The organism is Bradyrhizobium manausense (assembly GCF_018130615.1).
Classification (GTDB): domain Bacteria; phylum Pseudomonadota; class Alphaproteobacteria; order Rhizobiales; family Xanthobacteraceae; genus Bradyrhizobium; species Bradyrhizobium manausense_A.
The window spans coordinates 56303-111958 of record NZ_JAFCKB010000022.1 but is presented as its reverse complement, the minus strand read 5'-3'; the positions used below and the strand labels follow the sequence as shown (position 1 = coordinate 111958).

Here is a 55656-nt window from a genome sequence, read left to right as displayed (position 1 = left end):
TCGCCGGTTACGCGCTGCACGCCGCCTGCGTAGATGGTCGTATAACTGGCGACGCCATCCAGAATGACATCCTGCTCTCCGCCAGAGATGATCGTGTGGGTTGCCGTGCTTGTCGAGAACGATCCGCCGACTGTCTGCAAGCCGCCTGTTTCGATCGTCGTGCTGTCGACGGAAGCACCGCCACTGACATCCATCGTATCGCCGCTGTGGATGGTAACGCCACTAGCGGGAGGAATAACCGTCATATGAATGCTCCACGTTCGCTGCTTGGAAAATCAAACGAGCAAAAGCAAAATCATTCGAAGGTTATTCAACCTAAAACTGCAACGACTGATAATGCCTGTCAAGCAGCTGATATTGAGAATCGTGACGTGTGTACGCGAGCATATTGCCCGATGAATTTATCGGCAGCGTGACGAGAGTCGCAGCGGCCCCGCGTCCTCCAGATCTGGGCGAAACGTCGGCGTCGAAAGTTTCGTCGCGGTGTGGCCGGCCGCGCGGCGTTGCGCCGGATCTGCGTCGCTCTCGACTTCCTCCACTTCGCCGAGGGCGTGCCCGTTGGCATGGTCCGGCCACTTTTCCCGAGCTCAGCTATCCCCGACAATTCGTCGCATTGGCCGCTCCGCCTTTGCGCCATGCAGAAACGCCGCTGTACATGCGTCATTACCGTCCGTAACTTTCGCGCTGTAGTTTCAGGAGATGCGACGTGGCGAAGAAGACGGCGACGAAGAAGAGCGCTTCGAAGAAAGTGGCGAAGACCGCGAGCGGGAAGGCATCCGTCCGTGAGCCGGCTCGCTCGAGGCCGGCCAAGAAGGTCGTCAAGAAGGCCACACCGCAAAGATCAGCCGCGGCACGCCGCCCCGAGGGGCCGGCCTGGCAATGGTCTGCGGTGCAGACCGCGGCTGCGATCCGCTCCGGCGCAATTTCCGCGGTGGACACCGTCGAGGCGCATCTGGAGCGGATGCATGCCGTCAATCCCAGGCTGAATGCGGTCGTCGTCGATCTCGGCGAGGAGGCACTGAAGGCGGCGCATGCGGCCGACAAGCAGCGCACCAAAGGCGGCGAGCTCGGTCTCCTGCACGGCGTACCCGTGACCATCAAGGAAAACGTCGACTACGAGGGCCGACCCAATTTCAACGGCGTTCCCGCCAACAAGAACCTCATCGCGCCGTCGGATTCGCCCGTTGTCCGCAACCTGAAGAAGGCCGGTGCGATCGTCATCGGCCTCACCAACACACCGGAATTCTCCTTCCGCGGCTTCACCGACAATCCGCTGCACGGGCTGACGCTTAATCCCTGGGACCCGAACATCACCTGCGGCGGCTCCTCGGGCGGTGCGGGTTCGGCTGTGGCCGCCGGCATCGGCACCATCGCGCATGGCAACGATATCGGCGGCTCGCTGCGCTGGCCGGCGCATTGCAATGGCGTCGCCACCATCAAGCCGACGCAGGGCCGTATTCCCGCTTTCAATGCAAGCGCGACGGCGGAGCGACCGATGCTGGCGCATCTGATGTCGGCGCAGGGACCGCTCGCCCGCCACGTCGACGACGTCCGTCTTGCGTTGGAAGTCATGAGCCAGCGCGATCCGCGTGATCCCTGGTGGGTGCCGGCGCCGCTGACCGGCCCGACGCCCAAAGGGCCGATCAAGGTCGCGCTGGCCAAGATTCCCGAGGACATGGACGTTGATCCGGCCGTCAGCGCGGCACTGCGCCAGGCGGCCGATCATCTGGAGCGTTCCGGCTACAGCGTCAGCGAGGTCGAGGTGCCCGACATCAACGGCGTCTGGCAGACCTGGTGCGACATCATCACCAACGAGACAGTGGTGATGCAGGAAGCCGGCATGCTGAAGGTCACGTCGGAAGACTTTCATCGGGCGTGGGGCGGCATGAAGACCAAGGCGAATGTCCTCGACCTCAAGGCCTGGATGCAGGCGACCGCCGCCCGTAACGGCCATATCCGCGCGTGGCAATTGTTCCTCGAGGATTACCCGGTGGTGCTGGCGCCCACCACGGTGAAGCCGACGCCGGGTCCGCGCGAGGACGCCGTGAGCGCCGAGCGCGTGCAGGAAATCTTCTGGGGCGAGATCCGCTTCATCTCGGCGATCAACGTGTTGGGATTGCCCGGCGCCGTGGTCCCCGTGGCCGTGCACGACGGCAAGCCGATCGGCGTGCAGCTCATCGCGGGCCGTTATCGCGAGGATCTCGCGCTTGACGCGGCCGCCGCGATCGAGAGGCGCGCCGGCGTGCTGGCCCGCCGGCTCTGGGAAACGATGGCCTGATCCGGCGCTGTCGCGCGCCGGCTTGCCGGTGACGCCAGCGGAATAGTTAATCCAAATTGACTCAAATTTTAGCCAAGTTACCAACAAGCATTAGGGTTACTTCCTCGATGTCTAAGCGAATTATTGTCCGCTTTACCACCCGCCTCTAACAGAGGAACGGCGGACAACGCACATGCCTCATACAGGCCAATAAGTGCGGCCCGCGCCACGCGGAGGTGGTACGATGCGCAACGAGACGATTGCTATTCACGCCGGCTACGAGCCCGAAGCCACCACGCACGCGGTTGCCGTGCCGATCTATCAGACCGCGGCCTACGCTTTCGACAGCGCCGATCATGGCGCAGCGCTCTTCAATCTCGAGGCCGAAGGTTTCCGCTACAGTCGCATCGCCAATCCGACCAGCGCCGTGCTGGAGAAGCGCATCGCCCAGCTCGAAGGCGGCGTCGGCGCGCTCGCGGTTGCGACCGGCCAGGCTGCGCTGCATTTCGCCTTCGTTAACGTCGCCGATCACGGCGGCAACATCGTCTCCGTGCCGCAGCTCTATGGCACCACCCACACGCTACTCTCGCACATCCTGCCGCGGCAGGGCATCACCGGCCGCTTCGCCGAGAGTGACGCGCCCGATGCGGTCGCGAAGCTGATCGACGAGAACACCCGCGCCGTGTTCGCCGAAACCATCGGCAATCCTGCCGGTAATGTCTGCGATATCGAGGCGCTGGCCAAGATCGCGCATGCCCATGGTGTGCCGCTGATCGTCGACAACACGGTCGCTACGCCGATCCTGCTCAAGCCGTTCGACTACGGCGCCGACATCGCGGTGCATTCGCTGACCAAATTCCTGGGCGGCCACGGCACCACGCTCGGCGGCGCCATCGTCGATTCCGGAAATTTCCCCTGGGCCCAGCACGCCGACCGGTTCCCGGCCTATAACAAGCCGGATGCCTCCTATCACGGCCTCGTCTATGCCGAGCGCTTCGGCAGGACCGCCTATATCGAGCGTGCGCGCAGCGTCTATCAGCGCACCATGGGCTCGGTGCTATCGCCGTTCAATGCGTTCCTGTTGCTGCAGGGCATCGAGACCGTGGCGCTGCGCATGGAGCGCCATTGCGAGAACGCCCGCAAGGTTGCCGAATTCCTCCGTGCCGATCCGCGCGTTGCCTGGGTGAATTACACCGGCTTCCCGGACAGCCCCTATTATCCGCTGGTTCAGAAATATCTCGACGGCAATGCCTCCTCGCTGTTCACCTTCGGCATCAAGGGCGGCATGGAGGCCGGCAAGACTTTCTATGACGCGTTGAAGCTGATCACGCGCCTCGTCAACATTGGCGATGCCAAGTCGCTGGCCTGCCATCCGGCCTCGACCACGCACCGGCAGATGTCGCCGGAGCAGCAACGCACAGCCGGCGTGCTGCCGGAGACGATCCGCCTCTCGATCGGCATCGAGCATGCCGCCGATATCATCGAGGACATCGATCAGGCGCTCGAGAAGGCTTGTCCCACCGCGCGTCTCCAGGCTGCGGAGTAGGCAGCCGGGTCGATGAGCGTCTTGATCGCCAGGGATCAAGGTATCGCGAGCCCGGCGCTGGTGCCGGCCGAAGGCGATCTCGCGCGCAATCATGGCGGTACTGAGCTGACCATCGGGCTGATCAACAACATGCCTGATACGGCCCTGAAGGCGACCGAGCGGCAGTTCATGAAGCTGCTCCAGGCCGCCGCGGGGCCGCGCAGTATTCGCTTCCATTGCTTTTCGCTGCCGTCAGTGAAACGCTCGCCGGAAGCGAAATGGCATGTCGAGAGCGAATACTCCGATCTTGCCGATCTCAAGCGTCAGACATTCGACGGGCTGATCGTGACCGGCGCCGAGCCGGTCGCACCCGAGCTCGACCAGGAGCCGTACTGGCGCGACCTCACCGAGCTGATCGACTGGGCCAAGAGCAACACCCGCTCGACGATCTGGTCATGCCTCGCCGCACACGCGGCGGTGCTGCATCTCGATCGGGTCGAACGACAACGCCTGCCGACCAAATGTCACGGCATCTTCGACTGCGTGGCTGTGAGCAGCGATTCCTTGATGCGCGACGCGCCGGCGCCGCTCAAGGTCTCGCATTCGCGCCTGAATGAAGTCGCCGAACAGGATCTCGCGCAGGCCGGCTATCAGGTCCTGACCCGCTCCGCTCAGGCTGGTGTCGACGTCTTCACCCGGCAATATGACAGCCGTTTCGTGTTCTTCCAGGGCCATCCGGAGTACGACGCACTGTCGCTCCAGCGTGAATATCTGCGCGACATCGGCCGCTACCTCGCGCGCGAGCGCGAGAGCTATCCGCATCTGCCTGTGAGCTATTTTGACGCAGCGACGGAGGTGAAGCTCGTGCGCTTCGAGAAGCGGGCGAGGCACCAGCGCCATCCGGCCCTGACCAACGAGCTGCCTGCATTGACCTTGCGCAGCGATATCGCCGCGGGCACTGCTGCCGCAGCGCTTTTCCGCAATTGGCTGCAATATCTCGGCGCGAACACCGATGCGCCGCTGCTCGCGCGTTAACCGAAGACCGTTGGTTCCACGTTAGGATTACCTGGGCGTTAGGCTTGCCTCAGACCGCCGGCAAATGTTTCAGTTCAGAAATATGGATTCACAGGGAATGCACCCGTGCTGTCGGCACTCAACGGACGCCTGAGCAATCGGCTGGCCCGACATTTCAGCGCCGCGCCGCACCGCTTGCCGGCGCATGCGCCGATGGTAAGCTTCACCTTCGATGACGCCCCCGACAGTGCTGCGAGCGAGGGTGCCGCGCTGCTGGAAGCCCATGGCGGACGCGGTACGTTCTATCTCGCTGGCAGCCTGATCGATCAACCCTCCGATCATTGGCACGGCCTGTCGAGGGACGCGATCGTTCGGTTGCATTGCGCGGGCCACGAGATCGGCTGCCACACATTCTCACATCGGCGCGCGGTCGATCTCGACGAGAGCGCGATGGCGCGCGAGATCGAGCGGAATCGCAGCTATTTTCACGACATCGATTCCTCGATCCGGCTCGAGAATTTCGCCTATCCGTATGGCCTCGCTTCAGTCTGGCGCAAGCCGCAGCTCGCCCAAAGCTTCCGCTCGGCGCGTGGCATCCTTCCTGGCGTTAACAGCGACGTGATCGATCTCCAGTTCCTGCGGGCCTCGCCGCTGGTTGATTGCGAGATCGATGCCAATGGTGTCGACCGCTATTTCGATGAGGCCGTCGCCAGCGGCGGTTGGCTGATCTTCTACGGCCATGACATCGTCGACCAGCCGAGCCCGTATGGCTGTAGGCCGGCCTTGCTGCGCCACGCGCTTGGGGCAGCGGAGAAGCGCAACATGCCGATCGTGACCGTCACCGAAGCCTTGCGCCGGATCGGAGCGTAGCTTTTCGCCAGTCCGCCGCTCGCGGGGCAAGTCGGACTTGCAACGCCAGCGCGGTCATGCGACTGGCGTTGTGACGAATCTCGAAACCCCCGACGCGCTCATGTCCGCCCCTTCCACCGTTCCGCTGCCAGTGCCGGCCGATGGCCGCGATGCGCTGTCGGTACTGCATTCGGTGTTCGGCCTGCCGGGGTTCCGCGGTGCGCAGGGCGAGATCATCCGGCATGTCACCGACGGCGGCAATTGCTTGGTGCTGATGCCGACCGGCGGCGGCAAGTCTTTGTGCTATCAACTGCCGTCACTGTTGCGCGAAGGCTGCGGCATCGTCGTCTCGCCACTGATCGCGCTGATGCGCGACCAGGTCGCGGGCCTGATCGAGGCCGGCGTCAACGCCGCCGCGCTGAATTCCTCGCTGTCGTTCCAGGAAGCCTCCGATATCGAGCGACGCCTGATTGCGGGCGATCTCGACCTGCTCTATGTCGCGCCGGAACGTCTGGTGACGCCACGCTGCCTTTCGATGCTGGCGCAGGCCAAGGTGTCGTTGTTCGCGATCGACGAGGCGCATTGCGTCTCGCAATGGGGGCACGACTTCCGGCCCGAATATGTCGGTCTCTCCATCATCGCCGAACGCTTTCCAAACGTGCCGCGCATCGCGCTGACCGCGACGGCGGATGAATTGACGCGGAAAGAGATCGTTCAGCGGCTCCAACTTGCCGACAGCCCGCAATTCGTTTCGAGCTTCGACCGGCCGAACATCCGCTACGAGATCGTCGACAAGCGCAATGCCGTGGCGCAGCTGAAGGAGTTCATCCGGGAGCGCCATGCCGACGACGCCGGCGTGGTCTACTGCCTGTCGCGCAATCGCGTCGAGGAGGTCGCCGCCGCGCTCGACGAGGCCGGCATTGCGGCGCTGCCCTATCACGCCGGGCTCGACAGCAGCGTGCGCTCGCGCAACCAGGATCGCTTCCTCAACGAGGACGGCGTCGTCATCGTCGCCACCATCGCCTTCGGCATGGGCATCGACAAGCCCGACGTGCGCTTCGTCGCTCATCTTGACCTGCCCAAGAGCATCGAAGCCTATTACCAGGAGACCGGGCGAGCGGGACGCGACGGCAAGCCGTCGGCGGCCTGGATGGCGTATGGACTGTCGGACATCGTGCAGCAGCGCCGGATGATCGACGAGTCCAGTGGCTCCGACGATTTCAAGCGCGTGTCGATCGGCAAGCTCGACGCGCTGGTCGGACTCGCCGAGACCGCGCAATGCCGGCGCAAGCGGTTGCTCGCCTATTTCGGCGAGGCCTTGACCGCGGAGAATTGCGGCAATTGCGACAACTGCCTGACGCCGCCAAAGATGCGCGACGGCAAGGTGCTGGCGCAGAAGCTGTTGTCCTGCGCCTATCGGACCGGACAGCGCTTCGGCGCGATGCACTTGATCGACGTGCTGATCGGACGCTTGACCGAGAAGGTGACGCAATTCGGCCACGACAAGCTCTCCGTGTTCGGCATCGGGCGTGAGCTCAACGAAAAGCAGTGGCGCACCGTGCTGCGGCAACTGGTGGCGATGGGGCATTTGCAGAGCGACAGCGAAGCTTATGGCGCGTTGAAACTGACGGAGTCCGCGCGCGGCGTGCTGCGCGGCGAAACGGAAGTTTGGCTGCGGGAGGAGGCGCCTGGTACGCGCGCCCGCTCGAGCCGTGCGAAATCGCGCCGCGGCGACCTGGCGCCGGCGGCGAGCGCACCGCAGGGCGACGTCGATCCGGAGCTGCGTGCGCGTCTGCGCTCTTGGCGTTCAGACGTGGCGCGCGAGCGCGGCGTGCCGGCCTATGTGGTGCTGCACGACGCCACCATCGACGGCATCGTCCGGGCCTGGCCGACGACGCTGGACGAGCTGCGCAACGTGCCGGGAATTGGCGACAAGAAGCTCGAGCACTATGGCGACGAGCTGCTGCAGATCGTCAGGACGCGGTAGCGTCCGGTCGTGGTTGTTAGCGCGCCAACTCTCTCCGCATCGTCATCCCGGACAAGCGCAGCGAGGCGGAGCGCCGATCCGGGATCCATACCGCGTGATTTGCCTTGGGGCACGCGCGACGATGTTCTTCGCCAGACTGCTCCCTGGGGTGATGGGTCCCGGCCTTCGCCGGGACGACAGCGGTGGGGAGGCGAGAGCGACGCCTGCCTCAGCCGTTCCTGAACGCGTACGCATACCCGTTTAGCGCCGGCGCACCGCCGAGATGGGCGTAGAGAATCTTCGCGCCCTTCTCGAAATGGCCCTTCTTCACCAGGTCGATCAGGCCCTGCATCGATTTGCCCTCATAGACGGGGTCCGTGATCATGCCCTCGAGTCGCGCGGTGAGGCGGATCGCCTCCTTGGTCTCTTCCGATGGCACGCCATAGGCGGGATAGGCGTAGTCTTCGATCAGCACGACATCGTCGGCAACGAGCTCCTTGCCGAGCTCGACGAGCTTGGCGGTGTTCTGCGCGATCTCGAGCACCTGGGCTTTGGTCTGTGCCGGTGTGAACGACGCATCGATGCCGATCACCTTGCGCGCGCGGCCGTCCGCGGCGAAGCCGACCAGCATACCGGCATGGGTCGAGCCGGTGACGGTGCAGACCACGATGTAGTCGAACTTGAAGCCGAGCTCCTTCTCCTGCTGGCGCACTTCCTCGGCGAAGCCGACATAGCCGAGCCCGCCAAATTTGTGCACGGAGGCGCCGGCGGGAATCGCATAGGGCTTGCCGCCCGCAGCCTTCACTTCCTCGATCGCCTGCTCCCAGCTCTTGCGGATGCCGATGTCGAAACCATCATCGACCAGGCGCACGTCGGCGCCCATGATACGCGAGAGCATGATGTTGCCGACGCGGTCATAGACGGCGTCCTCATGCGGCACCCAGGCTTCCTGCACCAGGCGGCACTTCATGCCGATCTTGGCGGCGACGGCGGCAATCATGCGGGTGTGGTTCGACTGCACACCGCCGATCGAGACCAGCGTGTCGGCATTCGAGGCGATCGCGTCGGGGATGATGTATTCGAGCTTGCGCAGCTTGTTGCCGCCATAGGCGAGGCCGGAATTGCAGTCCTCGCGCTTGGCGTAGATCTCGACATTGCCGCCGAGATGCTTGGACATCCGCTCCAGCTTCTCGATGGGCGTCGGTCCGAAGGTCAGCGGATAGCGCGCGAATTTGTCCAGTCTCATTGGATCATCCCGATTGGCGTTGGTGTCTGGGATGTGGCTAGCATCGACCTGCAAAAAGGTGCTCTCGAATATTGCGCCCATATTGCAGGTAATCTTGCAGACATTATGGAGTTGGATAATATTCCTTCCGAAATAGCATCAGAATACGGAAGTTTCTTCCATGTCTGCCCGTCTTGATCGCATCGACCTCAAGATGTTGAGATTGCTGCAGAATAACGGCCGGCTCAGCAATGCCGAGCTGGCCGAAACCGTCGCGATCAGCCCCGCCACCTGTCACCGCCGCACCCAGCGCCTGTTCGAGGATGGCTTTATCGCCGCGGTCCGCGCCATGGTGGCGCCGAAGAAGGTGGCCAAGGGGACGCTGGTGATGGTCGGCGTCGTGCTGGACCGCTCGACGCCCGAGAGCTTCGCCATCTTCGAGCAGGCCATCGCAAAACTGAAATTCGTGCTCGACTGCCACCTCGTCGCCGGCGACTTCGACTATTTCCTCAAGATCCGCGTCGGCGACATGGAGGATTTCAACCGCATCCATGGCGAGCAGCTCATCGCGCTCCCCGGCGTCCGCCAGACCCGCACCTTCTTCGTGATGAAGGAGGTCGTCGACAACGCGCCGCTCGAATTTTGAGTGGCTTTACGACGCCTGTTCGACGGCGCCGTCTGCGACCTGCTCCCGCCCGGTATCCTCCGGCCGCATCGCGATCACTGCGATCAGCCCGAGGCCGACGCCGATCATCACATAAAAGATCGGTGCCAGCGGAGAGCCGGTGAGCGCGATCAGCCAGGTCACGAAGAACTGGGCAAAGCCGCCGAACACCAGCACCGCGACATTGTTGACGATCGCAAGTGCGGTCGAGCGGATGCGGATCGGAAACAGCTCGACCAGCGTGGTGCAGTAGACGCCGAGAAAGAAGGCGCTGAAGAAGCCGATCACGACCTGGGCGATCAGGAGCTTTGCGATCGTGGGCTCCGAGATCACCCAGGCATAAAGCGGATAGAGGGAGACGAAATAGCCAATGAGCGAGACCAGCAGCAGCAGCTTGCGCGGGTAGCGGTCGGAGATGGCGCCGGCGGCGGGAACGACGATCACCATCACGATTGCCGCGATCATCTGCACCAGGAAGCTCTGCATCAACGGCAGCTTCAACACCTCCTTGGCGTAGGTCACGGTGTAGCCGAAGGTAACGTAGAACGACACGGCGCTCGCCACCACCATGCCCATGCCGATCAGGAAATTGCGGCCGGGATTCTTCAGAGCGGCGACGAAGTTCTCCTTGTGCACCGTCGCCATGCTGCGTCGCGAGGCTTCGGGCTCGATGACGCTGGCGCGCATGTAGAGCAGGATCGGAACGATCACGAGGCCGACGAAGAAGGGAATCCGCCAGGCGCCGGCGGCAAGCTGCTCCTGCGTGAACGTCAATGTCAGGGCGGCGCCCAGCACTGCGCCGAGCACGTTGGCCATGAGTTGGCCGGCGATCTGCCACGAACCATAGAAGCCACTGTGGCCGGGAGGCGCGGCTTCGATCAGATAGGCGGTCGAGGTGCCGAACTCGCCGCCGACCGAAAAGCCCTGGAGCAATCGCGCCAGCAGCACGATCAGCGGAGCGACAATGCCGGCAGTCGCGTAGGTCGGCGTCAGCGCGAGCAGCGCGACCGAGAGCGCCATGATGCTCATACCGAGCGTCATCGCCGCTTTCCGTCCCTTGCGATCGCCGAAATAGCCGAGCACGAGCCCACCAACGGGCCGCATGAAGAAGCCGGTGCCGAACAGCGCGGTGGTGAGCAGCAGCGCATTGATTTCACTGCCCGGGACTTTCGGGTCCACCGGGAAGAACAGGTTCTTGATGACCGGTGTCATCAGCGCGAACACCGTGAAGTCGTACCATTCCATCGCATTGCCGGCGATCGCGGCTGCGATGGCCTTTCTATTGGTCTGCATCTCGCGCTTGCCTGTCCGGTTGCTGGGTTACTCGGCGTGTTGATGGAGAGCATCGGCATCGATCCATTCGTCACCGATGATTTCGGGCGTGGCGAACGCCTTCAGATTGGCGAAGTGGATCTCGCGGTCCTCGACGAAGAGGCGGCGGACAATGCCGCGCGCGAGCCGATCGGCGCCTTCGCTGATTGCGGGAATGTCGCCGGAGAGCTTTCCGTGGCTCAGCGTCGCCGGATAGTTGAAGCAGTGGAGCCGCGAAAGCGCCGGACAGGCGCCCGGGACCTTCTCCTGGAACTGGAAGATGTCGCCGAGATCGGGCGAGCCCTCGAGCTCGGCATTGTCCATGTCCGTGGGCGCCGGGAAACGATCGCGCCAGAAGCGGATATGTGGCGCGAACTCGGCCAGTTCGGGTCGCAGCGCGAGATCGACTTTGAAGCCGGTGCCAAAGATGATGAAGTCGGTCGCATAGCGGCCCTTCGGCGTCGTTACGACCAGATGGTCACGTTCAACAACGAGCTCGTCGATGGGGCTCGCGAGATGGAAATGCGCATGCGGATAGGCGGAGACCCGCAGCACGCTCTGGCGCGGCGGCGGCGTCTGGGCCCTCAGCGTGTGATCGAGGAAGCGCCATTTCCACGCGTCGGTGAGCCCGGCAAAGCCGTGCACGACGCCCTGGCTGCCGATGCCCGTGAACTTGTTGATGCGCGGAATGTCGGCGCGCCGGATGAAAAGGTCGAGCCTTGCCGCACCGCTCTCCAGTGCAGCGGCTGCGTTGTCCATCGCGGATGCGCCGGCGCCGACCACGGCGAGGCGCTTGCCGCGCAACTTGGCGAAGTCGATCGCGTCGGAGGAATGCGCCCAGAACCGTCGATCGATGCCATCGGCCAGCGGCGGCACGTAAGCGCCGCCGAGGCCGTCGCGCCCCGTCGCCAGCACGACATGCCGCGCCAGGATTTTCCGCAGCGTGCCGCGCTCGCGGATATCGAGCGCAAAGAGATCATCAGGCCGCGCCTGGATGCGTTCGACCGACGCCTCGTTGCGGACCGGCAGGCCGAGTACCTTGCGATACCAAACCAGATAATCCATCCACATCGTGCGCGGCGCGCGATCGAGTGCCTTCCAGGCCTCGCTGCCGTATTGCGCTTCGTAGAATGCGCGAAAGGTCAGCGCCGGCATGCCCATCGCGGGGCCGGTCAATTCCTTGGGCGAGCGCAGCGTGCGCATGCGGGCGTAGGTTACCCATGGCCCCTCCTCGCCCGCCCGCGCCCGGTCGAGCACGAGATGATTGTCGACGCCGAGCCGCTTCAGCATGGCGGAAGCAACGAGGCCAGCCATGCCGGCACCGACGATCACGACGTCGACGACCGTCTCGCCATCCACGATACGGCGCGGCACCCAGGATTTGGCCGGTAGTTCCAGCCACGAAAGATCCTGCTTGAGCCGCTCCTCGAGCGCTGTGAGGCCGGATGCGTTTGGCGTGATCGTCGTCATGAATTGGCTTTCTCGAATTCGCCGGCCGCCTCATCGGGTTCGAGGCTTGCGGTTGCGCCGCTGTGCAGCTTGGCGCCGGGCATCAGCGCCACCGCCGCACGCAGCGCGTCGTTGAGGGAGGCGACTGTCGGCGTGAGTTCGCGTCCGGTCGGGGAAAGTGCGGCAAACAGGAAAGGAATGGAGACGTCCAAGCGCCGGGTGACGACGCCTTCCACCGGAAGGCTCGACGTCAGTACAGGCTCGACGATGGCGATGCCGAGCGACTGCTTGGCCATCGCGATCGCGGTCATCGAGGAATTGGTATCGATGATTCCCGCGGGCGCCACGCCCTCGCGCTCCAGCGCCTCGTCCACCCGGCGGCGAAGCCGGTAGGGATTGGCCATCGTCAGCAGACGGCTGCCACCAAGGTCCTTCAGGCGAACCACCTTCTTCTTCGCGAGCGGATGGTCCATCGCGAGACAAGCGACGCATGGCACCTCGCAGACCCACTGCACGTCGAGGCCGGGATGCTGGACCGGCAGGCTGGCGAGGCCGAAATCCACCGATTGCGACAGCACCGACTGCACGACGTTCTCGGCTGAGAGCGCCTGCACGTGGACCTGGCTTGGCAGCAACTCGCGCTCGAGCGCTGCGAGCGCGGCCGGGACGAAGCCGGCGGCGAGCACCGGGATCGCTGCCAGGCTGAGTACGGGAAGTGCGCCCGCACCGATCGCGTCGGCGCGCTGGCGGATGTGCTTCAGGCCCATCAGGAGCCGCTCGACCTCGGCGTGAAACAGCACACCCTTTGACGTCGGACTGATGCGCGGACCGTTGCGGGAGAACAGGGCATAGCCGACCTCAGCCTCGAGATCCTGGATCTGACGCGTCACGACCGGCTGCGAACGGCCGAGCAGCCGCGCCGCGCTGGTGATGCTGCCCGCCGACATCACGGCGGCGAAGGCTTCGAGAAGGCGGATGTCGATAACGTCTCGGTTCATGGCCAGGCCATTTTGAATTATGCGAATATAGAATGAACAATATTTCTTGATGTGCAAGAAGTATTATGAGAGGGTTCGGATCATGTCGCGACAGCCGCCCCCCTTTCGCCACCAAGATCCGGTCGGACCGGCCTACCGGCGTGGCTGGGTCGACGAGGCGGTGGCTGCGATCGAAGCGGACCAGTGCCGCACGGCGGATACGCACCTGATCCGGCTGATCGTGCCGGCGCTCGCGGGCATCGACCTTTATCTGAAGGATGAATCGACCCATCCGACCGGCAGCCTGAAGCATCGGCTGGCGCGCTCGCTGTTCCTCTATGCGCTTTGCAACGGCCACATCCGCGAAGGTACAGCCGTCGTGGAGGCCTCGTCGGGATCGACCGCCGTGTCCGAGGCCTATTTCGCGCAGATGATCGGTGTGCCGTTCTACGCCGTGATGCCGCGCACGACCTCGGCGGAGAAGATCGCCGCGATCGAGCATTATGGCGGCAACTGCCACCTGATCGACGATGGCCGCGCGCTCTATGCGGAGGCCGCTGCGCTCGCCGCCCGGCTGAACGGCCACTACATGGACCAGTTCACCTTCGCCGAGCGCGCCACCGACTGGCGCGGCAACAACAACATCGCCGAGTCGATCTTCACGCAATTGAAGGGCGAGCCGCGTCCGGTGCCGGACTGGATCGTGATGGGCGCCGGCACCGGCGGCACCTCGGCCACCATCGGGCGCTATTTGCGCTATCGTCAGTATCCGACGCGGCTCTGTGTCGCCGATGTCGAGCACTCGGCTTTTTTCGACTGCTTCCGCTCGCAGGACCGCTCCCATGTTTGCGAGCGGCCCTCGTTGATCGAAGGCGTCGGCCGGCCGCGCTGCGAGCCCTCCTTCGTGCCCGGCGTGGTCGACTGCATGATGAAGATCCCGGATGCAGCGACGATTGCGGCGATGAATGTGCTGACGCGCCGGCTGCGCCGTGCGGTCGGTGGCTCCACGGGCACCAATTTCCTGGCGTTGTGCCGGCTCGCCAGCGAGATGCGTAATGTGGGCGCAACGGGATCGCTGGTCACGCTGATCTGCGATTCCGGCGAGCGCTATCGCCAGAGCTATTATGAGCCGCAATGGCTTGCCGCACGCAGGCTCGATCCTGCGCCCTACGAGACCGAGCTAATGGCCTTCCTGGAAACAGGCAAGCCCGTGAGCTTTACGGTCGCCGAGGCCGCCAATCCCCAGAATTCGCGAGGTGCCGCGTGACGTTGATCGAAACGATGGCCGGTGTGCCTGAGGGGTCGAGGCTAAGCCAAGCGTTGAATGCGCGCGCCGAGATTTTGCAGCTAAGTGAAGCCGCCCATGATGCAGTGCTGCTCCCGCGTGAGTCCGGTGGCCTGAGCCACGGCTTGCGGGCGGCACTGGCGGCGCGGATGTGCCGGCATGTCGGCGACGAGACGCTGACCGCGCACTACGAATCCTATCTGGCCCATTCGAGCGATCTCGACTTGGCCGCGCTCGCCCGGCCCGGCGGTTTGCGTGGCGATCCCGCGCACGATGCCATGGCGCGCCACACCGACCTGCTGACGCTCTCGCCGCGCGAGGCGACGCGACAGGACATCGCGGCGCTGAAGGCGGCCGGCGTCAGCGAGGCCGACATCGTGCGGCTGTCCGAGCTCGCCGCCTTCGTGAACTATCAGCTGCGGGTCCTGGCCGGCCTCAGGCTCCTGAAAGAGGTCCAAGCCCGATGAGCGAGGTCGTCCACAGCTTCACCGCCACGATCCCGACCTGGTCGCCCTATGTGAAACCGGTCGAGCTCGCCTCGGCGACAACAGAGCAACTCGCAGCGATGAAGGTCACGCCCTCCAACAAGGGTGTCTCGCCTTACGTACTGACGCTGGCGCATGACCCGGAGTCGCTCGCGGTGCGCTCGCCGCTGTTCAACCTCATCATGTATGGCAAGGACGGCTTGTCCCCAGCCGAGCGTGAGCTCGGCGCGCTGAGCGCCTCGGTTGTCAATCGCTGCATCTATTGCGCCGCTGTGCACGCCTCGCGCTTCATCAGTTACTCCGGGCGCAACGACGTCGTCGAGAAGATCTTTGCAGACGAGCGCGATGCCACGCTGGAGGCGCGTCCGCAGGCGTTGTTCAATTTCGCTGCAAAACTCTCAACGACGCCGATCGAAGCGAGCGCCGATGATGCGCGCGCACTTGGCGAGGCCGGGCTGAGCGAGCTCGAGCAGCTCGACTTGGTGTTGTCGGCCGCGATTTTCGGCTGGGCAAACCGGCTGATGCATACGTTAGGCGAGCCAGTGGCGCGCCCGGAGGCGCTATAACCGGCGCGGTCTACGCCCCGGACCGGATGTCACGGCCAGCGCGGCCTCTCCGGCGCAGTGAAGGAGCTTGGCGAGCACGGCGCGGCCGAGCTGTCCTATCTCGTCGGGGTCAATTTGCATGGTCTCGGTCACGTTCAACACCTTCGTCGTGCCGGTGTCGGAGTAGAAGCGGCCCACGACGATCACTCCGCCGCCTTGCTCGCAGGCGGCGGGGGTGTCCAGGCGATGCAGCGATTGCGTCCCTCCGCCTTGGCCTGGTAGAGCGCCTGATCGGCCGCGCCCATCAGCGCATCGATGCCGGACATGCTGACGGTGGCCTCCGCAATGCCGATGCTCACGGTGACGCCGAACTGCACCTGATGAGCGTTCAGCCGGATCGCCATCGCGCGCTTGCGGATTCGTTCAGCGACGAGCTTGGCGCGCGACAGGCTGGTCTCGGGCAGCAGCACCGCGAATTCCTCGCCACCGATGCGACCGACGAGGTCGGACTTGCGCTTGCCCTCGTTGCATGCGGCGGCAACGGCCTTGATCGCTTCGTCGCCGACCGCGTGACCGTAACGGTCGTTGACCGACTTGAAATGATCGATGTCGAGCATCAGAACGGAGACTGAGCGGTAGTAACGCTGGTAGCGGCTCCATTCCGCATCGAGCGAACCCATGAAATGCCGGCGGTTGTACAGGCCGGTGAGCGGATCGGTGGTCGCCAGCCGCTCCAGCATGTTGGCCTTGTTGTTGAGATCGGTAATGTCGACATAGGTCAGCATCCGGCCGCCGTTCGACATTGTGGTGCAATGAGCCCTGATCTGCCGGCCGTCGGGCGTCCGAAGGTCACGCACGTGGTCGCCCGCCTTGACCTCGGCGACGCGCTTACCCGGGAATTTGGCCAACTCGTTCGCCGGGAGGTCGGGTGCGCTGGCGCGCTGCGCGCGGCTGACCAATGAAGCATAGGCCGGGCGGGCGGCGGCCTCTTGCTCGCTCACCTCCCAGAACCGGCGCATCCGCAGGTTCATGAAGCTTGCGTTCAAGCTGGAATCGAGAAGGAGGACGCCGTCCTGAACATTTTCCAGCGCATCGCGCAGCAATTTCAGCTCATCGGAAAAGCGCACGATGTCGGTGACCGGCGTATAGGTCAGCATGCGCCCGCCGTCGGGCAAAGGTGTGCATTGGACGCGCACGACGTCGCCATTGGTTTGACGCACATCGACAGGCGTCGGATCGCCGGCCTCGATCACGCGGACGCGCTCGTTCACATGGGCCTCGAGGGCGGGGTCCGGCACCTCGTAGGCTCCGATGTCCCGCCCGTGATGAAGCAGCGTGAGAATGGACGGATTGCTGTCGGCGACCTGGTCGGGCAGGTGCCACATCTGGCGAAACGACCGGTTGATGAGACGCGCCCTGAGGTTGGCGTCGAGCAGCACGATGCCGGTTGGTACGTGATCGAGGGCCGCACGCAGGGCCAGCATCTGGGCGCGCATCAGCGAGTCGGGCGAGCGTCCCTGCTCGCCGCCGGCCGGGCGCTCGACGGCGTCCGGCCGCTCGAAGGCAACCCCGACCTGACGGTCCGAACGCCAGATCACCCGGCAGCTCAGGATCTCGCGTCCCGCAAGCCTGAGCTGGAACCCGTCCGGCACGCCGAGCCCGCTCTGCATCTCGAGCGTCGCGGCTTCCTCGGTCAACCGACGGACGACGCAGTCGATCGACGACTGTCCGAAATTGAAGATGATCTTGCCGGCCAGGAACGTTCGTTCCGGCACCAAGCGGGACATTCATAGTCTCCAAGGCTGAACACCGCGAAAAGCCGGCCCAGTTTCGCCGAAGGATCCTTGCGGCAGTGTAACGCGGCCGAAGTTTTCGCCTGAGGATTAACAACCGGTTGACACACAATGCCGTGCGGTTGATGCGACGGCATCCCACCCGCGATGCGCGAGGTCAAAATGCTGCCGCCGGGCGGAAATCTGCCACAACGACAAAGTCAGTTGCGCACCGCGTACAGGGGCGTGCGCAACGTCACCTGGTACGACGGCTTCGGCATCCACGCGATCTGCGCCGTGATACCGAACAGTCGGTTGTCATTGTCATCCATGCGGTCGAGGTCGAGCCGCAGGATTGGCTGGGTGAAGGATGCCGCCAGCGTTCGGCCCGCAAGCTGCGCGCCGCCGAACGACTGCACGCCGAGGCGTCCTATGAATTTCCAATTGCTCGGCCACTGATAATAGCCGCCGGCATAGAGGATCGTATTCGGCTTGATGCGGGCGACCAGGCTCGCGATATCAGTGTGGGTGTATTGCACGCCGGCAAGCCAGCCCCGCGTCTCGTCCTCGTCCAGCGCGTAGTCGAATTCCAGGACGTGGTTGAACGAATTGGTCATGCCCTGTTCGTTCGGCACCGATTGCGTCAGCGTGGACTGCAGCGTGATGGTCGGGATCTTGCCCCCGCTCTGCTGATAGAGGTCGGCCTGCACGCCGATGTTCCAGCTCGTCATGTCGAATGTCGACCAGCCACCGCCGACATCCGTCGTCGATCCCGATACGCTGCCATAGAGCGACACGCGATCGCTGACGTCCACCGTCAGCGGCAGGTCGACGGCGATCGATTTCGCGGGAGGCAAGCCGTTCGGCAAGGTCGCGCCCCGTTGTGCTGCCAGCGCCTCGAACGCGGCCGACAATGACGTGTTGCCGAAACCGAGCCCGAGCGCGCCCGCGGGGATCGTGGCATAGGTGGTGCGGAGATCGAGGTAGATGTTTGGCGCGGTCGGCTTTGGCGGTTTGTCCTCTTCCTCGTCGGCAGCGAAAGCGGCGCCAGCCGAGATCGTCAGACAACAGAGGCCCATCGCGGCGGCGCGCAAAGCCTGGCGAAGCGATGGGCTGGGACGGGGCACGTGACAATCCGACGCGTGGCGCTTTGATGGCGGAGGTCTTGCTAGATGGAACGTGATCGCTCGTGTGGTCAAGCGCTAACCGCAAGCGATGGACTGCGCGGATGTGCGCGGCTACCCTGCCGTGATTGCACTGACACACTTGCCGGCCAGAGTGCTGGCCGGACCTTGGAAGGATGACAGCCATGAACACGTCACGCCGTATCCTGCTCGCTGGCCTGGCCGGGCTCGCTGTGGCTCCGACCGTTGCGGGGGCGGCGCCGGCGCCAACGGCGAACGACGTGACGGTCGCCGAAGAGCGGTTTGCGCGCATGATCGCCGCCGCGCATGCACCCGACCTTACCTGCGCTCGGCAGGCTGAAAGTCATGCCGACGCACATTGGCCCGACTATGTCGCGGCTGCCAGGGCCGTGCTCGAAGCGCGGGTATGATTCGCGCTGCTATTTCTCTACCGCCCGCCGCACCTGCTCGCCGATCTGGGACAGCACGAGCTGCGCTTGCGGCAGGATCGCGCCCATGGCGTGGAAATTGTGAACCATGCCGTCATGGCAGACGTGCTCGACCGCGACGCCGGCAGCAAGCAGCTTGCGTGCATAGGCATTGCCTTCGTCGCGCATCGGGTCGTACTCGGCGGTGTGGATGATCGCCGTGGGCAGGCCTGCGAGCCGCGTCGCGCGCAGCGGCGAGATGCGGGGATCGGCGGCATCCAGCCCCTCGGGCAGGTAGTCGGACAGGTCGGCCTCGATGGTGACGCGATCGATCAGATGGCCCTCGGCGAACGCCTCGCGCGAGGGTGAGGTCTCTTCGAAATCCAGCACCGGGCAGATCAGGCATTGCGCGACAATCGAGAGTCCGGCGCTCTGCGCGGCCTCCTGGCAGACGATCGCAGCCAGCGTGGCGCCGGCGGAATCGCCACCGACCACCAGCCGCTCAGCGTCGACGCCGAGAGACGGGGCTTCACGCGCGACCCATTCGGTGGCCGCGATCGCGTCGTCGATGGCGGCAGGATATTTGTGCTCGGGCGCGAGGCGGTAGTCGACCGAAACAAGACGGCAGCCGGTCGCGTGCGCCAGCGCCGCTGCAATCCGGTCATGCGTCGCAACGCTGCCGGCCACGAGGCCGCCGCCGTGAAAAAACACGAAGCCCGGCACGCGCTCGCCGGCAGACGCCGGCGAATAGAGGCGATAGGGCAGCTCTCCGCCGGGGCCGGGCAGCGTGCTGTCGGATGCCGTCACATCCGGGGCCTCGGCGCGTGCGAACTGCATCAGCTTCGCCAGCGATTGCCGCCGGGCTTCGACGCTCGGCCGGCTCCGTGCCTGCGGCGCAGCCGCAGCCATCATGGTCAACAAGCGCTTTGCGAGCGGATCGAGCGGCATGGGAAGCTCCGTGACGTGCCCGGCACTATAGCCGGTTTGGACGCGATGTGGTCCCATCCTCTTTTGAGCGGAGAGTTGATGCTTCGCCGCAGCAAATCATTTAGAAGTTGGGACAATAGTGCCCGGATATTTTTCGAGGGGAGGCCGGTCATGGCCGAGATCAGGACGCCGATCGAGTATTCGCCGAGTTGGACCTTCTTCGAGGGCAAATGGCATGACGGCAATGTGCCGATCATGGGGCCGCGGACACATGCGGCCTGGCTCGGCTCGGTCGTGTTCGACGGTGCACGCGCGTTCGAAGGCGTCGCGCCGGATCTCGATCGCCATGTCGCCCGAGCGAATCAATCTGCGATCAATTTTGGTCTGAAGCCGGTGGTCGATCCCGCGACCTGGCTGACGCTCGCGAACGAGGGCATCGCGCGCTTTGCCGCGAATGCCGAGCTCTATATCCGTCCGATGTATTGGGCGCAGAACGGCTCGGGCGGCGGCGTGTTGTTTGACCCCGAGACCACCAACTGGTGCCTTTGCATCTATGAGGCGCCGATGCCGAAGCCGGTCGGTAATGCGATCACGCTGTCGCCGTTCCGCCGGCCCACCATCGAATGCGCGCCGGTCGAGGCCAAGGCGGCCTGCCTCTATCCGAACAATTCGCGCGCGCTCGCGGAAGCGGCCTCGCGCGGCTTCCAGAATGCGCTGATGCTCGACATGCTCGGTAATGTCGCGGAGTTCGGCAATTCGAACGTGTTCATGGCGAAAGACGGCGTGGTCTTCACGCCGGTGCCGAACGGCACCTTCCTCAACGGCATCACGCGTCAGCGCGTCATCAACCTGCTTCGCGGCGAGGGCGTCACCGTGGTCGAGAAGACGCTGCGCTATGCGGATTTCCTGGCCGCCGACGAGATCTTCTCCACCGGCAATTTCGCAAAAGTGGCGCCCGTGATTCGCATCGATTCGCGCGAGCTGAAGCCGGGCCCGCTCTACACCAAAGCGCGAAAACTCTATTGGGACTTTGCGCACGCGGTGAAGCTGGCGGCGTGACGCAAGCTAGCTGCGCCTCCGAAACCGGCTGAACTGAAATGCCTGCATCGAATGCCATGGCGTTTGGTGTGTCTCGCTTCGCGTCTCGACCAGCTCGAACCCAGGCCCAAGCTCTGCGGCGAGGCTCGCACTGTCGTGCCGCTGCACCGGCAGGCCGCTGCATTTCTCCGGACCGTCGGGCGCAAACGTCGCGATGATGATGTGTGCGCCGGGGGCAATCGCCGTTCGCAGGCGCTCGACGTAAGCGGCTCGGTTGCGCGGGTCGGTCAGGAAGTGAAAGGCGGCCCGATCGTGCCAGACGTCGTAGGTCTTCGCCGGCCGCCACGTGGTGGCGTCGGCAACGATCCAATCCACGCGCGAAGCGGCGGCGCCTACGCGTTTCTTCGCCGCGTCGAGAGCGTTGGCGGAGAGGTCCAGCACGGCGAGATCGCGGTATCCGTCCTGCAGGAGCGCGTCCACCAGGCGTGACGCGCCACCGCCGACGTCGATGATGGCGGCGTCACGATTCGGACTGACCGTACGAATCATCTCGAGCGAGATCGTGGGGCTGTCCTGAAACCAGCTGACCTCGGCCTCGCCCTTGGTGGCGTAGACATTCTGCCAGTGCGTGGTGCGATCGGACATGGGAGCTCCGGCCTTGGCCGGGACGGCAGCGCGCGCGGGGATGCCGCAATCGATCGTTCGCGCGCCCGCCTCATGCGGGCGCGCTGGTGTGCGTGAAAGGCCTACTCGTCCTTCTTGGACATCCGTTCGAGGCGTTCCTGCATGTCCTTCATCTGCTGGCGCAGATCGTCGATGTTGGTGTCCTTGGGCGCCTCGGTGCTCGCGCCGGGCTCCGGCTCCGGAGTCGCCGAGCGGGCAGGCGGGGCGAAGGGCTTGAACATCGAGAAGGTCTGCTGGAACAGCTCCATGTTGCGGCGGACCTGTTCCTCCAGCGGGGCAAAGGGAGTGCCGGACAGCGTGTTGGCGATCTGCTTACGGAACTTCTCCTGCTCCTGGGTCAGCGTCGCGATCGACTGTTCCAGATATTTCGGCACCACCATCTGCATGCTGTCGCCGTAGAAGCGGATCAGCTGGCGCAGGAAGGTGGTCGGGAGCAGGTTCTGGCCGGCCTTGTTCTCCTGCTCGAAGATGATCTGGGCGAGCACCGAGCGGGTGATGTCGTCGCCGGTCTTGGCGTCGTAAACCAGGAAATCTTCGCCGTCCTTGACCATGGCGGCGAGGTCCTCGAGCGTCACATAGGTGCTCGTTCCGGTGTTATAGAGCCGGCGGTTCGCGTATTTCTTGATGGTGGTGGGTTGGTCTGATTTCGCCATGGGCTCTCACTTGCAAGCGCGGAGAACGGGAACCCGGCGGCCAATGCCGCAGGGCGGGAAGAGTACGCAACGCAACAAAATAAGCATTTTCAAAGGGGTCACGCTACCGTTTTGTGCGGCACGGTTAATCGCGGAGCAAAATCTTGCTTGCGAAAGCGCCAAGAACGCTATTTTGAATGCGCTGCGGCATGAATTCGATCGCCGGCCGATTGACATGCCTCAACGACGTTAACAGGATGGCTGACGAGACTGGCGAACGCTTTTTCCAGCCCCGCCTGCCCCCTCTACATAGAACCTCAAGCCCCAGGAGATGCCCATGTCAGACGATGTCGTCATCGTCAGCGCCGCCCGCACCCCGGTCGGAAGCTTCAACGGAGCCTTCGCGACCCTTCCCGCCCATGATCTCGGTGCCGTCGCCATTAAAGCCGCGCTGGAGCGCGGTGGCATCGAGCCCGGCCGGGTCTCGGAAGTCATCATGGGTCAGATCCTGACCGCTGCGCAGGGCCAGAACCCCGCCCGCCAGGCCTCGATTGGCGCCGGCATTCCGGTGGAGAGCCCGGCGTGGGGCGTGAACCAGCTCTGCGGCTCCGGCCTGCGCACGGTTGCGCTTGGCTACCAGGCGCTGCTCAACGGCGATTCCGAAATCGTGGTTGCCGGCGGCCAGGAATCCATGAGCATGGCTCCGCACGCCCAGTATCTGCGCGGCGGCGTCAAGATGGGCCCGGTCGAGTTCATCGACACCATGATCAAGGACGGGCTGTGGGATGCCTTCAACGGCTACCACATGGGCAACACCGCCGAGAACGTCGCGCGGCAGTGGCAGATCACCCGTGCCCAGCAGGACGAGTTCGCGGTCGCCTCGCAGCAGAAGGCTGAAGCCGCGCAGAAGGCCGGCAAGTTCAGCGACGAGATCGTCCCCGTCACCATCAAGACCCGCAAGGGCGACATCGTCGTCAGCGCCGACGAATATCCGCGTCACGGCGCCACGATCGATGCGATGGCCAAGCTCAAGCCCGCCTTCGAAAAGGACGGCACGGTCACCGCAGGCTCGGCCTCCGGCATCAATGACGGCGCCGCCGCGGTGGTGCTGATGACCGCCAAGCAGGCCGCCAAGGAAGGCAAGAAGCCGCTCGCGCGCATCGTCTCCTGGGCGCAGGCCGGTGTCGATCCGAAGATCATGGGCTCGGGACCGATCCCGGCCTCGCGCGCCGCGCTGAAGAAGGCCGGCTGGAATGTCGGCGACCTCGACCTGATCGAGGCCAACGAGGCTTTTGCGGCGCAGGCTTGCGCCGTCAACAAGGACCTCGGCTGGGATACGTCCAAGGTCAACGTCAACGGCGGCGCGATCGCGATCGGCCACCCGGTCGGCGCCTCCGGCGCGCGCGTGCTGGTGACGCTGCTGCACGAAATGCAGAAGCGCGATTCGAAGAAGGGCCTCGCCACGCTGTGCATCGGCGGCGGCATGGGGATCGCGATGTGTCTGGCGCGCGACTGAAGCTAGCTGACGCGTAACTTACGCGTGACGTGCGCGTGCGCTGCACACATGAGTGGGTGCGATGCACGCGACTAAAAAGGCAGCGGTTGCAAATCAAATATTCTTCGCAATCGCGCAAGCCTCGACTAAATACAAACGCCCGGCTCAACGCCGGGCGTTTTGTTCTTGATGTCCGTCAAACCAACCGCATAATCCACCACTAAAAACGATCACTTCAGAAACGTCCGAAGAGTCCAAGGGAAGGAATACGATATGGCACGAGTTGCATTGGTCACGGGTGGTACGAGGGGCATCGGTGCTGCGATCAGCAAGGCGCTGAAGGCGGCCGGCTACAAGGTTGCGGCGAGCTACGCCGGCAATGATGCGGCGGCGGAGAAGTTCAAGGCCGAGACCGGCATTGCCGTCTACAAATGGGACGTCAGCAGCTTCGATGCCTGCGCCGAGGGCGTGAAGAAGGTCGAAGCCGATCTCGGGCCGGTCGAGGTGCTCGTCAACAATGCCGGCATCACGCGCGACACCGCCTTTCACAAGATGACGCTCGAGCAGTGGAACGCCGTCATCAACACCAATCTCGGCTCGCTGTTCAACATGACGCGCCAGGTGATCGAGGGCATGCGTGCGCGCAAGTTCGGACGTATCATCTCGATCTCGTCGATCAACGGCCAGAAGGGTCAGTTCGGCCAAGTCAACTATTCCGCCGCGAAGGCCGGCGATATCGGCTTCACCAAGGCGCTCGCGCTCGAGAACGCCAAGGGCGGCATCACCGTCAACGCGATCTGCCCGGGCTATATCAACACCGAAATGGTGCAGGCGGTGCCGAAGGACGTCCTGGAGAAGAGCGTGATTCCGCAAATCCCGGTCAACCGGCTGGGCGAGCCCGAGGAGATTGCGCGCGCGGTCGTGTTCCTGGCGGCCGACGAGGCCGGCTTCATCACGGGATCGACGATGACCATCAATGGCGGCCAGTATCAGGCCTGATCTGGCGGCAGGCTTCTGAGCCAAAAGCCTGTAGCGTTGGGCAAGACAAGGCGATAGTGAAGACGCAAATGCCCGGCCTCGTGCCGGGCATAAGCGTCCTCAGAGCCTTTTGATCCATGACCCCGCGCACTGCCACACTGATCGGTTTGACCGCGATTCTGATGTGGTCGCTGCTCTCCGTGATGACGGTGGCGACCGGCAAGATCCCGGCCTTTCAGCTTGCGGCCATGACCTTCGTGATCGGGGGGCTTGTCGGCTTGCTCACCTGGATCGGTCGCGGCGATGCGGCGAAAAGCTTGCGGCAGCCGTTCGTCGTGTGGGTCGTCGGCGTCGGCGGATTGTTCGGCTATCACGCGCTCTACTTCCTCGCGCTGCGCTTCGCGCCTCCGGCCGAAGCCGGACTCCTCAATTACATGTGGCCGCTGCTGATCGTGCTGTTTTCCTCGTTCCTGCCGGGTGAGCGGCTCGCCGTGCATCACGTCATCGGCGCCGTGCTCGGCCTCGTCGGCACCGTGCTGCTGTTCGCCGGCAATACCTCCGGCTTCGCGCCGGGGGCGGTCCCGGGATTGATCGCGGCCTTTATCGCGGCGTTCGTGTGGGCGGCCTATTCGGTGCTGTCGCGGCGGTTGAAGGCGGTGCCGACCGACGCGGTCGCAGGCTTCTGCCTCGCCACGTCAACGCTCGCCGTGCTGATGCATGGTCTGCTGGAGACCACGGTGTGGCCCGAGACCGCGCTGCAATGGCTTGCGGTGGTCGGGCTCGGCATCGGCCCCGTCGGTGCGGCCTTCTACGCCTGGGATATCGGCATGAAGCGTGGGGATATCCGTGTTCTTGGCGCCGCGTCTTACGCGACGCCGCTATTGTCAACCGGCTTCCTCATCGCCGCCGGCTTCGCAAAGGCCAGCGCCAACATCGCGATTGCAGCGATCCTGATCGCCGGCGGCGGCCTGATCGCGGCGAAAGACATGGTGCTGCGGAAGCGATGATCAGAGCGCCGGCTGCCAACCCGGCGGCCGATACATCGCTTCCGGGATCTGTCCAAGCTCGGAGCGCTGCAAGCGTTGCGGCGTTAGGCCATAGAATTCCTGAAAGCACATGATCAGCGGCCGCCATTTGTCTGGATCGATGCGATTGGGCACGCCGTCCATCATGATATGGGGATGCGCGTGCACGCGGGTGACGCGGACCTCGATTGCGGTCAGATTGCCACCCCAGGCCGCATCGTCCTGCGCCATCTGATGCACATAGGCGACCTTCGCTTCCATCTGCACCGGGCACTCGGCCACGCGTGGCGCGCTGACCGTTTCGCCCGACAACGCCGTCAGGCCGCTGAGCCCAAACTTGTTCTTCTCGTGCCGGTAGCCGCGATAGAGTTTTCCAGGCGGCACGGGATCCGAGCCCGTGGTACGGGCGAGGCGGTCCACGGCGGCGACGAGGTCGGTCGACGGGAGATTGAGCACACATTCGCCGGTGCGAATCATGTTCTCGGTGGTCTTCGAATTACGCGCGAGCCCAAGCATGCAGCGCCATCCAACCCACCACGCTGACGACATCGGTGCAAGATTGTGGGAGCCGTCGTCATTGATCGATCCGATCAGGACGACCGGCGTTCCGAAATACAAGATGGCCGGGTCGATCTGGACGGCGGCGGGGCCGAGTGTTCCGTGCATCGTGCGCTCCTGTTGACTGGAAGCGCTGTCCTAATTGGAGAAGCAGGTCGAACCCACCCGATTCCAGATCAGGCAGAGCGTTTTTTTGAGCGAAGTGGACACCGCTTCGCGTGAAGAAAACGCGTCAAAACAAGAATCTCTACGGCTCCCAGCCCTTCGGCGCGAGCTCGAATTTTGCGAACTCGAAGGCGGGTGCCACGGTGCAGCCGACCAGCGTCCACTCGCCGGTGGTTTCCGCCATCTGCCACGCGTCCGCCGGCACGATCGCCTGCGGCCGCTCGCCGCTGACAAGGTCGGTGCCGAGCCGCACCTCGTGCTGGGAGCAGCCCTCATGCGCGATGCGCAGTGTCAGGGGGCTGCCGGCATAATAGTGCCAGGTCTCGACCGCATCGATGCGATGCCAGTGTGAGCGTTCGCCGCGTGCGAGCAGGAAGTAGATGAGGGTCGAGCGAGATCGGCCGTTGGCGTCCGTGGTCTGGTCGCGAAAAGTCTCGCGATAGTGCCCGCCTTCGGGATGAGGGCGGAGTTCCAGGCGCGCGATGATCTCGGCTGCGGTCGGCATCGATCCCCGTCAGGACTTGGTCTTCAGAACTTGGTCTTCAGGACTTATTCTTGCGCTCGCGCAGCTCGCCGAACACTGCGGCGGCATCCGCTCCCTTCATGTGCAATCTGGCTGCGACCGACGGTTCATCAGCGCGCAGGAACACGTTTGCTCGCTTTTCGTCACCAAGCAGTGAGGGGATGGTTGGCTTGTTCTCCGCCCGCAACCTCGCGACCTCCGCCGCGCGCGCCTGGAGCGCCGCATTGTCCGGATCCACGGTGAGCGCGAACTTGACGTTGGACGCCGTGTATTCGTGGCCGCAATAGAGATTGAAGTCGTCGGGCAGGGCCCGAAGCTTCAACAATGAGTCCCACATCATCGGATAGTTGCCCTCGAAAACGCGGCCGCAGCCGATCGAGAACAGCGTGTCGGCGGCGAACAGCGTCTTCTCGGTGTCGAATACGTAGGAGATGTGGTCGAGCGTGTGGCCCGGCGTCTCGAGCACGCGCCCCAGCAGCGTGCCGACCTTGACCACGTCGCCATTGGCAACGCGTAAATCGACGTCAGCGATCTTCGCCGTCTTGTCATGCGGCGCGACGACGCGGCAATTGTATTTCTGCTTGAGTTCGGCGACCCCACCGACATGATCGCCGTGATGATGGGTGATCAGGATATCGGTGAGCCGCCAGCCCTCCCGCTCCAGCGCCTTGATGATGGGACCGGCTTCCGGTGCGTCGATCGAGGCGGTTGCCTTGGTTTCCACATCGTGGATCAGATAACCGAAATTGTCGTTTAAACAGGTGAAAGTACGAATTTCGGCGGCCATGACTTCTCCATCGCGCTCAGCCCCGCCAGACAAATATGGCGTTAACGTTGCGCAGGCAATGCAATATTCAGCGCGCGGCCGCCCGCTTGTGCATGTTACATTGCCGTCATGACCATCGACGTCGTCGACCTTCGCGAATTCTATTCCCGGCGCCTCGGCATTGTGGCGCGGCAGATGATCAATCGCGGGATCAGGGAGCGTTGGCCGGGCGCCGAGGGCCAGCGCGTGCTCGGCATCGGCTATCCGACGCCCTATCTTGGGCTGTTCCGTGAGGACGCGGAACGCTGCATTGCCTTCATGCCGGCGGCCCAGGGCGTGTTGAAATGGCCGACCGGGCGGCCGGCGCTAGCCTCGCTGGTCGACGAGTTCTCACTGCCGCTTCCCGACGCCGCGGTGGACCGCATCCTGCTGGTCCATGCACTCGAGATGTCGGATGACCCGGCCGCGCTGCTCCGCGAGATCTGGCGCGTGCTGTCGCCCTCGGGGCGCGTCATCGCGGTGATCCCGAACCGGCGCGGCGTGTGGACGCGCAGCGACAACACGCCGTTCGGCCATGGCCGTCCCTATTCGCGCTCGCAGATCACGGACCTGTTGCGCCAGACTTGGTTCACGCCGACCGCCTGGGGCGAAGCATTGTTCATGCCGCCTTATGCGGGCCGCTGGGTCCTGAAATCGGCGCAGATGTGGGAGCGGGCCGGCGCCGCGCTGTCGCTGCCGTTCGCCGGCGTCCACATCGTCGAAGCGACCAAGCAGGTCTATCGCGCGATTCCCGCCAAGCGCGAACGGGCGCGGCTGATTCCCTCGTTGAAGCCGGTGCTGGTGCCGTCCTCGACGACGGTGACGCGGAGCTGAAAACAAATCGTCCCGGCGGAGCCGGGACGATGCAGTCCATGAAGATCAGAAGATTGGGTGCGGCTTACTCGCCGGGGGCGAGATCGTCGCTGGTTGAGGCCGGAGCTGCCTCGCGCTCCGGGCGCGGGCCGCCATGCGGCCGGCGGCGCCGCCGCGGATATCGCTCGCCGCCACCACCGTTGCCGCCTTCGAAACCGCCAGGCGCGCCATTCGTTTGCGGCTGCGCACCGGTGATGAAGGACGGCAGGCGATCGACGTTGCCGGCATCGGCGACGACAGGCTGCGGCTGGTTCTGCGGTTGCGGCTGGTGCTGCTGATATTGCGGTTGCGGACGATGGTCGCGTTCGCGATGCTCGCGCGGCTGCTGCTGGTCGCGCTGATAGGGCTGCTGGCTGTCGCGCTGCTGGTAGTCACGCTGATGATCCCGCTGGCCGTCGCGATCGCGCATGAAGGGCTGCTGCTGTTGCGGCGGCTGCGGAACGAAACCCGGCTCCTGGCCAAAATTCGAAAAATTCTCGCCGTCGTCCTCACCATCGTCACTGCTGGTGCTGACGGGCTCGTCGCCGCGGGGCTGCTGGTTCTGGCGGAACTGCTCCTGGGCCGCTGCGATCAGACGGAAATAATGCTCGGCATGCTGGTAGTAGTTTTCGGCGGCAACCGGGTCGCCCGAGGAGCGCGCGTCGCGCGCAAGCTGAAGATATTTTTCGGCGATGTGCGAGGCGGTGCCGCGGATCTTGATGTCGGGGCCGTTCGATTCGTAGACCCGGGTCATCGGGTTCTGGCCGCGCCGGTTATTGTTGTTGTTATTGTTGTTGCGGTTGCGCATCCGCTGCTTGTTCTGACCGTTTCTCATGTCCTGCCTTTAATTCCAGCCCTAAAGGTTGCACGCATTACTGATTGCTAGGAGTGACCTGCTGACAGCGGTTCACAGGCCTCGCGCGCACCGCGCGCAAGAGCGGATTGAACCCTGCCAATGTTCGTCGACCGTCGCGTTCAACAAAGACGCGTTCCCCACCCGCCAGCATTCATTGCCAGCGAACCCACTCATATCGCCTGCCGAAACAAGCCCAGCTTTGTTGCGTAAGTCTTCAAGCGCAATATCTGGCTTTCGTTCACTTTGCGGTCGGTAAGCGCAGCTTAACTGGCCATCGCGCTCAACAGGACCTGCGGCTTGGAACCTATAATCAGTAAAGCTCTCGCCCGAGAGCCCGGCTTTCGCCCGTAGGTCTACGGGGCCGGCACCGATGTGTTGACCGGAACGTAGTCGTTCCCACGGGATATTCCAAGAGGTTTTTTAGAGCCCAATCCGGCTTTTATGGGGGCATTTTTCGGGCCGAGACGGCCCTGGGTATGCCCGCCAGGTCGGCCTTGGGCGGCCTGTCGATCGATAACGCGGCAGCTGCCATCAAGGTTTCAATATCTCGGGCCTGCCCCTGACCGGCCTCGACGATCAGTGCGCCGCCGGGCGCGAGCCGTTCGGCCGCCTGCGGGATCAGGGCGCGATAGGCATCATAGCCGTCATTGCCGCCATCGAGCGCCAGGTGCGGATCGTGCTCGCGCACCTCGATGCTCAGTTTCGGAATTTCTCCGGCGGGGATATAGGGCGGGTTGGACACGATCAGATCGAACGGGCCCGAGAGCGCCGCTGCATAGGAGCAGGCGACGAATGCCGCGCGGTCGGCAAGGCCGAGGGCGACAGCATTGCCCCTGGCGGTGCCGAGCGCAGTGAGGCTGAGATCGGTGCCGACGCCGAACGCATCAGGAATCTCGTGCAGCAGCGCGAGCAGGATGGCGCCGGATCCGGTGCCGATATCGGCGATGCGCGGCCGGCGCCCCGCGATCGGGCGTTCGCGAAAAATCTCGAGCGCCGACTCGACCACGGTCTCGGTATCAGGCCGCGGCACCAGCGTCGCCTCGGACAGTCGGAAGGGCAGGCCCCAGAATTCCCGTGTGCCGAGAATGCGGGCGACCGGCTCATGAGCGAGCCTTCGTTGCGCATAGCCTTCGAGCCGCACAGCCTCCTCGGGGGTGAGATGTCGTGCCGCTTGCGTGATCAGGCCGGTCAGATCGAGCCCCAACGCGGCGCCGACGAGCAGGCGCGCATCGAGGGAGGGCTCTTCGATACCGGCCGCATGCAGCCGTGCCGCAAGCGCGCGCCGCGCGCTCTCGATGCTGTGTCCGGAATCGAAACCTGTCGCCAAAGGAGCCATCCTGCCTGGCATCGTGGATAGATCGGCGGCATTGCTTGCGTCAACGGAAAGGAGCGCGTTTGATCGTCCCCCGCAGCGATGGAGGACATCCATGACGGCCTATGATGATCAGAATGTCTTCGCAAAGATCCTGCGCGGCGAGATTCCCTGCTTCGAAGTGTTCAGGGACGAGCGCACCTTCGCCTTTCTGGACATCATGCCGCGCTCGCCCGGACACACGCTGGTGATTCCGAGGGCGCCGGCACGCGGTATTCTCGACATTGCAGATGACGATCTCGCCGCGGTCACCCGGACTGCCAAGCGGATCGCGATTGCGGCCATGACGGCGTTCGAGGCCGAGGGCATTATCCTGCAGCAGTTCAGCGAGCCCGCCAGCGGGCAGGTGGTGTTTCATCTGCATATGCATGTGATGCCGGTCAGGGCCGGCGTCGAGCTGTTGCCGGCGCAGACGCGCAAGGAAGACATGGCTGTGCTCGCCGACCATGCCAAGCGGATGATCGCGGCACTTGGTGGCTAGAGCATGATCCGGAAAAGTTCGTAGCGGTTTTCCGAAGAGATCATGCTCAAACAATAATCTAGACGCCGAGATAGCGCTGCAGCAGTTCCGGCTGGGCCTTGAGCTCCTGCGCCGGCCCCTCGTGGACGATGTGGCCGTTATTGATGATGTAGATCCGCGTTGCCAGCGCCAGCGTTGCGGCCAGATTCTGCTCGACCAGCACGATGGTCTGGCCGGCGGCCGCGAGCTCACGGCAGGCCTTGACGAGATCGTGGACGATGACGGGAGCGAGCCCCTCGAACGGCTCGTCCAAGAGCACGATCTTGGGGTCGCGCACCAGCGCCCGCGCGATCGCGAGCATCTGCTGCTCGCCGCCGGAGAGCTCGGTGCCGCGGTTGTTGCGCCGCTCCTTCAGCCGCGGAAACATCTCGTAGATGCGCCCGAGCGGCCAGCGTTTCGGCGCGGTGATGCCGGCGAGGACGATGTTTTCCTCCACCGACAGGCTGCCGAAGATGCGGCGCTCCTCGTGCACGAGCTGCATGCCCGCCTGCGCGATTCTGTGGCTCCTGCGTCCGGCGATGTCGCGCCCGTCGAACTTCACGCTGCCGCTGCGCGGCGTCACGACGCCCATCAGGCTCTTCAGCGTCGTGCTCTTGCCGGCGCCATTGCGGCCGAGCAGCGCCACCACCTCGTGGCGTTCGACATGCATGGCGACGTCGAACAGGATGTGGGAATCCCCGTAATAGCTGTTCAGGCCGTTGACCTCGATCAGGCTCATGCGGCGATCTCTCCGTGCACGCCGCCGAGATAGGCTTCCTGCACCGCGGCGTTGGTCTTGATTTCCTCGGGCGTGCCGGTGACGAGCACCTTGCCCTCCTGGAGCACCGTCACGCGTTCCACCAGCTCGAACAGGGAATCCATGTCGTGGTCGATGATGATCATGGTGCGGCCGCGCGCGATCGATTTAAGCAGCTTGACGGTCTCGACCCGCTCGCGCGGGCTCATGCCGGCGAGCGGCTCGTCGAGCAGCAGCAGGCGCGGCGAGGTCGCGAGCGCAAGCCCGATCTCCAGCCTGCGCTTCTCGCCATAGGCGAGCTCGGACACGGGCGTGTCAGCGCGCCGGGTCAAATTGACCAGTGCCAGCGTGTGCTCCACCTGCTCAGTCAGGCCCTTGACGCCTGCGAGCGTGCGGAACAGGTCGAGCCGGAATTTTCCGCGCAGCTCCGCGAGGGCTGCGATCGTTAGGTTCTGCCGCACCGTCAGGCCGGTGAAGAGCTGGTTGACCTGATAGCTCTTGGTCAGCCCGAGCTGGCAGACCTCCGTCACCTTCAATCCCGTGATGTCGCGACCCTCGAACACGATCTGGCCCGAGGTCGGGGGGATCTCGCAGGTCAGCATCTTGAAGAAGGTCGATTTGCCGGCGCCGTTGGGGCCGATGATGCCGCGCAGCTCGCCCTGGTTGACGCTGAAATCGATATCGCTGTTGGCAACCAGGCCGCCATAGCGCTTGGTGAGGCCGCTGGCTTTCAGGATCGGCCCGGAATAGGCGGGATGCTCGACCGCCTTGGCCTGCATCGGGGCGGGCGCGAGTTGCGGCGTGGCCTCGGCGTCGTCAGCCGCCGCCTGCTCCAGCTCCGCATCCGTCTGCTGCCGCCCGCCTGAGACGAGGCGGTAGAGATCGGCAAGGCCGCCGATGATGCCACCGCGCAGGAAGCAGACCAGCAGCACGAACACGACACCGAGCACCAGCTTCCAGGCGGCTCCCAGCCCCAGTGCGGATTGCAGGAAATCCTGAAGGAAGAGCCAGACGGTTGCACCGACGAGCGGGCCGAACAGCGTACCCCTTCCGCCAATGGCAGTCTGCATCACCAGCTGGCCGGAAGTATCGAAGGTGAAGGCGTCGGGCGGCATGAAGGCCTGGAGCACGCCGAGCAGGCCGCCGGCGAAGCCCGCGTAAGCCGCGGCGATCACGAAGGCGGTCAGCTTGTAGCCGTGGATGTTGTGGCCGACCGCGGTGGCGCGCAGCGGGTTGTCCCGGATCGCGCTCAGGATCGCACCGACCGGTGAGCGCACGATCCTGAGCGCGATGACGACGCCGATGAAATAGCACAGCGCGATGAACTGATAGAGCGACCAGCCATTGGTGAAATGGAGGGTGGTGAAGCCGAGATTGAAGCTCGGCGTCGGCACGCCCGGCAGGCCGTTCTCGCCGCCGGTGAAATCGGAGAGCGGATTGAACTCGACGAAGAAGAACACCTCCGCGATCGCCACCGTGATCATCGCGAAATAAATGCCGGTGCGGCGCAGCGCGATCAGGCCGATCAGATAGCCGGTCGCCGCCGCCGCGATCGTGCCGATGATCAGCGCGCCCAGCACGTTGCCAAAGCCGGCGCGGGTCAGGAGGTAGGCGGCGACGAAGCCGCCGGTGCCGTAGAAGGCGGACTGGCCGAACGACAACAGGCCGGTGAAGCCGAACAGGATGTCGAAGCCGAGCCCGAACAGGCCCCAGACCAGGATCCGATTCACCGTGTTCGGCGCGAAGCCGAGATGCGGCAGCACGAAGGGAGCCACGATCAGGCCGATGGCTGTGAGTGTCTCGATCAGGAACGGACGTTGCTTGAGCATCAGCGGATCACTTATTCGCGGCCCTGGACGCCGAGCAGGCCATGCGGTCGCACCACGAGCACGAGCGTCATCGCCGCAAACAGCATCACATAGGCATAGCCGGGGTTGAACATGGAGGTGACGCTGATGATCTCGCCGGCGATCAAGCCGCCGAGGATCGCGCCGGGGAACGAGCCGACGCCGCCGATCACCACCACCACGAAGGTCTGGACCAGGATGTCGTCACCGATGCCCGGTGTCAGCGACACCACCGGCGCGTTGACGATGCCGGCAAAGCCGGCGGCCATCGCGCCGATGCCGAACACGATCATGAAGACGCGGTAGACGTTGATGCCGAGCGAATCGACCATCACCGAATCCTCGATGCCGGCGCGCACGATCATGCCGAGCCGGGTGCGGTAGAGGATGATGAACAGCGCGCCGAGCGCGACCGCGACGATGCCGACCACGGCGAGACGGTAGGTCGGATAGAACATGAAGCCGAGATTGGTGATGCCCTGGAACAGCGCCGGCGGCGGCACGATCTGCGACTGGCTCGAGAACAGCAGGCGCACGAGCTCGACGAAGCAGATGCCGAGCCCGAAGGTCACCAGCAGCTGATCCTCGTGCGGGCGATGATAGAAATGCCGGATGATGACGCGTTCCATCACGACGCCGAGCAGCATCACGAACAGCGAGCCCGCAATGACGGCGAGGATGAACGATTCCGTGTACTGGTAGGTGACGAAGCCGGCATAGCCGCCGATCATGAACATCGCGCCATGCGCGAGGTTGAGCACGCCGAGCGTGCCGTAGATGATGGTCAGGCCGGAGCTGATCAGCGCGAGCAGGGCGCCGAGCGCGAGCCCGTTGAATAGCTGCGAAACGAGATTGGGCCAACTAATCATGCAATAATCGCTGTCGTGACGCGCAGGGCCTGCGTCAAAAAAGGCGACGCCGCAGGTCCAGAGTTAAGGCCCACGGCGTCACAGGGGTTAGCGCGTGCTCAGGTGTAATCGCCGAGATGGCAGCCGAACGCGTCCGGCTTCTGCATCAGGCCTTCGCCGGGAACGATCTCGACGACGTCGTACCAGTCTTCCTTGTTCTTCATGTCCTTCTGCTGCTTGCCCTTGACGATGATCACGGGGCGGACGCACTGGTGATCATCGGGACGGTAGTGCACGTCGCCGACGAGGGACGGAATCGTCTCGCCCTTCTCATAGGCCTTGATCACGTCAGGCGGATTGAAGCTGCCGGCTTCCTCGCACATATGGGCCCAATGGGCGAAGCTGACATAGGCGTTCTCGGCGCCCCATTCCGGCTTGTAGCCGTACTTCTTCTCGAAGGCCTCGTTGAACATCTTGGCCAGCGGAAACTTGTCTTCGATCGTCCACCAATAGTCGGTGGCTGCGTAGACACCCTGCATCAGGCCGCCGGTCTCGCGCGCGATGAAGGGCACCTGATAGGGGACGACCAGCTTCATCTTGTCGAGCACGCCGAACTGCTTGGCCTGCTGGGTGGACAGCACGGCGTCGTGGCCCCAATTGACGTTGATGAGCACGTCGGCGCCGGAATTCGCGACGTTCAGAAGATACGAGGAATAGTCGGGTGCGCCGAGCGGCGCGACCTGGTTGGTCGTGGTGGTCCAACCCGCCGTCGCGAGGAAGTCCTGCATCGACTTCGTGACGGTGTGGCCGTAGGTGTAATCCGGCGTGAGGTACGCGGCCTTCTTGCCCTTGCCGAACTCCCGCACCATCACCGGGCCGATCGCCGCCGCAGCGGTCTGGCCGAAGAAGTTCTGGCGGACGCCGTAGCGCACGCAGTCCTTGCCGGTGGTGTCGTTCGAGCCGGAGATGCCGCACACGAACAGCACGTGCTCGCGCTGGGCGAGCTTGTTGAGCGCGACCGCAACGGCGCTCGAGGTGCCGCCGGTGATCATGATCGCCTTGTTCTCGCTGATGAAGCGTTGCTGCGCCTGCACCGCCTCGTTCGGCTTCGCCGCGGAGTCGGCGACGCCGAACTTCAGCTCCTTGCCGAGCACGCCCTTGCTGGTCTTCGGCGAGATCTTCTTGATCAGCTCATGGCCTTCGTTGATGTGCTCGATCGCGAGCTGATAGCCCTTGAGCTCGTCCTCGCCCTGCACGGCATAGGTGCCGGTACGCGGCACGGAGATTCCGATGAAGGCGGCGGAACCCGATACGCCGGTGGGATAGGAGCCGATCGCCGGCTTGTCCTCGGCGAAGGCCGGCATCGCCGGCAGCACCGAGCCGCCGATGAGGCCTGCTGTTGTCTGAAGCAGACCACGGCGCGACAGGCCGCGGCGGATGAGATCGTCAGTCATGGTCGTTTCCTCCGAACGTCGTTCTTGTTTGCAGGCAAAACACGATTCGTCCGGCGGCAGTCCGGCCTCGAAGGCCTGCCCGCGCCGGGCACGTCACATCCGCGTGTAGCTCTTGGACGTATGCATTGCTTGTGAAGGCCTTCTGTCAATTTCGCCTTTGGTCGAACGACGAAAATTATGTCGCGAAAACATATCGGATAACGATATATATTAGTCTTTGTGAGTACGAGTATGGCGGGTTCGGCGAGGGAAATGGCGCGGCAGACGACGGTGGCGGGTACCCCGAAGCGACAATCCTGGCCGCAGGAGGCGGAGCGGCAGGAGGCCGCTTGGCCCGCGGCGGAGACCAACGACCAGCGCGCGGCGCCGCAGCCCGGCGATGCTTCCCGCACGCCCGAGCCGCGCAATCGCGCCTCCGGCGAGCGGGGGCCGGCGATCGGCGCCGATCAGGCGAAGCGCGCACCGGCGCCGATGAAGCGTTTGAGCGTGCGGGCCCAGAATGTTCTGAAGGAGCTGGCGGTCGAACTCACCGGCGAGCAGCCGCCGAAGGGGAATTGGTCACCTTCGCGCGAGCTGCTGCGTGCGCTGACGGCCGAGCGCCTTGCGACCGCGCGCAATTGCGGGCCACACACGATGCGGGAGATCGTCGATTGGGCGCAGGGCTGCGGCGTCACCATCAAGCCGGTGATTCCGCCCGGCGGCTCGTTGTCGCAGATGTGGGCGGAGCTGATCGCCAACGCATCGGCAGGCGGCCTGACCGGTGCGGAGATCGCTGGCGCGCTGCAGCGCTCGATCCGGCGGAAGAGTGTTCGCATCCCGATCGCGTTTCAGGTCATTCTGGTCAAGATCCTGCTGTCGAGCTTCGAATAGGCCGCCGGCGAAGGCACCGATATTTGTGCATCCGCAGCGTCCGCCCGGTTGGTTCCATCCCGCCTTCCTTGCTAGTCTCGGACCTGCCCGCGCAGCCGGCGGGCGCGACGTCGCAGGCAGGGAATGACCGAGACAAAGCGGAAAACAGCGCGCACGGCATCCGTGGTGCCCCCCAAGGGCGGCGCGATGCGCGAGGCCGACTACACCGCGCTTGCGCAATTCCGCTACCAGCTCCGAACCTTCCTGGCCTTCAGCGAGACGGCGGCCCAAAGCGCCGGATTGACGCCGCAGCAGCATCAGGCGCTGCTGGCGATCAAGGGATTGGCCGATCCCAACGGCGCCAGCGTCGGCGATATCGCGAGCTTTCTTCTGATCCGTCACCACACCGCCGTTGAGCTGGTGGATCGCATGGCGAAGCTGAAGCTGATCGTTCGGGAAGCCGATCCGGAAGACGCGCGGCGTGTCCTCGTCAAGCTGACGGCGAAGGGCGAGCAGAAGCTGCGCTCGCTCTCGCGCATGCATCTGGACGAATTGAGCGCCGCCGCGCCGGCCCTGGCCAAGATCCTGCGATCGTTTCGGGCCAAAAAGCGTTGAGGCTCAGGCCGCCGCGCCCTGCGCCGCGAGCTGTGCGGCCTGGTGCTCGGTGGTCAGCGCATCGGTCAATTCGCCGAGTGCTTCGCCGGCGATCACCTGCGGCAGCTTGTAGAGCGTCAGGTTGATGCGGTGGTCGGTGACGCGGCCTTGCGGAAAATTATAGGTGCGGATGCGCTCAGAGCGGTCGCCGGAGCCGACCTTCTCCTTGCGCTCGGCCGAGCGCGCGGCGTCGACGCGCTGCCGCTCGGCGTCGTAGATGCGCGAGCGCAGGATGTTCATGGCGGAGGCGCGGTTCTTGTGCTGCGAGCGGCTGTCCTGCATCATCACCACGATCCCGGTCGGAATGTGGGTGATGCGGATCGCCGATTCCGTCTTGTTGACGTGCTGGCCGCCTGCGCCCTGTGCGCGCATGGTCTCGATGCGCAGGTCCTCGTTCTTGATCTCGACATCGACGTCCTCGACCTCGGGCAGCACTGCGACAGTCGCCGCCGAAGTGTGGATGCGCCCCTGGGTTTCGGTGTCGGGCACCCGCTGGACCCGGTGTACGCCGGATTCGAATTTCAGCTTGGAGAATGCGCCGCGGCCCTGCACCTCCGCGATGATTTCCTTGAAGCCGCCGACGGTGCCCTCGCTCGCCGAGATCACCTCGACCTTCCAGCCCTGCAAGGCGGCAAAGCGCTCGTACATCCGGAACAGATCGCCGGCGAACAGCGAGGCCTCGTCGCCGCCGGTACCGGCGCGGATTTCCAGCACGACGTTGCGGTCGTCCATGGCGTCCTTGGGCAGCAGCGCAACGCGGATCTTCTGAACCAGGTCCTCGATCTTCGGATTGAGCTCGTCGCGCTCGGCTTCCGCCATGCTGCGCATCTCGGCATCGGTCGCGGCATCCGCGATCAGCGCCTCGGTGTCGGCGAGCTCTTTGACTGCTGACCGGTAAGTCTTCACCGCCTCGATCAGCGGGGTGATCTCGGCGAGCTCGCGCGTGACCTGCACATAGCGCTCGGAGGAGAGCTGTCCGAGCGATTCGGCTTCGAGCGAGGCGTGATGCGCGAGCAGGACGTCCAGTTTGGCTTCAGGGAGTGACGACATCGGTTTGGTCTCAAAAGGCGGAGGGAAGCGAGGCGGCGGCGACGGGCAGCAGGCCCGCTACAACGCCAGGCCTTCGGCCTCGGCGAATTCCGTCAGCTTTTGCCGGATCGAGACGCTGCCGGTCGGTGCGTCCAGCAGCGGCCCGAGCATCGCTGCGGCCTTCTTGACGTCGAGGTCGATCACCATCGCCTTGACCGGGCCGAGCGCGGTCGCCGACAGCGACAGCGAGCGATAGCCCATCGCGAGCAGCGCCAGCGCGCCGATCGGCTTCGAGGCCATCTCGCCGCAGAGCGACAGCGATTTCTTGGCGGCCTGCGTCTTTTGCGCGATGTCGCGCAGGGCCCGCAGGATCGGCGTCGACATGGTGTCGAAGCGCTCGGATACCTTGGCATTGCCGCGGTCGACCGCGAACAGGAACTGGAACAGGTCGTTGGAGCCGACCGAGATGAAGTCGACCTTCCTCAAGAGCTCGTCGAGTTGATAGAGCAGCGCCGGCACCTCGACCATGGTGCCGATGTCGATGCGTTCCGGCAGCGTGTGGCCATGCTGGCGCAGATAAGTGAGCTCGCGCTCGACCAGCGCCTTGGCGGCGTCGAACTCGGCGACTTCCGAGATCATCGGGAACATGATGCGCAGCGCGCGGCCGCCGCCGGCGCGCAGCAGTGCGCGGATCTGGCCGCGCAGCAGGCCGGGACGATCGAGCCCGAGCCGGATCGCGCGCCAGCCGAGCGCGGGGTTTTCCTCGATCACCGTCTCCATATAAGGCAGCGCCTTGTCGCCGCCGATGTCGAGGGTGCGGAAGGTCACGGGCTTGCTGCCCGCAGCATCCAGCACGGCGCGGTAGAGCGCGAGCTGATCGCTGGTGCGCGGCAGGCTCTGGCCGACCATGAATTGCAGCTCGGTGCGGAACAGGCCGATGCCGGCGCTGCCCGTGTCGTCGATGTGGGGCAGGTCGATGGCGAGGCCCGCATTGATCAAGAGCTCGACCTTCTCGCCGTCCTTGGTGACACAGGGCCGGTCACGCAGCGCCAGATATTGCGCCTGGCGGCGGGCGCGGAAACGCACCCGCTCGGCATAGGCCGCCTCGATCTCCTGCGACGGGCGCACATAGATCGATCCCGACGTGCCGTCGACGATGATGGCGTCGCCGGGGTCGGCGATCCCTGGCGCGTTCGGCACCTCGCCGACGGCGGGAATGCCGAGCGCGCGCGCCACGATCGAGACGTGGGAGTTGGCGGTGCCTTCCTCCAGCACGATGCCGCGCAGGCGCTTGCGGTCGTAATCGAGCAGCGCCGCCGGGCCCATCGCGCGCGCGATGACGATGGCGTTGTCGGGCATCTGCTCGCGCGAAGGCGCGTGGTCCTGGCCGACCAGCTGCCGCATCAGGCGGTAGCCGAGATCCTCGAGATCGTGCAGCCGGTCGCGCAAATAAGGATCGGTCACGCGCAGCATGCGGGCGCGGGTGTCGGACTGGACGCGTTCGACCGCGGCTTCCGCCGTAAGGCCCGTGGCGACCGCTTCGTGCAGCTTGTGCGACCAGCCCTGGTCGTTGGCGAACATGCGGTAGGCTTCCAGCACGTCGCGATGCTCGCCGCCCTCGGCGACGTCGCCGCGCTCCAGCATGCGGTCGAGATCCGAGCGCAGCTTGGCGAGTGCCGCGTCGAGCCGCTTGATCTCCTTCGGCAGGTCCTCGGCGATGTAGTCCTTGATGACGACGCGCGGCTCGTGCAGCACGACATGACCGAGCGCGATGCCTTCCGAGAGGATGGCGCCGGCCTTCTGCGTGGAATGGCGCGCAGCCGGCTCCAGGCCGGGCTGCGCCAGCGCGGACAATTCGCCGGAGGCAATCAGCTCCGCCAGCACCATGGCCGTGGTCTGCAGCGCCTCGAGCTCTTCCTCGACATAGGTGCGCTTGGCGCGGTTCTGCACCACCAGCACGCCGAGCGTGTTACCGGCACGCAGGATCGGCACGCCGAGGAAGGAGTGATAGATCTCTTCGCCGGTCTCGGGGCGGAACGAGAAGGCCGGATGGCTTTGGGCGTCGTTCAGGTTGAGCGGCGTCGCCTCGCTGGCGACGAGGCCGACCAGGCCCTCATGGGCGCTCAGCACGGTATGGTGCACGGCCTCGCGGTTGAGGCCTTCGGTGGCGTAGAGCTCGAGGGTGTTGTCGATGCGCAGCACATAGACCGAGCACACCTCGGCCACCATGTTGGCGGCGATCAGCACCACGATCTTGTCCAGCCGCTCCTGGGCCGAGACCTGCTCCGCCATGGTTTCGCGGAGCCGTCTCAACAAGACGCGGGGACCTCCCGACGCGCTCCGCATGAACCGTCAATCTCCTCCGTCTGCCCGGCCCGGCGGTATCGGCCGGCGGCTGGCCCAAAATTCCAGAAAAACAACCAAATTGTTTGTCCGGCGCAGGTGCAAACCTTCGCTTGCACCGAATCAGCGGCCTGAACTGGGAACACAGTCTGCGGCAGCCCACCCTGTTCGCCGTATAGCGAATTGAGGCTTGTTTTGCCAAGCAAAACGCCTGCCAAACGCGAAGGTGTGTACACCTTCGCGTTTGCTGCGACCGCTAAGAGAAAATTAGTCCAGGCATGGTCCGGAAAAGTGCAAAGCGGTTTTCCGGAAAGACCATGCTCAAACGACAATCTGAAGCGCGACGGGGCGCACTTCAGGCCTGATCGAGGCCGTAGAGCGTGTGCAGGGTGCGCACCGCAAGCTCGGTATAGGCGGTGTCGATCAAAACCGAGAACTTGATCTCGGAGGTTGTGATGGCCCGGATGTTGATATTCCGTCCGGCGAGCGCCGAAAACGCCTGGGCGGCGACGCCGGCATGGCTGCGCATGCCGCTGCCGATCACCGAGATCTTGGCGACGTCGGTAGCGGTATCAAGCCGGGCATAGCCGATCTTGGCCTTGGCGGCGGTAATCGTGTCCTTGGCGCGGTTATAGTCGGCCGCCGGCACCGTAAAGGTCAGGTCGGTGGTCTTGCCGTCCTCGGAAACGTTCTGGACGATCATGTCGACGTTGATATTGGCATCCGCGAGCGGGCCGAAGATCGACGCCGCCACGCCGGGCTTGTCCTCGATCTGGCGCACCGAGATCTGGGCCTCGTCCTTCGAAAAGGCGATGCCGGTGACGACGTGGTTTTCCATGATCTCCTCCTCGCCGCAGATCAGCGTGCCGGGCGGCTGGTTGGCATGCGGGTCGATATCCTCGGGCTTGTCGAAGCTCGAGCGGACGAAGATCGGCATGTTGTGGACCATGCCGAGTTCCACCGAGCGCACCTGGAGCACCTTGGCGCCCTGGGAAGCCAGTTCCAGCATGTCTTCGAATGCGATCTTGTCGAGCCTCTTGGCCTTCGGCACGATTCGCGGGTCGGTGGTGTAGACGCCATCGACGTCGGTGTAGATGTCGCAACGGTCGGCCTTGACGGCGGCGGCGACCGCCACGGCCGAGGTGTCGGAGCCACCACGGCCGAGCGTGGTGATGCGGTTGGTCTTCGGGTCGATGCCCTGGAAGCCGGCGATGACCGCAACTTCCTTGCGATCCTTGAAACGGGCGATGATCTCGCTGCCGTCGATGTCCTCGATCCGGGCCGAGGCATGGGCATCGCTGGTCTTGATCGGGATCTGCCAACCCTGCCAGGAGCGGGCCTGGATACCCATGCCCTGGAGCACGATGGCCAACAGGCCCGAAGTGACCTGTTCGCCGGAGGCGACGACGGCGTCGTATTCGCGCGCGTCATGCATCGGCGAGGCCTCGGTGCACCAGGCCACCAGCTCGTTGGTCTTGCCCGACATCGCCGAGACGACCACGGCCACTTCATGGCCGGCGTCGACCTCACGCTTCACATGGCGTGCGACGTTGCGGATACGTTCGATGTTGGCGACGGACGTGCCGCCGAATTTCATCACGAGGCGGCTCATGACGACGCGTGCATTCCTTCATAAGGATCAGTATGGTGACCCGCGCTGGACGGATGCCAGGGGATACCGACCGCGCGTATACAGAGGGGCGGGGCCGGGGGCAAGCGGGTTCCTGCGGGGCCAATCCGGGCAATGGGTTATCAGAGGTTATGGCGCGCTATATTGACGAGATCCTGCAACCGGGCGAGCGGGTTCTGTATTCGACCAATGCGCACTGGATCTTCTATTTCCCGGCCATTCTGGCCTGGATCGCGGCCATCGCCCTGTTCGGCGTCTCCCGTCAGTCCGATATCTACAGCGTTATGATCCTGTCTCTGTTCGGCTCCGGCCTGGTGGCGCTGGCCGCCCTGTACTGGACCCTGAAGGGCTGGTTCCATCGCTTCACCACCGAGACCGACGTCACGAATCTCCGGGTTGTCCACAAGACCGGGTTCATCAAGCGCCGCACCTTCGAGATGGCGCTGGACAAGGTCGAGAGCGTCGACGTCGATCAGACCATTCTTGGACGAATTCTCAACTATGGCGACGTGACGATTCGTGGCGTCGGCGAGGGCATCGAGACGATCAAGACCATCGCCTCCCCACTCGCTTTCCGTAGTTCGATCACCACGCGGTAGGACCGCGCGCAACCATGAGCATGCAGCAAGATACTTCCGCCACTGCCGCCGCCCAGCCGGGCTCGACCGTCGACGCCGCCGAGATCGCGAAATTCTCAAAGCTCTCGGCCGAGTGGTGGGATCCCAAGGGCAAGATGGCCCCGCTGCACCGGATCAATCCGCTGCGGCTTGGCTATATCCGCGATGCCGCCTGCCGCAAGTTCGAGCGCAATGTGCGCAGCCTCAACTGTCTCGGTGGCCTGCGCGTGCTCGACATCGGCTGCGGCGCCGGCCTCCTGTGCGAGCCGCTGTCGCGGCTGGGCGCGCAGGTCATCGGCGTCGATCCCTCGGCCAGCAACATAGCGGCAGCGAAGCTGCATGCCGACAAGAGCCATCTTGCGATCGACTACCGCTGTACCACGGTGGAGGAGATCGACCCGCGCGAACGTTTTGATGTCGTGCTGGCAATGGAGGTGGTCGAGCATGTCGTCGACGTCGGCGTCTTCCTGAAGCGCTGCGCCTCGATGCTGAAGCCGAACGGCCTGATGGTGGTCTCGACGCTGAACAGAAACTGGAAGAGTTTTGCGCTCGCCATCGTCGGTGCCGAATACGTCCTGCGCTGGCTGCCGCGCGGCACCCACGAGTGGAACAAGTTCGTCACTCCGGACGAGCTGACCAAATACCTCCTCGACAACCGCCTCGTCATTACCGAGCAGACCGGCGTCGTCTACGCACCCTTCGCCGACAAATGGACGCTCTCGTCGGACATGGACGTGAACTACATGGTGGTGGCGGAGGGGATGGTGTGAGGGGAGTGCGAGCTTGTTAGGGCTCAGCTGCATCACCACCAAAGGTGTCGTCCTGGCGAAAGCCAGGACCCATTAGCCCAACGAGCAGTTATTGTGCGGACTGCCAACCACGAGCCTTCGCCAAACTGCTCCCTGAGGTGATGGGTCCTGGATCTGCGCTTCGCTTGTCCAGGACGACGGCGGAGTTTGTGGCGCGGGCATCGCTCCCATGACATCAGTGTGGTTGACCGCGTGGGCCTCAGCCTGCAGGTTGGCTCCACCATTCCTGCATTAGCCCCACCCCCATGTTCACCGTCACCAGCCTCTGGATTCCCTTCACCGTCATTGCCGCGCTCGGACAGGTCGCGCGCAATGCGATGCAGCGATCGCTGACGAAGCCGCTGGGGACCTGGGGCGCGACCAATATCCGCTTCCTGTTCGGCTTCCCGTTCTCGCTGCTGTTCCTGGGGCTGGTGGTGGTCGCGACCGGCGATCGTCTCGGCATGCCGCCGACCGTGTTCTGGCCGTGGCTGCTGCTGGGCGCGCTCAGCCAGATCGTCGGGACCGGCCTGATGCTGCTGGCCATGAACGACCGCTCCTTCGTGGTGACGACGGCCTATCTGAAGACCGAGGCGATCCAGACTGCGATCTTCGGCTTCGTCTTCCTCGGCGATCACCTGACATGGCTGAAGGTGCTGGCGATCGTGACCGCGACCGTCGGCGTCGTGATCACTGCGCTTCGTCCTGGCGGCGAGAAGAGTTTTGCCGAGTTGAAGCCCACCATCACCGGCCTCGTCGCGGCCGCGGCGTTCGCGCTGTCGGCGGTCGGATTTCGCGGCGCGATCATCAACGTGCCGAACGTGTCCTTCGTGACGGCGGCCTCGTTCACGCTGGTGCTTGGCCTGTTCGTACAGACGCTGATCCTGACGATCTATCTGCTTTGGCGTGCGCCGAAGGTGCTGCGGTCGATTCTGGGATTATGGAAGCCGTCGCTGCTCGCCGGCTTCATGGGCGCCTTCGCCTCGCAGTTCTGGTTTCTGGCGTTTGCCCTGACAGCCGCCGCGAATGTCCGCACGCTCGCGTTGATCGAGGTGCTGTTCGCGCAAGGCGTGGCGTACTACTCGTTCAAGCAGCCGATCGCGCCGCGCGAGATTTTTGGCATCGTGCTGATCGTGGTCGGCGTCGCGTTGCTGGTGGGCGTGTAGCTTACTGCGGGGCGCCCGAAGGGCGTACCCGGAATCTCGAGGTTCCGGGTTCGCGCCTTGCGCGCCCCGGAACGACGAGAAAGCCTCAATTCCGATCTTCCGGCAGTGTCGGCAGCGGCGACACCTCGATGCCTTCGTCGATCAGCGATTTCGCCTCATCCGGTGAGGCCTCGCCGTAGATCGGGCGGTGTTCCTTGTCGCCGTAGTGCATCGCACGAGCTTCATTCGCAAAGCGCTCGCCGACGTTGTCGGCGTTCTTCACGATGTGGTCGCGCAGCTCTTTCAGCTTGGCGCGCAGCTCGCGCTCCTGCGCCATCATCAGCGAGGTCGGCCCCGACGGCGCGGTCTCGGGGACGGTGGTCGTCGTCGGCTCCGGCGGCGGTGTGGCACGGCCGCGGCCCTTCTTGCCGACGATGCGCGGCGCCATGATCGCCTTGTCGACCTTGGCCGAGCCGCAGATCGGGCAGGTCACCAGCTTCCGCTTCACCTGCGAATCGTAGGCAGCCGAGCTCTGGAACCAGCTCTCGAACTCATGCTTGCGGTCGCAATGCAGCGCGTAGCGGATCATGCCGATCCCCGTACCAGGTGCAGATGATCCGGCCCGGCCTTGGGATCGGAGACGCCGAAGCGGCGGCCGTGCTGGAGTGACGGGATCGCGCGGCGTGCGGTCTCGACCTTGGCCGGATCGATCTTGGCCATGATGATGCCGGGCTCGACATCGCCCTCGGCGAGGATCTCGCCCCAGGGATCGATGATCAGCGAGTGACCGTAGGTTTCGCGCTTGTTCTCGTGGGTGCCTGCCTGGGCCGCTGCGAAGATGAAGCAGCCGGTCTCGATCGCGCGCGAGCGCAGCAGGATGTGCCAATGCGCTTCGCCGGTTTTGCGGGTGAAGGCGGACGGCACGGTGATGAAAGAGGCGCCGCTTTCGGCCAGCGCGCGGTACAGCGCGGGGAAGCGCACGTCGTAGCAGATCGTCAGACCGACGCGGCCCCAGGGCAGGTCGGAGATCACCGCGGTTTCGCCCGGCTGGTAATTGGCGGATTCGCGATAGCTCTCGCCGTCCGGCAGCTCGATGTCGAACATGTGGATCTTGTCGTAGCTCGCGAGCACGTCGCCCTCGGGCCCGATCAGGAAGGAGCGGTTGACCGCTTTTTCCGGCGAGAAGCGCAGCGCCAGCGAGCCGACATGGATGTGGATCTTCAATTCGGCTGCGAGCGCGCGATACGCCTTCAGCGAGGCGTCATCCTCCTCGCTCTGCAGGTGCTGGAACAACGCCTTGCGGTTCAGCTGCATCATGTTGCTGACCTCGGGCGTCTGCACGTAGTCGGCGCCCTTGGCAGCCGCCTCCCGGATCAGTTTCGTGGCCTGCGCAAGGCTCGGCTCGGGCATCAAGCCGGTGCGCATCTGCACCATGGCGGCGGTAAAGGTCCTGTCTTGAGCTTGATTCTGGCTCATGAGACCGCCTTGACGCTTTCGAGCAACCCGTCGAGCTTGCCTTCGCGGTCGAGGGCGTAGAGGTCGTCGCAGCCGCCGACATGGGTTCCGCCGATCCAGATCTGCGGAAAGGTCGAACCCTGGCCGGCCCGGTCGTACATCTCCTCGCGCCAGGACGGGTTCTCGGCGACGTCGAATTCCGTGAAGGCCGCCTTCTTGCGGGTCAGAAGCGACCTGGCAGCGGAACAATAGCCGCATCCCGGCCTGGTGAAGATCTCGACAGCAGCGGTCATGGCGTCCAGCGCTCTCATGTCATGAATTTATTGAATTATATGGGAGTTTAGCGGGTCTCGACAACCCGGGCAAAGACCAGCACGTCGACCTGGGCCGCCTTGGCGCGCAGCAGAGCGCGCGCGCAGGCATCCAAGGTCGCACCTGATGTCAGGACATCGTCGACCAGGACGATGCGCCGGCCCTGGACCTTGGCCTGACGGTCGGGGGATACCTGGAATGCGCCCTGCACATTGGTGGCGCGCTGGGCCCGCGACAGGCCAATCTGCTGCTCGGTGGCACGCACCCGGCGCAGCACCTCGCCGCGGACCTTCACCGCGCTGTGCCGTTCGATGATGCGCGCCAATGCGCCGGACTGGTTGTAGCGGCGGCGCCAGGCCCGCTGCCAATGCAGGGGCACCGGCACCAGCATGTCGGCGCCCGCGAGCAGCTCGCTGCCCGCGCGTGCCATCCAGCGACCCATGGCGGGCGCCAGATCCGTGCGGTCCTGGTATTTCAGCGCATGCACCAGCGTGCGCGCGACGTCGTCATAGCGGACCGCCGCGCGTGCCCGCTGGTAAGCCGGCGGGCTCGCAATCGCCTCCATCGACAGCATGTCGGGGCCGGGATCATAGACAAAGGGGATGCCGAGCCGCGGACAATAGGGCCGCTCGATGAACGACAGCTTTGCCCAGCACCCCGCGCACACGCCTTCGCCATCCACCGGCTCGCGGCAGGACACGCACAACGTCGGCAGCGCAACGTCGAGCGCAAGTCGTGCCACCCGCATGAGCACGTGACGGCCGACCGTCCAAGCGGCTCGCAAGGGTACGGTGATGGAACGGGAAGGGGCGGCGTCAGCGTCCATGAGAGGAGGCTAGCGCCGCATGCGGCGGATTGCCAGAACCGTCGCGATCGGCGTAACCAGCGGCATGGCTCAGAACCCGGCGACCCCGCCCGCTTTATTCGATCGCGCCTTGCTGCACGTTCGGCAGCACCGTGCCCAGGCGCAGGGGCCGGTCTCCTTCCTGCTCGACCGGGCCGCTGAGGACATGTCCGACCGGCTGGCCGCGGTGATGCGCGAATTTCATGCGCCGGCCGATCTCTGGACCCCGGGTGAGGGGCTCGCAGGACTGCGCGCGCGGTTGCCCTCCATCCAGCGGATTGCGCTCGATGCAGCGGGCTCGGAGACATTGCCCTTCGCTGCGGACAGTCTCGATCTCGTCGTCTCGGCGCTGGCGTTGCAATTCGTCAACGATCTTCCGGGCGTGCTCGCGCAGATTCGCCGTGCACTGAGGCCCGATGGTCTGCTGCTCGCCGCGATGATCGGCGGCGACAGCCTCACCGAGCTGCGCCAGGCCTTTGCCGCGGCGGAAGCCGAATGCGAGGGCGGCGTGTCGCCCCGCGTGGCGCCGTTCGCCGATTTGCGCGACGTCGGCGCGCTGTTGCAGCGGGCGGGTTTTGCGCTGCCAGTCACCGACGTCGATCGCGTGGTGGTGCGCTATGGCAACGCGTTCGCCCTGATGCAGGATCTCCGCCGCATGGGCGCGGCCAATGTGCTGATCGAGCGGCGCCGCACGCCGAGCCGGCGCGCGACGCTGCTGCGCATGGCCGAAATCTATGCCGAGCGGTTTGCCGATGCCGACGGCCGCATCCGCGCGACGTTCGACATCATCTGGCTCTCGGGCTGGGCGCCGCATGCAAGCCAGCAGCAGCCGCTGAAGCCGGGTTCGGCGAAAGCGAGCCTGGCGGAAGCGGTGAAGAAGGCGGGAGAGACGTAGGCTCTCTCCTTCGTCATGGCCGGGCATAGCCGTCTGAAGGACGGCGTCGCTTCCGCTCGCCTCTGACCCGGCCATCCACGTCTTTCAGTTCAGCACGTAGATCGTGAATGCCCGGGACAAGCCGGACAAGCCCGGGCATGACGCCGAGGGCGTAACGACTGTCTCGGTCTCACATCAGTAAATCAATCAAATGCGGGATCAACGGAATGTCCGCCGGCGGCATCGGATAGTCGCGTAGCTTGTTGGCGCGGACCCAGGCCAGGGTCTGGCCTTCGCGGGCTTCGACGATCCCTTCCCAGCGCCGGCAGATGTAGAGCGGCATCAACAGATGAAAGGTCTCATAGCCGTAGCTCGCAAAGGTCAGCGGCGCCAGGCACGGTTCGGCGACGGTGATGCCGAGCTCCTCGTGGAGCTCGCGGATCAGGCTCTGCTCCGGCCGCTCACCGGGCTCACACTTGCCGCCGGGAAATTCCCAGAGGCCGGCGAGCGTCTTGCCCTCCGGGCGTTGCGCGATCAGGACGCGCTTGTCGGCGTCGACCAGCGCGCACGCCACCACCAATGTCAGCTTCAGGTCGGCCATGTCCTAGGACCGATAATCCCCATTGATCGCGACATATTCCTTGGTGAGGTCGCAGGTCAGCACGCGGTCGCGGCCCTTGCCGAGGCCGAGCGCGACCTTGATCGCGATCTCCGGCGCCTTCATCGCTTCCGACACCTGCGCCTCGTCATAGGACGGATCGCGCGCGCCGTTCTTGGCGACGCGGATGCCGTTGAAGGAGATCGAGAGCTTGTCGCGATCGGCCGGCTCGCCGGCCTTGCCGACCGCCATCACCACGCGGCCCCAATTGGCGTCCTCGCCGGCGATGGCAGTCTTCACCAGCGGCGAGTTCGCAATCGACATCGCGATCTTGCGTGCGGAGGCCTTGGTCTTGGCGCCCTCGACGGTGATCTCGACCAGCTTGCGCGCGCCTTCGCCGTCGCGGGCGACCTGCTCGGAGAGATTGGCGAGTATCTGGTTGAACGCCTTGGTGAAGGCCTTCAGGCGCGGATCGCTGGCGCGGCTGATCTTCGGTGCGCCGTGCTCGGCGGCGGCGCCCGTCGCGAAAGCCAGCAGCGTGTCCGAGGTCGAGGTGTCGCCATCGATGGTGACCGCGTTGAACGTGTCCTCGACGCCGGCCTTGAGCAGCGCCTGCAGCGCGGCGGGCGCGATCGGCGCGTCGGTGAAAATGAAGGACAGCATCGTCGCCATGTCGGGGGCGATCATGCCGGCGCCCTTGGCCATGCCGTTGATGGTGACCCTGGCCTTGCCGAGCTTCACGGTCGCGGTCGCGACCTTGGGGAAGGTGTCGGTGGTCATGATCGCCTTGGCGGCGGCGAGGTAGTCGCCGGGCTCGCCGGGCTCGGCGAGGCGGCCGAGCACGCCGTCGAATTTGGTGGCATCCAGCGGTTCGCCGATCACGCCGGTCGAGGCCAGGAAGATCTCGCTCTCGCTGCAGCCGACGGCCTTGGCCGCGATCTTCGCGGTCAGCGCGGTGGAGCTGCGGCCGGTCTTGCCGGTGAAGGCATTGGCATTGCCCGAATTGACCACCAGCGCGCGGGCTTTGCCGCCCTTCAACTTGGCGCGGCACCATTCCACCGGCGCGGACGGGCACTTCGACTTGGTGAAGACGCCGGCGACTGCGGTGCCCTTGTCCATGATCGCCAGCAGCACGTCGGTGCGGTTCTTGTAGCGGATGCCGGCCTCGGCCGTCGCGAGACGGACGCCCGCGATCACGGGCATGTCGGGAACGTTTTTGGGAGCGAGGGGAGAGACGGAGGAGGACATCGCGGGGCGCCTTGGTGGGGTCTGGATATGCAGATGCCCGGCACGAGGCCGGGCATCAGGAAACTTTAGATACTCTTCACGTCACCGAAGTGACAGCAAATTCTTACTTCTTGGCCGGGGGCGCCATCTTGCTGTCGGCGGGCTTCGCCGCGTCGGCCGGCTTGGCGTCTTTGGATGCGTCCGCCTGGTCCGTCCGCTCGACCTTGGCCTCGGCGCGGAGCTTGGCGACGTAGTCGGCCTGGGCCTTGCGAGTGACGTACTGCTCGATCTGAGCCTTGACCTGCTCGAAGTCAGGCGCCTTGCGGTTGCGCTTTTCCTCGACCTTGATGACGTGCCAGCCGAACTGCGACTTCACGGGGTCGGAGATCTTGCCCGGCTCCAGCGAGAACGCGACGGCCGAGAATTCCGGCACCATCTGCTCCTTGGTGAAGAAGCCGAGGTCGCCGCCGTCGGCGGAGCCCGGATCCTTGGACTTCTTCTTGGCGAGCTCGGCGAAATCGGCGCCCTTGTCGAGCTCGGCCTTGACCGCCTTGGCCTCGTCCTCGGTCTCGACCAGAATGTGGCGGGCGCGCACTTCCTGCTCACCGGTGATCTGCTTGGAGGCCTCCTCATAGACCTTCTTCATGGCGTCGTCGTTGGTCGCCGCCTTGCCCTCTTGGGCCAGCAGGCTGTCCATCAGCAGGCGGTTGCGGGCGAACGCCATCCGCTTCTTGAACTCCTCGCCGTCGGCGACCTTCTTGTCCTCGGCGGCCTTGGCCACGATCTTCATGTCGATCAGGAAGGACAGGACGTTCTCGTCCTTGGTCGCCGGATCCATCTGGGCGAGGCTCGGTCCGAGCTCCTCCTCGGCCATGGTGACGTCGCTCTTCTTGATTTCAGCGCCATTGACCTTGGCCAGAACGGGATCGTCGGCCGCCCGGAGCGGGCCCGCGAACGCCAGGAGCAGCGCCAGGGCCAGGGAGCCAGCCAGGGCGGACGCATGGCGAAAACGCTGGCCGGTGGTTACCGGGAACGAGGTGGTCATGGAAAATCCTTATGTTGAAGCAGGGGCTGCTCGAGCGGGGCGGACACTCGCCCAATCACAGGGGCTTGGCAACGCGAAAAGTCTGTCAAAATGATGAATTAGCCGCAATGCGCCCGCCGTTGACAAGGCCCTGACCGGGCCATATCTCTGCCCGGTCGCGACCATGGCGATGGCGTTTATATTGCTGCGTTTTTGGCCGTTGAACCCAGACTAGCCCAATTCCCACCCATATGGCGGATGACCCCCCGCAGTCCGGGCTCTGGCGCCATAAGGCGTCACGGTGAGTTGATAGGCCGGCGGGTGACAACTTCTTGGCTGCAACGCGGTTAAATCGCGAACACAGGAACTAGGCATGATCGGCGCGCTCGCCCGCAAGTTTTTCGGCTCCGCCAACGACCGGCGGGTGAAGGGATATCAGTCCCGCATCAACGCGATCAACGCGCTGGAGCCGGAGCTCGTCAAGCTCTCTGACGACGAGCTCAAGGCCCGCACCGCCGAGTTCAAGAAGCAGATCTCCGAGGGCAAGACGCTGGACGACCTGCTGGTGCCGGCCTTCGCCACCGTGCGCGAGGCCGCCAAGCGGACGCTCGGCCAGCGCCATTTCGACGTCCAGCTGATCGGCGGCATAGTGCTGCATGAAGGCGACATCGCCGAGATGAAGACCGGCGAAGGCAAGACGCTGGTCGCCACGCTTGCGGTCTACCTCAACGCGCTCGCCGGCAAGGGTGTCCACGTCGTCACCGTCAATGATTACCTCGCCCGCCGCGACTCCGGCTGGATGGGCCAGATCTACGGCTTCCTCGGCATGACCACGGGCGTGATCGTCCACGGCCTCGACGATGCCGAGCGCAAGGCCGCCTATGCCTGCGACATCACCTACGGCACCAACAACGAATACGGATTCGACTATCTTCGCGACAACATGAAGTACCGGCTCGAGGACATGGTCCAGCGGCCGCACTTCTTCGCCATCGTCGACGAAGTCGACTCCATCCTGATCGACGAAGCGCGGACGCCGCTGATCATCTCCGGCCCGCTCGACGATCGCTCGGACTTCTACAACACCATCGACGGCTTCCTGCCCAAGCTCGACAAGGCCGACTACGAGGTCGACGAGAAGCAGCGCACCGTGACGCTGACCGAAGGCGGCATGGAAAAGATCGAGACGCTGCTGCGCGACGCCGGCCAGCTCAAGGGCGAGTCGCTCTACGACGTCGAGAACGTCTCCGTCGTGCACCACATCAATCAGGCGCTGCGCGCCCACACGCTGTTCACCCGCGACAAGGACTACATCGTCCGCGACGACGAGGTCGTGATCATCGACGAGTTCACCGGACGCATGATGCCGGGCCGCCGCTATTCGGAAGGCCTGCACCAGGCGCTGGAGGCCAAGGAGCACGTCCAGGTCCAGCCCGAGAACCAGACGCTGGCCTCGATCACCTTCCAGAACTACTTCCGCATGTACGAGAAGCTCGCCGGCATGACCGGTACGGCTGCGACCGAAGCGGACGAACTGTTCGACATCTACAAGCTCGAGGTCGTGGAGATCCCGACCAATCTGTCGATCGCGCGTCTCGACGAGGACGACGAGGTCTACCGGACCCAGAAGGAAAAATACCAGGCGATCCTCGCCGAGATCGAGCGGGCCAACGCCCGGTTGCAGCCGGTGCTGGTGGGTACGGCTTCGATTGAAAAGTCGGAAGTTCTGGCCGAGTTCCTGAAGCAGAACGGCTACAGGCAGATCGACTTCGGCAAGGAGAACGCGCTCGACAAGCTCTATGCCGCTGCACGCGCCGGCAAGCCGGCAAAGCTGTTCGCGGTGCTGAACGCGCGCTTCCACGAGCAGGAAGCTTACATCGTCGCCGAGGCTGGCGTGCCCGGTGCGATCACGATCGCGACCAACATGGCCGGCCGCGGTACCGACATCAAGCTCGGCGGCTCGCTCGAGATGCGCCTCCAGCAGGAGACCGCCGGCATCGAGGACGAGGCCGAGAAGGCCAGGAAGATCGAGCAGATCAAGGCCGACATCGCGCATTTCCGCGACATCGTGCTGAAGGCCGAGGAGACCGTCGAGATCGAGCCGGCCAAGGGCTCCAAGCCGGCCAAGACCGTCAAGAAACCGGGCGGCCTTTACATCATCGGCTCCGAGCGGCATGAATCCCGCCGCATCGACAACCAGCTTCGCGGCCGTTCCGGCCGTCAGGGCGACCCCGGTCGCTCAAAATTCTTCCTGTCGCTGGAAGACGATCTGATGCGCATCTTCGGCTCGGATCGCCTCGACAGCATGCTCCAGCGTCTCGGCCTGCAAGAGGGCGAGGCGATCATCCATCCCTGGATCAACAAGGCACTCGAGAAGGCGCAGCAGAAGGTCGAAGCCCGCAACTTCGACATCCGCAAGAACCTGCTCAAGTTCGACAACGTCCAGAACGACCAGCGCAAGGTGATCTTCGACCAGCGCGTCGACCTGATGAAGGACGACAGCGTTGCCGAGACCGTCACCGACATGCGCCACGCCTTCATCGACGATCTCGTCGCCAAGCACGTGCCCGAGCATGCCTATGCCGAGCAGTGGGACGTCGCCGGCCTGAAGGACGAGTTGAAGCGCGTGCTCGATCTCGACCTGCCCGTCGACGACTGGGCCAAGGAAGAGGGCATCGCCGACGAGGAGCTGCTCAAGCGCATCGAGACCAAGGCCGACGAGCACATGGCCGCCAAGGTCGGGCAATGGGGACCCGACGTGATGCGTTACGTCGAGAAGACCATTCTGCTCCAGACGCTCGACCATCTTTGGCGCGAGCACCTGATCATGCTCGACCATTTGCGTCAGGTCATTGGCCTGCGCGGTTACGGCCAGCGCGATCCCTTGCAGGAGTACAAGACCGAGGCCTTCAACCTCTTCCAGGAGATGAGCGCTCACTTGCGCGAGGCCGTCACCGCGCAGCTGATGCGGGTCGAGATCGTCCCGCCGGAGCAGGAAGCGCCTGTGCTGCCGCAGATGGAAGCGCACAAGCTCAATCCGGATACCGGCGAAGACGAAATGGCCGTCGCCAACGTTTCGCTGGCCCCGCAGGCCACCGACGCCGCGCTGCGCGACCCGAAGAACCCCGCCAGCTGGGGCAAGGTCGGCCGCAACGAGGATTGCCCCTGCGGCAGCGGCAAGAAGTTCAAGCACTGCCACGGGCGGTACGCCTAACGGCGAACGCTTGTCTCGGCGCGATGCCCCAGCTCGATTGAGCCGGGGCATCCGTTGCGTCCCCCTAAGAGTGCATGTGCGGCTCTAGCTGCCGGGCGGCCGATACTTGCCCCGCAACTCGCTCGCCATTTGCCGGACCTTGGTGATTTCATCCTGCGTCCACAGACGCATGAGGTTCACATGGTGGATGGCGCCAGACGCCACCACGGTGCCGGATATCGCCGGTGCGGCACTGGGGTCGGGCACGTCGAAGATGACCAGCACGCCGGGCCCTTCGGCAGCCGTGCTGTACATTGAAATCAGTTTGCCGCCTGCAGCTTCGATCAGAGCCTTGGCCGCCTCGTAGCGATTGGTCTTGGGATTCTCCATGATGCTGTTGAGCGATTTTGGCGTGTACTGTCCTGTCATACAGAAATGCATAATGACTTCTCCTCTCGATGAGCGAGGGATGACTGGAATGTATGCTGTCCTTCCGACGCGATGAAAAAGCGTCGGCTCAAAAATCATCGATGAAGGATTGCAAGCCCCGCCGTGGGCAAATCGCCGCTAACAATGTTCCGGGCCTTCGGCACTGCCCCATGGCGGCTGAAGGCAACTTTATATCAGCCGGCTGTCGTCTGGAAGGGGCCCGAAAGGCCAATTGAAATTGCGTCGGTGTCGACTCGCCGGACGCACGCTCCGTCGTGCGATGCCGTCTCAATTCGAGCTGTCGATCAAGCTCTCCAGCAGCCGCTTCAATTCGCTCGTCGACTTGTCGCCGTAGCTTTCCAGGATGTGTTCCTCCTGATCGACTGCGAGCGAGTTGAGCTTCTTGCACAGCACCTTGCCGCGGTCGGAGATGAACATCAGCACCTTGCGGCGG

General features: G+C 64.5%; 55 protein-coding genes (2 of these 55 only partly in view). 23 read left to right on the top strand and 32 right to left on the bottom strand.

All coding sequences use genetic code 11. The annotated features are described in order from the left end of the window. On the bottom strand, window positions 1-245 hold the 5' end (the start) of the coding sequence (locus JQ587_RS30890) for a hypothetical protein (protein WP_212427851.1). The gene continues 3382 nt to the left of window position 1, outside the view; 245 of the gene's 3627 nt are visible here — the first part of the coding sequence; the start codon lies at window positions 243-245; its stop codon lies beyond the left edge, outside the window. A gap of 461 nt (window positions 246-706) precedes the next feature. Between JQ587_RS30890 and JQ587_RS30885 the strand changes: the two genes are divergently transcribed. The 5 genes from JQ587_RS30885 (at window position 707) to recQ (ending at window position 7632) form a co-directional block, all read left to right on the top strand. Next, a complete protein-coding gene (locus JQ587_RS30885) occupies window positions 707-2278 on the top strand; it encodes an amidase family protein (RefSeq protein WP_212427850.1) in 1572 nt (523 codons plus the stop codon). A 223-nt stretch (window positions 2279-2501) separates the two neighbouring features. Next, window positions 2502-3803: an O-acetylhomoserine aminocarboxypropyltransferase/cysteine synthase family protein gene (locus JQ587_RS30880; RefSeq protein ID WP_212427849.1), complete on the top strand. Its 1302-nt coding sequence runs from the start codon at window positions 2502-2504 to the stop codon at window positions 3801-3803. Between the two features lie 12 nt (window positions 3804-3815). Continuing rightward, a complete protein-coding gene (gene metA / locus JQ587_RS30875; RefSeq protein ID WP_212427848.1) occupies window positions 3816-4817 on the top strand; it encodes a homoserine O-succinyltransferase MetA in 1002 nt (333 codons plus the stop codon). Between the two features lie 105 nt (window positions 4818-4922). Continuing rightward, window positions 4923-5666 (top strand): polysaccharide deacetylase family protein, encoded by a 744-nt coding sequence (locus JQ587_RS30870; RefSeq protein WP_212427847.1) that lies wholly within the window; start codon window positions 4923-4925, stop codon window positions 5664-5666. Window positions 5667-5766: 100 nt separating this feature from the next. Then, on the top strand, window positions 5767-7632 hold the full coding sequence (gene recQ / locus JQ587_RS30865) for a DNA helicase RecQ (RefSeq protein WP_212427846.1): 1866 nt from the start codon (window positions 5767-5769) through the stop codon (window positions 7630-7632). A 208-nt stretch (window positions 7633-7840) separates the two neighbouring features. Here the strand turns inward: recQ and JQ587_RS30860 are convergent, their stop codons facing one another. Further along, entirely contained in the window at window positions 7841-8857 is a 1017-nt protein-coding gene (locus JQ587_RS30860; protein ID WP_212303606.1) for a 1-aminocyclopropane-1-carboxylate deaminase, read from the bottom strand. Between the two features lie 160 nt (window positions 8858-9017). On the opposite strand from JQ587_RS30860, the gene JQ587_RS30855 reads away from it, so the two are divergent. After that, window positions 9018-9482: an Lrp/AsnC family transcriptional regulator gene (locus tag JQ587_RS30855; RefSeq protein WP_212303605.1), complete on the top strand. Its 465-nt coding sequence runs from the start codon at window positions 9018-9020 to the stop codon at window positions 9480-9482. Between the two features lie 6 nt (window positions 9483-9488). Here the strand turns inward: JQ587_RS30855 and JQ587_RS30850 are convergent, their stop codons facing one another. Genes JQ587_RS30850 through JQ587_RS30840 form a run of 3 tightly spaced genes read right to left on the bottom strand, consistent with a single transcriptional unit; the run spans window position 9489 to window position 13258 of the window. Next, window positions 9489-10793 (bottom strand): citrate-proton symporter, encoded by a 1305-nt coding sequence (locus JQ587_RS30850; RefSeq protein ID WP_212427845.1) that lies wholly within the window; start codon window positions 10791-10793, stop codon window positions 9489-9491. A 27-nt stretch (window positions 10794-10820) separates the two neighbouring features. Then, window positions 10821-12281, bottom strand: coding sequence for an NAD(P)-binding domain-containing protein (locus JQ587_RS30845; protein WP_212427844.1), 1461 nt, complete (start codon window positions 12279-12281; stop codon window positions 10821-10823). Continuing rightward, a complete protein-coding gene (locus JQ587_RS30840; RefSeq protein ID WP_212427843.1) occupies window positions 12278-13258 on the bottom strand; it encodes a LysR family transcriptional regulator in 981 nt (326 codons plus the stop codon). The genes JQ587_RS30845 and JQ587_RS30840 overlap by 4 nt, the downstream gene beginning before the upstream one ends. 82 nt (window positions 13259-13340) lie before the next feature. On the opposite strand from JQ587_RS30840, the gene JQ587_RS30835 reads away from it, so the two are divergent. Genes JQ587_RS30835 through JQ587_RS30825 form a run of 3 tightly spaced genes read left to right on the top strand, consistent with a single transcriptional unit; the run spans window position 13341 to window position 15573 of the window. After that, window positions 13341-14504 carry a PLP-dependent cysteine synthase family protein gene (locus JQ587_RS30835; RefSeq protein WP_212427842.1) on the top strand — a complete coding sequence of 388 codons (1164 nt, stop codon included), beginning with the start codon at window positions 13341-13343 and terminating at the stop codon, window positions 14502-14504. Continuing rightward, window positions 14501-14989, top strand: a complete 489-nt coding sequence (locus JQ587_RS30830; RefSeq protein ID WP_212427841.1) for a CMD domain-containing protein — start codon at window positions 14501-14503, stop codon at window positions 14987-14989. Before JQ587_RS30835 ends, JQ587_RS30830 begins: the two co-directional genes overlap by 4 nt. Next, a complete protein-coding gene (locus JQ587_RS30825; protein WP_212427840.1) occupies window positions 14986-15573 on the top strand; it encodes a peroxidase-related enzyme in 588 nt (195 codons plus the stop codon). Before JQ587_RS30830 ends, JQ587_RS30825 begins: the two co-directional genes overlap by 4 nt. Here JQ587_RS30825 and JQ587_RS30820 read toward each other — a convergent pair. The 3 genes from JQ587_RS30820 to JQ587_RS30810 form a co-directional block, all read right to left on the bottom strand. Then, window positions 15568-15759 (bottom strand): hypothetical protein, encoded by a 192-nt coding sequence (locus JQ587_RS30820; protein WP_212427839.1) that lies wholly within the window; start codon window positions 15757-15759, stop codon window positions 15568-15570. The genes JQ587_RS30825 and JQ587_RS30820 overlap by 6 nt on opposite strands. Further along, window positions 15756-17339 (bottom strand): sensor domain-containing diguanylate cyclase, encoded by a 1584-nt coding sequence (locus tag JQ587_RS30815; protein WP_212303598.1) that lies wholly within the window; start codon window positions 17337-17339, stop codon window positions 15756-15758. Before JQ587_RS30815 ends, JQ587_RS30820 begins: the two co-directional genes overlap by 4 nt. Window positions 17340-17545: 206 nt before the next feature. Next, a complete protein-coding gene (locus tag JQ587_RS30810; RefSeq protein ID WP_212427858.1) occupies window positions 17546-18418 on the bottom strand; it encodes a hypothetical protein in 873 nt (290 codons plus the stop codon). Between the two features lie 215 nt (window positions 18419-18633). On the opposite strand from JQ587_RS30810, the gene JQ587_RS30805 reads away from it, so the two are divergent. Next, window positions 18634-18879 (top strand): hypothetical protein, encoded by a 246-nt coding sequence (locus JQ587_RS30805; RefSeq protein ID WP_212427838.1) that lies wholly within the window; start codon window positions 18634-18636, stop codon window positions 18877-18879. Window positions 18880-18888: 9 nt separating this feature from the next. Here the strand turns inward: JQ587_RS30805 and JQ587_RS30800 are convergent, their stop codons facing one another. Continuing rightward, a complete protein-coding gene (locus tag JQ587_RS30800; protein ID WP_212427837.1) occupies window positions 18889-19824 on the bottom strand; it encodes an alpha/beta hydrolase in 936 nt (311 codons plus the stop codon). A 150-nt stretch (window positions 19825-19974) separates the two neighbouring features. On the opposite strand from JQ587_RS30800, the gene JQ587_RS30795 reads away from it, so the two are divergent. Next, window positions 19975-20862 carry a branched-chain amino acid aminotransferase gene (locus JQ587_RS30795; RefSeq protein ID WP_212303595.1) on the top strand — a complete coding sequence of 296 codons (888 nt, stop codon included), beginning with the start codon at window positions 19975-19977 and terminating at the stop codon, window positions 20860-20862. 6 nt (window positions 20863-20868) lie between these two features. Here JQ587_RS30795 and JQ587_RS30790 read toward each other — a convergent pair whose 3' ends face one another. Together JQ587_RS30790 and phaR are read right to left on the bottom strand one after the other, a co-directional pair. Next, a complete protein-coding gene (locus tag JQ587_RS30790; RefSeq protein WP_212427836.1) occupies window positions 20869-21486 on the bottom strand; it encodes a class I SAM-dependent methyltransferase in 618 nt (205 codons plus the stop codon). Window positions 21487-21587: 101 nt separating this feature from the next. After that, window positions 21588-22178, bottom strand: coding sequence for a polyhydroxyalkanoate synthesis repressor PhaR (gene phaR, locus JQ587_RS30785; RefSeq protein WP_212303593.1), 591 nt, complete (start codon window positions 22176-22178; stop codon window positions 21588-21590). A gap of 316 nt (window positions 22179-22494) precedes the next feature. On the opposite strand from phaR, the gene JQ587_RS30780 reads away from it, so the two are divergent. The 3 genes from JQ587_RS30780 (at window position 22495) to yddG (ending at window position 25637) form a co-directional block, all read left to right on the top strand. Continuing rightward, window positions 22495-23673, top strand: coding sequence for an acetyl-CoA C-acetyltransferase (locus JQ587_RS30780; protein WP_212303592.1), 1179 nt, complete (start codon window positions 22495-22497; stop codon window positions 23671-23673). A gap of 252 nt (window positions 23674-23925) precedes the next feature. Next, entirely contained in the window at window positions 23926-24651 is a 726-nt protein-coding gene (gene phbB, locus JQ587_RS30775) for an acetoacetyl-CoA reductase (RefSeq protein ID WP_212303591.1), read from the top strand. 116 nt (window positions 24652-24767) lie between these two features. Next, a complete protein-coding gene (gene yddG / locus JQ587_RS30770) occupies window positions 24768-25637 on the top strand; it encodes an aromatic amino acid exporter YddG (RefSeq protein ID WP_212427835.1) in 870 nt (289 codons plus the stop codon). Here yddG and JQ587_RS30765 read toward each other — a convergent pair whose 3' ends face one another. The 3 genes from JQ587_RS30765 to gloB form a co-directional block, all read right to left on the bottom strand. Then, complete coding sequence (locus tag JQ587_RS30765) at window positions 25638-26321, bottom strand: flavin reductase family protein (RefSeq protein WP_212427834.1); 684 nt, start codon at window positions 26319-26321, stop codon at window positions 25638-25640. It abuts the gene before it with no gap. A gap of 139 nt (window positions 26322-26460) precedes the next feature. Next, complete coding sequence (locus tag JQ587_RS30760) at window positions 26461-26883, bottom strand: cupin domain-containing protein (RefSeq protein WP_212303588.1); 423 nt, start codon at window positions 26881-26883, stop codon at window positions 26461-26463. A gap of 37 nt (window positions 26884-26920) precedes the next feature. Then, window positions 26921-27688 carry a hydroxyacylglutathione hydrolase gene (gloB, locus tag JQ587_RS30755; RefSeq protein WP_212427833.1) on the bottom strand — a complete coding sequence of 256 codons (768 nt, stop codon included), beginning with the start codon at window positions 27686-27688 and terminating at the stop codon, window positions 26921-26923. A 108-nt stretch (window positions 27689-27796) separates the two neighbouring features. On the opposite strand from gloB, the gene JQ587_RS30750 reads away from it, so the two are divergent. Continuing rightward, window positions 27797-28540: a methyltransferase domain-containing protein gene (locus JQ587_RS30750; protein WP_212303586.1), complete on the top strand. Its 744-nt coding sequence runs from the start codon at window positions 27797-27799 to the stop codon at window positions 28538-28540. 64 nt (window positions 28541-28604) lie between these two features. Here the strand turns inward: JQ587_RS30750 and JQ587_RS30745 are convergent, their stop codons facing one another. Together JQ587_RS30745 and prmC are read right to left on the bottom strand one after the other, a co-directional pair. Beyond that, a complete protein-coding gene (locus JQ587_RS30745) occupies window positions 28605-29393 on the bottom strand; it encodes a DUF4167 domain-containing protein (protein WP_212303585.1) in 789 nt (262 codons plus the stop codon). A gap of 460 nt (window positions 29394-29853) precedes the next feature. Continuing rightward, window positions 29854-30750 carry a peptide chain release factor N(5)-glutamine methyltransferase gene (prmC, locus tag JQ587_RS30740; protein WP_212427832.1) on the bottom strand — a complete coding sequence of 299 codons (897 nt, stop codon included), beginning with the start codon at window positions 30748-30750 and terminating at the stop codon, window positions 29854-29856. Between the two features lie 91 nt (window positions 30751-30841). Here prmC and JQ587_RS30735 point away from each other — a divergent pair, with 91 nt between their 5' ends. Then, window positions 30842-31267 (top strand): HIT family protein, encoded by a 426-nt coding sequence (locus JQ587_RS30735; protein ID WP_212427831.1) that lies wholly within the window; start codon window positions 30842-30844, stop codon window positions 31265-31267. 58 nt (window positions 31268-31325) lie between these two features. On the opposite strand, the gene JQ587_RS30730 is transcribed toward JQ587_RS30735, so the two are convergent. The 4 genes from JQ587_RS30730 to JQ587_RS30715 form a co-directional block, all read right to left on the bottom strand. Then, window positions 31326-32024 (bottom strand): ABC transporter ATP-binding protein, encoded by a 699-nt coding sequence (locus JQ587_RS30730; RefSeq protein ID WP_212303582.1) that lies wholly within the window; start codon window positions 32022-32024, stop codon window positions 31326-31328. Beyond that, window positions 32021-33871, bottom strand: a complete 1851-nt coding sequence (locus JQ587_RS30725; RefSeq protein ID WP_212427830.1) for a branched-chain amino acid ABC transporter ATP-binding protein/permease — start codon at window positions 33869-33871, stop codon at window positions 32021-32023. The genes JQ587_RS30730 and JQ587_RS30725 overlap by 4 nt, the downstream gene beginning before the upstream one ends. 11 nt (window positions 33872-33882) lie before the next feature. Further along, on the bottom strand, window positions 33883-34758 hold the full coding sequence (locus tag JQ587_RS30720; protein ID WP_212303580.1) for a branched-chain amino acid ABC transporter permease: 876 nt from the start codon (window positions 34756-34758) through the stop codon (window positions 33883-33885). A 98-nt stretch (window positions 34759-34856) separates the two neighbouring features. Next, a complete protein-coding gene (locus JQ587_RS30715; protein ID WP_212303579.1) occupies window positions 34857-36191 on the bottom strand; it encodes a substrate-binding protein in 1335 nt (444 codons plus the stop codon). Window positions 36192-36443: 252 nt separating this feature from the next. On the opposite strand from JQ587_RS30715, the gene JQ587_RS30710 reads away from it, so the two are divergent. Then, entirely contained in the window at window positions 36444-37061 is a 618-nt protein-coding gene (locus tag JQ587_RS30710; protein WP_212427829.1) for a hypothetical protein, read from the top strand. 123 nt (window positions 37062-37184) lie between these two features. Then, entirely contained in the window at window positions 37185-37655 is a 471-nt protein-coding gene (locus tag JQ587_RS30705; RefSeq protein WP_212303577.1) for a MarR family winged helix-turn-helix transcriptional regulator, read from the top strand. Window positions 37656-37658: 3 nt separating this feature from the next. Here JQ587_RS30705 and prfA read toward each other — a convergent pair whose 3' ends face one another. From prfA to JQ587_RS30690, 3 genes are all read right to left on the bottom strand, one after another. Further along, window positions 37659-38744 (bottom strand): peptide chain release factor 1, encoded by a 1086-nt coding sequence (gene prfA, locus JQ587_RS30700; RefSeq protein ID WP_212303576.1) that lies wholly within the window; start codon window positions 38742-38744, stop codon window positions 37659-37661. Window positions 38745-38801: 57 nt separating this feature from the next. Further along, window positions 38802-41069, bottom strand: a complete 2268-nt coding sequence (gene ptsP, locus JQ587_RS30695; RefSeq protein ID WP_212303575.1) for a phosphoenolpyruvate--protein phosphotransferase — start codon at window positions 41067-41069, stop codon at window positions 38802-38804. Between the two features lie 352 nt (window positions 41070-41421). After that, complete coding sequence (locus JQ587_RS30690) at window positions 41422-42678, bottom strand: aspartate kinase (RefSeq protein ID WP_212303574.1); 1257 nt, start codon at window positions 42676-42678, stop codon at window positions 41422-41424. A 149-nt stretch (window positions 42679-42827) separates the two neighbouring features. On the opposite strand from JQ587_RS30690, the gene JQ587_RS30685 reads away from it, so the two are divergent. The 3 genes from JQ587_RS30685 to JQ587_RS30675 all read left to right on the top strand — a co-directional run bounded on the left by JQ587_RS30685 (window position 42828) and on the right by JQ587_RS30675 (window position 45267). After that, window positions 42828-43295 (top strand): PH domain-containing protein, encoded by a 468-nt coding sequence (locus tag JQ587_RS30685; RefSeq protein WP_212303573.1) that lies wholly within the window; start codon window positions 42828-42830, stop codon window positions 43293-43295. 14 nt (window positions 43296-43309) lie between these two features. Further along, window positions 43310-44083, top strand: a complete 774-nt coding sequence (gene ubiG, locus JQ587_RS30680; RefSeq protein ID WP_212303572.1) for a bifunctional 2-polyprenyl-6-hydroxyphenol methylase/3-demethylubiquinol 3-O-methyltransferase UbiG — start codon at window positions 43310-43312, stop codon at window positions 44081-44083. Between the two features lie 284 nt (window positions 44084-44367). Continuing rightward, window positions 44368-45267, top strand: coding sequence for an EamA family transporter (locus JQ587_RS30675; RefSeq protein ID WP_212427828.1), 900 nt, complete (start codon window positions 44368-44370; stop codon window positions 45265-45267). Between the two features lie 85 nt (window positions 45268-45352). Here JQ587_RS30675 and JQ587_RS30670 read toward each other — a convergent pair whose 3' ends face one another. The 4 genes from JQ587_RS30670 to JQ587_RS30655 are packed head-to-tail and all read right to left on the bottom strand — an operon-like array spanning window position 45353 to window position 47839. Continuing rightward, entirely contained in the window at window positions 45353-45835 is a 483-nt protein-coding gene (locus tag JQ587_RS30670; protein WP_212303570.1) for a DUF1178 family protein, read from the bottom strand. After that, the gene (locus tag JQ587_RS30665) at window positions 45832-46722 is read right to left on the bottom strand and encodes a carbon-nitrogen hydrolase family protein (RefSeq protein ID WP_212427827.1); all 891 of its coding nucleotides are present in this window, start codon (window positions 46720-46722) and stop codon (window positions 45832-45834) included. Before JQ587_RS30665 ends, JQ587_RS30670 begins: the two co-directional genes overlap by 4 nt. Beyond that, complete coding sequence (gene grxC, locus JQ587_RS30660; protein WP_212427826.1) at window positions 46719-46994, bottom strand: glutaredoxin 3; 276 nt, start codon at window positions 46992-46994, stop codon at window positions 46719-46721. Before grxC ends, JQ587_RS30665 begins: the two co-directional genes overlap by 4 nt. Before the next feature lie 47 nt (window positions 46995-47041). After that, window positions 47042-47839, bottom strand: coding sequence for a ComF family protein (locus tag JQ587_RS30655; RefSeq protein ID WP_212427825.1), 798 nt, complete (start codon window positions 47837-47839; stop codon window positions 47042-47044). A 19-nt stretch (window positions 47840-47858) separates the two neighbouring features. Here JQ587_RS30655 and JQ587_RS30650 point away from each other — a divergent pair, with 19 nt between their 5' ends. Continuing rightward, complete coding sequence (locus tag JQ587_RS30650; protein ID WP_433995311.1) at window positions 47859-48752, top strand: methyltransferase domain-containing protein; 894 nt, start codon at window positions 47859-47861, stop codon at window positions 48750-48752. Window positions 48753-48921: 169 nt separating this feature from the next. Here JQ587_RS30650 and JQ587_RS30645 read toward each other — a convergent pair whose 3' ends face one another. From JQ587_RS30645 to JQ587_RS30635, 3 genes are all read right to left on the bottom strand, one after another. Beyond that, on the bottom strand, window positions 48922-49332 hold the full coding sequence (locus JQ587_RS30645; protein ID WP_212427824.1) for a (deoxy)nucleoside triphosphate pyrophosphohydrolase: 411 nt from the start codon (window positions 49330-49332) through the stop codon (window positions 48922-48924). 3 nt (window positions 49333-49335) lie between these two features. Next, window positions 49336-50577, bottom strand: coding sequence for a bifunctional glutamate N-acetyltransferase/amino-acid acetyltransferase ArgJ (gene argJ / locus JQ587_RS30640; protein ID WP_212427823.1), 1242 nt, complete (start codon window positions 50575-50577; stop codon window positions 49336-49338). 103 nt (window positions 50578-50680) lie between these two features. After that, window positions 50681-51601 (bottom strand): peptidylprolyl isomerase, encoded by a 921-nt coding sequence (locus tag JQ587_RS30635; RefSeq protein ID WP_212427822.1) that lies wholly within the window; start codon window positions 51599-51601, stop codon window positions 50681-50683. A 352-nt stretch (window positions 51602-51953) separates the two neighbouring features. Between JQ587_RS30635 and secA the strand changes: the two genes are divergently transcribed. After that, window positions 51954-54794: a preprotein translocase subunit SecA gene (gene secA / locus JQ587_RS30630; RefSeq protein ID WP_212427821.1), complete on the top strand. Its 2841-nt coding sequence runs from the start codon at window positions 51954-51956 to the stop codon at window positions 54792-54794. Between the two features lie 84 nt (window positions 54795-54878). On the opposite strand, the gene JQ587_RS30625 is transcribed toward secA, so the two are convergent. Together JQ587_RS30625 and JQ587_RS30620 are read right to left on the bottom strand one after the other, a co-directional pair. Then, entirely contained in the window at window positions 54879-55214 is a 336-nt protein-coding gene (locus tag JQ587_RS30625) for a GYD domain-containing protein (RefSeq protein WP_212303559.1), read from the bottom strand. 276 nt (window positions 55215-55490) lie between these two features. Then, window positions 55491-55656, bottom strand: the 3' portion of a protein-coding gene (locus tag JQ587_RS30620) for a MarR family winged helix-turn-helix transcriptional regulator (RefSeq protein ID WP_057747431.1). 269 nt of this gene lie beyond the right edge of the window; the window shows 166 of its 435 coding nt (coding positions 270-435); its start codon lies off the right edge, out of view — the gene reads right to left on this strand; it ends in the stop codon at window positions 55491-55493.

Excerpts from the sequence above, each read along its gene's own strand:
- JQ587_RS30880 (WP_212427849.1), top strand. The coding sequence starts at position 2,502 with ATGCGCAACGAGACGATTGCTATTCACGCCGGCTACGAGCCCGAAGCC.
- metA (WP_212427848.1), top strand. The coding sequence starts at position 3,816 with ATGAGCGTCTTGATCGCCAGGGATCAAGGTATCGCGAGCCCGGCGCTG.
- recQ (WP_212427846.1), top strand. The coding sequence starts at position 5,767 with ATGTCCGCCCCTTCCACCGTTCCGCTGCCAGTGCCGGCCGATGGCCGC.
- JQ587_RS30860 (WP_212303606.1), bottom strand. The coding sequence starts at position 8,857 with ATGAGACTGGACAAATTCGCGCGCTATCCGCTGACCTTCGGACCGACG.
- JQ587_RS30855 (WP_212303605.1), top strand. The coding sequence starts at position 9,018 with ATGTCTGCCCGTCTTGATCGCATCGACCTCAAGATGTTGAGATTGCTG.
- JQ587_RS30850 (WP_212427845.1), bottom strand. The coding sequence starts at position 10,793 with ATGCAGACCAATAGAAAGGCCATCGCAGCCGCGATCGCCGGCAATGCG.
- JQ587_RS30845 (WP_212427844.1), bottom strand. The coding sequence starts at position 12,281 with ATGACGACGATCACGCCAAACGCATCCGGCCTCACAGCGCTCGAGGAG.
- JQ587_RS30840 (WP_212427843.1), bottom strand. The coding sequence starts at position 13,258 with ATGAACCGAGACGTTATCGACATCCGCCTTCTCGAAGCCTTCGCCGCC.
- JQ587_RS30835 (WP_212427842.1), top strand. The coding sequence starts at position 13,341 with ATGTCGCGACAGCCGCCCCCCTTTCGCCACCAAGATCCGGTCGGACCG.
- JQ587_RS30825 (WP_212427840.1), top strand. The coding sequence starts at position 14,986 with ATGAGCGAGGTCGTCCACAGCTTCACCGCCACGATCCCGACCTGGTCG.
- JQ587_RS30815 (WP_212303598.1), bottom strand. The coding sequence starts at position 17,339 with ATGTCCCGCTTGGTGCCGGAACGAACGTTCCTGGCCGGCAAGATCATC.
- JQ587_RS30805 (WP_212427838.1), top strand. The coding sequence starts at position 18,634 with ATGAACACGTCACGCCGTATCCTGCTCGCTGGCCTGGCCGGGCTCGCT.
- JQ587_RS30800 (WP_212427837.1), bottom strand. The coding sequence starts at position 19,824 with ATGCCGCTCGATCCGCTCGCAAAGCGCTTGTTGACCATGATGGCTGCG.
- JQ587_RS30795 (WP_212303595.1), top strand. The coding sequence starts at position 19,975 with ATGGCCGAGATCAGGACGCCGATCGAGTATTCGCCGAGTTGGACCTTC.
- JQ587_RS30790 (WP_212427836.1), bottom strand. The coding sequence starts at position 21,486 with ATGTCCGATCGCACCACGCACTGGCAGAATGTCTACGCCACCAAGGGC.
- phaR (WP_212303593.1), bottom strand. The coding sequence starts at position 22,178 with ATGGCGAAATCAGACCAACCCACCACCATCAAGAAATACGCGAACCGC.
- JQ587_RS30780 (WP_212303592.1), top strand. The coding sequence starts at position 22,495 with ATGTCAGACGATGTCGTCATCGTCAGCGCCGCCCGCACCCCGGTCGGA.
- phbB (WP_212303591.1), top strand. The coding sequence starts at position 23,926 with ATGGCACGAGTTGCATTGGTCACGGGTGGTACGAGGGGCATCGGTGCT.
- yddG (WP_212427835.1), top strand. The coding sequence starts at position 24,768 with ATGACCCCGCGCACTGCCACACTGATCGGTTTGACCGCGATTCTGATG.
- JQ587_RS30765 (WP_212427834.1), bottom strand. The coding sequence starts at position 26,321 with ATGCACGGAACACTCGGCCCCGCCGCCGTCCAGATCGACCCGGCCATC.
- JQ587_RS30760 (WP_212303588.1), bottom strand. The coding sequence starts at position 26,883 with ATGCCGACCGCAGCCGAGATCATCGCGCGCCTGGAACTCCGCCCTCAT.
- gloB (WP_212427833.1), bottom strand. The coding sequence starts at position 27,688 with ATGGCCGCCGAAATTCGTACTTTCACCTGTTTAAACGACAATTTCGGT.
- JQ587_RS30750 (WP_212303586.1), top strand. The coding sequence starts at position 27,797 with ATGACCATCGACGTCGTCGACCTTCGCGAATTCTATTCCCGGCGCCTC.
- JQ587_RS30745 (WP_212303585.1), bottom strand. The coding sequence starts at position 29,393 with ATGAGAAACGGTCAGAACAAGCAGCGGATGCGCAACCGCAACAACAAT.
- prmC (WP_212427832.1), bottom strand. The coding sequence starts at position 30,750 with ATGGCTCCTTTGGCGACAGGTTTCGATTCCGGACACAGCATCGAGAGC.
- JQ587_RS30735 (WP_212427831.1), top strand. The coding sequence starts at position 30,842 with ATGACGGCCTATGATGATCAGAATGTCTTCGCAAAGATCCTGCGCGGC.
- JQ587_RS30730 (WP_212303582.1), bottom strand. The coding sequence starts at position 32,024 with ATGAGCCTGATCGAGGTCAACGGCCTGAACAGCTATTACGGGGATTCC.
- JQ587_RS30725 (WP_212427830.1), bottom strand. The coding sequence starts at position 33,871 with ATGCTCAAGCAACGTCCGTTCCTGATCGAGACACTCACAGCCATCGGC.
- JQ587_RS30720 (WP_212303580.1), bottom strand. The coding sequence starts at position 34,758 with ATGATTAGTTGGCCCAATCTCGTTTCGCAGCTATTCAACGGGCTCGCG.
- JQ587_RS30715 (WP_212303579.1), bottom strand. The coding sequence starts at position 36,191 with ATGACTGACGATCTCATCCGCCGCGGCCTGTCGCGCCGTGGTCTGCTT.
- JQ587_RS30710 (WP_212427829.1), top strand. The coding sequence starts at position 36,444 with ATGGCGCGGCAGACGACGGTGGCGGGTACCCCGAAGCGACAATCCTGG.
- JQ587_RS30705 (WP_212303577.1), top strand. The coding sequence starts at position 37,185 with ATGACCGAGACAAAGCGGAAAACAGCGCGCACGGCATCCGTGGTGCCC.
- prfA (WP_212303576.1), bottom strand. The coding sequence starts at position 38,744 with ATGTCGTCACTCCCTGAAGCCAAACTGGACGTCCTGCTCGCGCATCAC.
- ptsP (WP_212303575.1), bottom strand. The coding sequence starts at position 41,069 with ATGCGGAGCGCGTCGGGAGGTCCCCGCGTCTTGTTGAGACGGCTCCGC.
- JQ587_RS30690 (WP_212303574.1), bottom strand. The coding sequence starts at position 42,678 with ATGAGCCGCCTCGTGATGAAATTCGGCGGCACGTCCGTCGCCAACATC.
- JQ587_RS30685 (WP_212303573.1), top strand. The coding sequence starts at position 42,828 with ATGGCGCGCTATATTGACGAGATCCTGCAACCGGGCGAGCGGGTTCTG.
- ubiG (WP_212303572.1), top strand. The coding sequence starts at position 43,310 with ATGAGCATGCAGCAAGATACTTCCGCCACTGCCGCCGCCCAGCCGGGC.
- JQ587_RS30675 (WP_212427828.1), top strand. The coding sequence starts at position 44,368 with ATGTTCACCGTCACCAGCCTCTGGATTCCCTTCACCGTCATTGCCGCG.
- JQ587_RS30670 (WP_212303570.1), bottom strand. The coding sequence starts at position 45,835 with ATGATCCGCTACGCGCTGCATTGCGACCGCAAGCATGAGTTCGAGAGC.
- JQ587_RS30665 (WP_212427827.1), bottom strand. The coding sequence starts at position 46,722 with ATGAGCCAGAATCAAGCTCAAGACAGGACCTTTACCGCCGCCATGGTG.
- grxC (WP_212427826.1), bottom strand. The coding sequence starts at position 46,994 with ATGACCGCTGCTGTCGAGATCTTCACCAGGCCGGGATGCGGCTATTGT.
- JQ587_RS30655 (WP_212427825.1), bottom strand. The coding sequence starts at position 47,839 with ATGGACGCTGACGCCGCCCCTTCCCGTTCCATCACCGTACCCTTGCGA.
- JQ587_RS30650 (WP_433995311.1), top strand. The coding sequence starts at position 47,859 with ATGCGGCGGATTGCCAGAACCGTCGCGATCGGCGTAACCAGCGGCATG.
- JQ587_RS30645 (WP_212427824.1), bottom strand. The coding sequence starts at position 49,332 with ATGGCCGACCTGAAGCTGACATTGGTGGTGGCGTGCGCGCTGGTCGAC.
- argJ (WP_212427823.1), bottom strand. The coding sequence starts at position 50,577 with ATGTCCTCCTCCGTCTCTCCCCTCGCTCCCAAAAACGTTCCCGACATG.
- JQ587_RS30635 (WP_212427822.1), bottom strand. The coding sequence starts at position 51,601 with ATGACCACCTCGTTCCCGGTAACCACCGGCCAGCGTTTTCGCCATGCG.
- secA (WP_212427821.1), top strand. The coding sequence starts at position 51,954 with ATGATCGGCGCGCTCGCCCGCAAGTTTTTCGGCTCCGCCAACGACCGG.
- JQ587_RS30625 (WP_212303559.1), bottom strand. The coding sequence starts at position 55,214 with ATGCATTTCTGTATGACAGGACAGTACACGCCAAAATCGCTCAACAGC.